Raw genomic sequence first — 52048 nt, 5'->3', positions numbered from 1 at the left:
ATGGAACTGGTCAGGATCGGCTGTCGAACGGCTCCAATGCCGCAACGCCTGTTGAAGCTGGCTGAGTCTCGATGGTAATCAGGAACCCTTTTGTATACATTATTCCGATAACGCCAAATCGGCACTAGATCTAGAGATTCCTCAGTAATAACAAGAGGCTCTGCTACCACCTCTTGCCAATCTGCATCTTCCAAAACTAGCCAATTAACGAATGGCAGTAACGAATCGGCTAGGCTGCGTACTGTCTTCAAACTAATTGGTTGGCCCATTGCCCGGGCCCGGGCCCCCTCTGAATCAGCACCTAGATGATCCTGATCCATATTTCGCCTCATTGAGAACTCGCCAGTGAAACGCTGAATCAGAAATAGATTTAGCTCACAACAAAGGTCGATACGTGCCGAACAATAGATTAGTGGGAAGCGATCTATAACTCGATCTGTGTGATATGCAATTTCACGGAGCCCATGTTCATCCGTTACGTACTGCTGATTTTCATCGAGAATAAAATGCGGGCGCAACCCTAGATTGATCTGAACATTGAGCACACGGGCCTTACTATTGCTAGACGAACTCATTAGACACCCACAACCAAGTACCATATCAACATCCTAGTAACACAAATAACAAAATTCAACGCATCAATGTGAGCGTTACAAAAATAGATTCCAGTACCCTTTGGGCAAGGGCTACGCCTGGACACCGGGTATCTACAGTGCCGAGCAGGTCGCAGGCTGGCGCTTGGTCACCGATGCGGTCCACGCCAAGGGCGGGCTGATCTTTGCCCAGCTCTGGCATGTCGGCCGGGTCACCCACAGCGATAATATCGGCGGTGCCCAGCCTCTTTCGGCATCGGCCATCAAGGCCGAAGGCGTACGGGTATTTATTGATAACGGCAGCGAAGCGCCCGGCTTTGTCGAGGTCTCGACCCCTCGGGCTATGACTCAGCAGGATATCGACGCCGTGGTTGCCGAGTTTCGTCAAGCCGCCCGTCATGCCCTGGAGGCCGGTTTTGACGGCATAGAGCTGCATGGCGCCAATGGCTACCTCATCAATCAGTTCCTCGACTCCGGCTCCAATGCCCGCACCGACAACTATGGCGGCAGCCTGGAAAACCGCCTGCGCTTCCTGCGCCAGGTCACCAGTGCCGTGATCGCCGAAATTGGTGCCGAGCGGGTGGGCGTCCGGCTGGCACCACTCACCACCCTCAATGGCACCGTCGATGCCGATCCGGAGACGACCTACACCGCCGCCGCCGCCCTGCTGGGAGAGCTGGATATTGCCTACCTGCATATTGCCGAAGCCGATTGGGACGATGCCCCCGTGATGCGCGATGCCTTCAAGGCTGCACTGCGTGCCGCCTTCCCCAATGTTCTGATCTACGCAGGTAAATACGATGCAGACCGGGCTCGCGCCGCTATCGCCGCCGGTTGGGCCGATCTGATCGGTTTTGGCCGCCCCTTCGTCGCCAATCCGGACTTGCCAGAGCGAATCCAGCAGCAGCGGCCCTGGGCGGCTCATGATCCGGCGACTCTGTTTGGCGGCGGTGCCCACGGCCTGACCGACTACCCGCGCAGTCAACCTTGAGGGAGCGGAGTCAGGACTCCGACAACCGCAGACACCCAGGGCGGCCATTAGGCCGCCCTGGGTTTTTCTGATCGCCTAAAGCTAAAGAGTGAGACAGGAGGCGGAGGGAAAATAAACCGATTGCCGCGTCTATTCATTCACGAAAAACAGGGGAACGTAGCGGAAAGCTCCGGCAGCCAAGATGGGGGGCCAGGAACATCGCAGGGTTATGGCGCGGGCAGCCAGCTTAATTGATAGCCATGCTTGCCCAGCTGTTTGGCCTGGTACATGGCCCGGTCGGCACAATCCAGCGCCTGGTCGTAACCCACACCATTCCCCTGCCACAAGGCTACACCGATACTCATGCCGATCTGGATCGGCTGACCATCCAGCTCCTGATAGTCGGCACTGTGGGCCAACAACTGGCCCGCTAACTGGCGCACCGTTGCTTCGCTGACCTGCTGATCCAGATAGATCACAAACTCATCTCCCCCCATGCGCGCCAACAGACCGCTAGGGGGCGTCACATGCCGCAACCAGTCGGCAACCCGCAGCAACAGCCGATCCCCACAGGAGTGGCCCAGGGAATCATTGACCGCCTTGAAGTCATCCAGATCGATAAACAGCAAGGCCGCAGCATCCTGCACCTGCGCCATCCGCCACTGACTGGCCTCGGAGAACGCCTGCCGGTTATACAAGCCGGTCAACGGCTCGGTCTGCACCTGCTGCGCCAGCCGCAGTTCATACTCCTTGCGCTGGGTGATATCGACATGGGCGCCCATGATGCGCAGCGGCAATCCGTGGGCATCGCGCTCGATGATCCGCCCCCGATCCCATAACCAGGTTACCGATCCATCCGGTGACAAAGTCCGGTATTCGGCTTCGTAGAAGGGATATTTCCCATTGAGATGACCAAGGTAGCTATCCAGCGCCGCCGTGGCATCCGCCGGATGTAACTTGGCACGCCAGAGCTCAAAATGCGGGGCCATCTGGCCATGTTCAAAATTTTGCAGATTAAAGACCGTCAGCTCACCACTGGGAATCATCCCCTGCCACAGACAGAGTCCGGTCCCATCCAGCGCGGCATTGAGCTTCTCATGCAACAACCGGTTTTCCTGCTGGAGCTGGGCCAGTTGCGACCTCAGCGCCGCCAACTCGCGAGCGGACACCCTCGTCGTCTCGGATTGCGAGTCCATAAGCAGCATCTCTTGTTCCTCGGCCTGACGGGCTGACACCATCGCGACTACATCCTTCTTAACTGCACGCATTCCGGGACACCATGGCCCTACATCTATCACCCGGGCTTCCGGACTCGATCGTTATTCTGGAAAACTCCTGATAAACCGGTTGAATCAACTAGATTTTCCGTCCCTGAGAATATCGTTGTGAGCGATGAAATAAAAGTCGGTTAGTTAGCGATATCCACAAGATTTTGGCGCATAAAAAACGCCGCAGGGAGCTGCGGCGCACAGTGTGATCGTAAAAAAGTATGATCGCGAAATAAGAAAGGCCGATGACAGACTCAAACCGGTAAGATGACCGCGCCTCGCCGTTGTCGGCGCTCACTAACCAGGGTCAATCCCAGCGCCGCCACCACGATCAGAGCCCCCACCCAAGGGGTGTGCATCAGCCCCAGATGCTCGACCACCACACCACCAACCACAGAGCCAATGGCAATCCCGATATTGAAGGCCGCAATATTCAGCCCCGAAGCCACATCCACGGCCTTCGGCGCATGACGCTCGGCTTCTTGCACCACCAGCACCTGCAGCGCCGGGACATTGCCAAAGGCAAAGCCTCCCCACACCAGCACCGTCAATACCACCAGCAGCGGATGGCTGGCAGTGAAGGTCAAAGCCAGCAGGATGGCTGCCAGGCCGCTGAACAAGATTTTGAGTGCCGGGATGGCACCTTTCCTATCCGCCAACTTGCCTCCCCAGATATTGCCCACCGCCACGGAAACCCCATACACCAGCAGGATCAAGCTGATACTGGAGGCCGAAAACCCACTGACCTGCTGCAGGATGGGCGCCAGAAAGGTAAAGGCGGTGAAGGCGCCACCATAGCCCAGCGCCGTCTTGGCATAGACGCGCAGCAGCGCAGGCTGGGTCAGCACGACAAGCTGATCCCGCAAGGATGCTGCAGCGCCCCGTGGCAGGTTGGCCGGGATCAGACAATAACTGCCCACACAGGCGATGAGGCCCAATGCCGACACCACCAGAAAGGTCTCCCGCCAGCCGAACAGCTGCCCAATCCAGGTACCCAACGGCACTCCAGTGACCAGCGCGACCGTCAAACCGGTGAACATGATGGCGATAGCACTGGCCGCCTTCTCTTTAGGCACCAGACTGGTTGCAATGGTCGAGCCGATGGAGAAGAAGACGCCATGGGCCAAGCCGGTCAGCACCCGAGCCAGGATCAGGGTGCCATAATCCGGAGCCTGCCAAGCCAGAAGATTGCCCAGGGTAAACAAGGCCATCAATCCAACCAGCAACCACTTACGGGGTAACTTGCCGGTCACCGCCGTGAGCAGAGGCGCGCCGATGGCTACCCCCAGGGCATACAGACTGACCAGCAAACCGGCCGAGGGCAGAGTCACCTGCAACTGAGAGGCGATAGTCGGCAGCAAGCCGACAATCACAAATTCCGTGGTGCCGATGGCAAAGGCACTGAGGGTGAGAGCAAAAAGCGCCAGAGGCATAACATTCTCCTAAACAGAGTGAGCGATATAAACCGATGGCGCTTAGTATGGGGGGCTCGTTTATGTGCAAAAATGACGATAAAATCAGAATTAAAATGTTACTGGAGCAGCAATGAAGACCCATTCCGATGAGTTGGCCCTCTATGTGGCCGTGGTGGAAGCCGGGAGCTTTCGTCAGGCGGCGGAGAATCTGGGCATCGACAATTCGGTGGTCAGCCGTGGCGTCAAGCGGCTGGAGGCCAAGCTAGCCACCGTCTTGCTCCATCGCACCACGCGACGAGTGACCCTGACGGCGGAAGGGGAATGGTTCTATGAGCGCGCGGCGCGGATCCTCAACGAAATGAGCGCCGCCGAGAGCAACTTGCTGGCCCGGCGTGAACATCCCAGCGGGATCCTCAAGGTGGATGCCGCCTCGCCGTTTATCCTGCATCAACTGGTGCCCATCATCGGCGAATTCCGTCAGCGCTATCCGGATATAGAACTGCATCTGGAAAGCTCGGATGGCTTTATCAACCTGCTGGAGCGCCGCATCGATGTCGCCATCCGGATCGGAGAGCTGACGGATTCCTCGCTGCGCGCCATGCCGCTGGGCCATTCACGACTGCGGATTCTGGCCTCCCCTGCCTATCTGGCTCGCGCCGGAACGCCGCACCTGCCGGCCGATCTCGCCGACCATCAACGGCTGGGTTTTATCACCCCGGAGCATCTCAACCACTGGCCTTTGCTCGGTGAACAGGGCGATCGTCTGCCGATCACGCCCCAGATCCGCGCCAGTTGGCTCTGGCCGGTGAGGGCCTGGTCTGTTTGTCGGATTTCATGACTGCGGCCGATCGAGCCAGTGGCGCCCTGGTCGAAGTGCTGGCGCGCTCCAACAGCGGAGCCTCGCGCCCGATCAATGCGGTGTTCTACTCCGATGCCCAGCGCAATCCGCGATTACGGGTCTGGCTGGATTTCCTGCGCGAGAAGCTGGCCACAGGGAACAATTAGCGGGCCCCATGAAGCACTCACTTCGCAGCCAACCCTTATCGGGTCGGCATCTATACTCTTAACAGGTCTGTTTCAGCACCGGTGATCCCATGGCTTTGCAACCACACGTCCGGATTATGTCCCGGCCCCGTGCCCATCCTGATAGCGAGCAAGATGTCGCGCACATCGCCCGACGATACGGACTCTTGCCCTTACTCTGCGCCGGGCTGCTCTGTACCCAGGCGCAGGCCGCGTGCCTGATCACTCTGGGTTACCATGACGAGCCGATCCCGCCCCATATCGAGCGGGCGGTGCCCAGTGCTGAGCCTCAAGGCAGAGCCATTGAACTGGTGACACAAGCTGCGCGCGAGCTGGGGTGCCTGATTGTCTGGCAGCGACTGCCGAACTTGCGCGTCTTGCATGCCGCCATCCATGAACAGAGTGATGGCGCCCTGTTCTACTCTTGGACCAAGGCCCGCAGTCTGCAACTGATCTACCCGCAGCAGGGTGGTCGCCTCGACGCCAGTCGGCGCCTGGCGACCTTAAATTATGTGCTCTATCGGCGCCAGGGTTCCGATGTCGATTGGGATGGGAAAACGCTCACCCCGCACGCCTGTGTGGTGGGATTCAATGAGGGGTGGTCGATTGGCAGTTATCTGGACGAACGCGGCATCCCCCACAGCGGTGCCAATGACAGTGAACATAATCTCAAACGTCTGGAAAAAGGCCGGATCTGTGCTTATGCCACGCTGGAGGAATCCGGTGATGCCGCCATTGCACATTTTCCGGGACGCTTCGAAAAGTTGCCCATCTCCTTGCTGCGTAAGGATTACTTTTTGGTGTTTAACCCCTTTTACTACCGGCAACATAGTCAGCAGGTGGAGCAGCTCTGGAACAAAATCGGTCGGCTGCGCGAGCAGGCCCAGGCCCATTCCGGGATCGAGTCAAAATAACACCCAGAGTCAATACGACTCAGTCCTTTGCGAGGTCAAATAGACACACAACAAACCATTAACACAGATATCTTATTGTTTATATTCAATAAAATATCCTGGCACGCTCCTTGTAATCCCTATTCTGGTCTGGGCGCTGAACTGCGAGTTCGGCCGCCTTTTATCAGGATTTGTGCAAGGAGCTCTCCCCATGTTTTGCGTCCAATGTGAACACACCATTCGTACCCCGGTTGCCACCGGTTGCAGCTACGCCATGGGCATGTGCGGCAAGACCAGCGAAGTCTCGGATCTGCAAGATGTGCTCATCTATCTGCTGCAGGGCGTCAGTGCCTATGCCCTCAAGGCGCGGGAGTTCGGCATTATCGATCGCCACATCGACGCCTATGTCTGTCAGGCCTTCTTTGCCACCCTGACCAACGTCAACTTCGATAGCCAACGTATCATTGCCTTCATCGACGAAGCCCAACGTAACCGTGCCAGCCTCAAGGAGCGTTATGAAGCCGCCTGTCTGGCCGCCCGTCAGACCCCAGCCCTGATGACGGGTCCTGCCGCCGTGGAACTGACCAGCGAAAAAGCCACCCTGCTGACCCTGGCTCCCAGTGCTGCGGTCAATCGCGGCCTGAGCGAAGTCGGAGCCGATATCCTCGGCCTGCGTCTGCTGTGTCTGTATGGTCTCAAAGGCGCCGCCGCCTACATGGAACACGCCCGGGTGCTGGGTGAGCAGGATGATGCGGTCGGTGCCGAATTCCACGACATCATGGCCTGGCTGGGTACCGATCCCAGCGATATGAACGAACTGCTGGCCTGTGCCATGCGCATCGGTACCATGAACTACCGCATCATGGCCATGCTGGACAAAGGCGAAACCGAAACTTTCGGTCACCCCGAGCCGGTACAGGTCAATATCAAGGCGGTGGCGGGTAAAGCCATCCTGGTCTCCGGCCACGATCTGCATGATCTGCAGAAGATCCTCGAGCAGACTGTCGGCACCGACATCAACGTCTACACCCACGGCGAGATGCTGCCCGCCCACGGCTACCCGGAATTGAAGAAGTATCCTCATCTGGTCGGCAACTACGGCACCGCTTGGCAAAACCAGCAAAAAGAGTTTGCCGCCTTCCCCGGCGCCATCGTCATGACCTCCAACTGCATCATCAATCCGGATGTCGGTCAGTACCGGGATCGGATCTACACCCGCAGCATCGTCGGCTGGCCTGGTGTCACCCACCTGGAAGGAGATGACTTCTCGGAAGTGATCGCCAAGGCGCAATCCCTGGCGGGCTACCCGCATAGCGAGATCCCGGCCTATACCAGCACCGGCTTTGCCCGCAATGCGCTGATGGCGGCGGCTCCGGCGGTGATCGAGCAGGTCAAGGCCGGCAACATCAAGCACTTCTTCCTGATCGGCGGCTGCGATGGCGACAAGTCCGAGCGCAGCTACTACACCGACATGGCCAAGGCGGTACCAGACGACTGTGTGATCCTGACCCTGGCCTGCGGCAAGTTCCGTTTCAACACCTTCGAATACGGCGACATCAACGGCATCCCGCGTTTCCTGGATGTTGGCCAGTGCAACGATGCCTACTCAGCCATCCAGTTGGCCATCGCGCTGGCGAACGAGTTCGGCTGTGGTGTCAATGAGTTACCGCTGTCGATGGTACTCTCCTGGTTCGAACAGAAGGCGATTGTCATCCTGCTGACCCTGCTCTCTTTAGGCATCAAGGGCATCCGTGTCGGTCCCACCGTACCGGGCTTCCTGACGCCGAACCTGCTGGCCTATCTGCAGGAGAACTTCGATCTGAAACTGATTGGCACCGTCGAACAGGACTTGGCCGATATGCTGGCCGCCTGATAGGATGGCCCTCTGCTCCTCAAGAGCCGAGGGCCATTTTTTCTGTTCACCCAAGGCGACGACCTTACTTGAACGATCCGGTGATGACCGAACGACCAAAGATTGCCGGACGATCAGAGATTGCCCAACGATCAGGAATTACCGTGAGAGAACGACCGCACCCTCGGTCAGCCACCGACAGGAACCCGCTATGATGCCACTTTCAAGTCTGCTCACAGCCCCACTCTGGAGCGAGGGCGAACGTGAACTGATATGTCTGCACCGGCAGGATGAAACCCGGGATGGCGACACCATCACCGCCACCACGCTGGTGTTTCAGACCCATCCCCAACCGAGCCGTTTTCACTATCGGCCCGGTCAATTCTTACTGTTGAGCGTCACACTCGACGGACAGCGCCTCCATCGCGCCTATTCACTCTCCTCCTCCCCCACCCGTCCCAACACGCTGGCCATTACCGTCAAGCGAGTCGCGGGTGGACGCGTCTCTAACTATTTGCTGGATACCCTGCAGCCGGGGATGACCCTGCGGGCACTGGCTCCCAGCGGCCAGTTTCATCTGCCCGACACCTTGCCCCGTAACCTCCTGCTACTCAGCGGCGGCAGCGGCATCACGCCCATGCTCTCCATCGGTCGCGCCCTGCTGGATCTGCACGCCGATTGCCAGATCCATTTCGTGCACAGTGCACGCCATGCCGGTGATCTCATCGCCCGGCAACAACTGGTGCACTGGGCCCAGCGTCATTCCAATTTTCATCTGACCCTGCTGCTCGAGCAGGCTTCCAGCGATCTGCCGTGTATCGAAGGCCGTCTGAGTGCCGAGCACCTGGCGACCCTGACTGCACCGCTGAGCGATTACGCCATCTTCCTGTGTGGTCCCGGCGGTTACATGAGCGCGGTCAAGACCCTGCTGGCCGCACCGGCCTATCAGAACATTGCCCTGTATCAGGAAGATTTTTCACCCAGTACCGCTCCGGGATCTGCCCCTCATGTCGGTACCAGCCCACAGGGCGCCACTGCCGATGTCGGCCTGTCGGCTCCCGGCTTCAGCCTGTCGGTCCCGGCCTTTGGCCATCAGGGTCATATTGGCACGGATGAGACCCTGCTGGCCGCTCTGGAGCGCGAAGGATTGCCGATCATCGGTGCCTGCCGCTCCGGTGTCTGTGGCAGTTGCAAGTGCAAGCTCGAGCAGGGCGAGGTCGCCAGCGGCCCGCAACTGGCTCTGAGCGCCGAGCAGATTGCCGAAGGCTATGTGCTCGCCTGCGCCAGTACGCCGCGCAGTAACCTGCAAGTCACTCTGGGCTAAGCCTCTGCCAACAGCAGACTCTATTGATGGTTTATCAGTGCGCTCCGCCAGCGGGGCGCCGATTAGAAGGATCCAAACAATGCATACTCTTCCCAAGCAGCGTCTGGTCGTGGTCGGCAACGGCATGGTCGGACACCGTTTTTTAGAAGAACTCTGTGAGCGCAGCGATGCGGGCCAATTCGAGATCACCGTCTTTTGCGCCGAGCCCCGTCTGGCCTATGACCGGGTACACCTCTCCTCCTATTTCTCCCATCACACCAGCGAGGAGCTCTCCCTGGTCAAGCCCGGCTTCTACGAGAAGCAGGGGATCCGCGTGCTGCTCAACGAAGCGGTCAAGCAGATCGATGTCCAGCAGCGGCAAGTGCATTCCAACAAGGGCACTGTCGTCGAGTACGATGCCCTGATCCTGGCCACCGGCTCCTACCCCTGGGTGCCGCCGATCACCGGCAGCAGCCATCATGAATGTTTCGTCTACCGCACCATCGAAGACCTCAAAGCCATCCGCGCCGCCGCCAAACAGGGCAAGAGTGGCGTGGTCATCGGCGGCGGCTTGCTGGGTCTCGAGGCCGCTGGTGCCCTCAAGGCGCTGGGGCTGGAAACCCATGTCGTGGAGTTTGCGCCCGTGCTGATGGCCGAACAGCTGGATCGCATGGGCGGTGAGCTGTTACGCCGCAAGATTGAGGCCATGGGGGTACAGGTTCATACCGGCAAGAGCACTCAGGAGATCCTGATGCACGGCGGCAAAACCGCGGCCCACCGCCTGAACTTTGCCGATGGCACCCAATTGGAAGTGGACGTGGTGGTGTTCTCCACCGGCATCCGCCCGCAAGACACGCTGGGGCGCTACAGCCAGCTGGCGATTGCCGAACGGGGCGGTATCGTCATCGATGATCACTGTGTCACCTCGGATCCGCATATTTATGCCATCGGCGAATGCGCCGCCTGGCAGGGCCGCTTCTTCGGTCTGGTCGCCCCGGGTTACAAGATGGCCCAGATCGTGGTCGATCAGCTGCTCGGTGGCAACAGTCGCTTCGAAGGCGCCGATATGAGCGCCAAGCTCAAGCTACTGGGGGTTTCCGTTGGCTCGATCGGCGATGCCCACGGTCGCACGCCCGGCAGCCACAGCTATGTGTTCCAGGATGATCACGCCGGGATCTACAAGAAGATCGTGGTCAGCGCCGATGGCCAGAGCCTGCTCGGCGCCGTGCTGGTCGGCGATGTGGAGGATTACGGCAATCTGCTGCAGATGAAGCTTAACGGGCTGCCTTTACCGGCCCATCCGGATAGCCTGATCCTGCCCGCCTATGCCGGTGCCAAACCGACGCTGGGCGTCGATGCCCTGCCGGACAGCGCCCAGATCTGCTCCTGTTTTGATGTTACCAAGGGGCGCATCGCCGCCGCCGTGGCCGCGGGTCACCACACTCTCGCCGCCCTCAAGGCCGAGACCAAAGCCGGAACCGGCTGTGGCGGGTGCGTGCCCCTCATTACCCAGGTACTCAACAGCGAACTGGCCAAGCAGGGGGTCGAGGTCAAGAATCACCTCTGCGAACACTTCCCCTACTCCCGCCAGGAGTTGTTCCATCTTCTCAAGGTAGGCCAGATCAAAAGCTTCGAGCAGGCCATTGCGCAACACGGCCACGGCTATGGCTGCGAGGTGTGCAAACCGACCATAGGCTCCATTCTGGCATCCTGCTGGAATGAGTATGTGCTTTCTCCCCAACTCACCGGGCTGCAGGACACCAACGACATCTTCCTCGGCAACATGCAAAAAGATGGCACCTACTCGGTGATCCCGCGGATGGCCGGTGGCGAAGTCACCCCCGAGGGCCTGATGGTGGTGGCCGAGGTGGCGCGGGATTACCAACTGTATACCAAGATCACCGGCGCCCAGCGCATCGGCCTGTTTGGCGCACACAAGGATGATCTGCCCGCTATCTGGAGTCGGCTCATCGCGGCCGGGTTCGAAACCGGTCAGGCCTATGCCAAGGCCTTGCGCATGGTCAAGACCTGTGTCGGCAGCACTTGGTGCCGTTTCGGGGTGCAGGACAGCGTCGGTCTGGGGGTCGAGCTGGAGCATAGATACAAGGGGATCCGCTCCCCGCACAAGATGAAGTTCGGGGTCTCCGGCTGTACCCGTGAGTGTGCCGAAGCCCAGGGCAAGGATGTCGGCATCATAGCTACCGACAAGGGCTGGAACCTGTATATCGGCGGCAACGGCGGCATGAAACCGCGCCATGCCGACCTGCTGGCCAGCGATCTGGATAAAGAGACCCTGATCCGCACCATCGATCGCTTCTTGATGTTCTACATCCGCACCGCCGACAAATTGCAGCGTACCGCCAGTTGGCTGGACAACCTCGAAGGCGGTCTCGACTACCTGCGCGGCGTCATCATCGAGGACAAGCTGGGTCTCGCCGCCGAGCTGGAAGCCGATCTGGCCGCCGTGCGCGCTGACTATGCCTGTGAATGGCAACAGACAGTCGCCGATGTCAGTCAGTTGCCGCGCTTTGCCCACTTCATCAACAGCCCGCAGCACGATCCACTGGTGCAATTTGTCGCCGAACGCCACCAGCACAGACCCGCTGCACCGGCCGAACGAATCCCTGTCTATCAGATCCACCTGGAGGAGCAGCCATGAGCAACCCGAACTGGACCACCATTTGCCCCCTGGACACCATAGTCCCGGGCACCGGCGTCTGCGCCCTGTTGGGGGTACAACAGATTGCTATTTTCCGTCCCCGGCTCAATGACGAACTGTTTGCGCTGGACAATATCGACCCGTTTGCCCAGGCCAGCGTACTCAGCCGTGGCTTGCTTGCCGAGCATCAGGGCGAACTCTGGGTCGCCAGCCCGGTGAAGAAACAACACTTCCGCCTGCGGGATGGTCACTGTCTGGAAAACGGTGACTTTTCGGTGACCAGCTTCCCGGTGCGTGTGGCAGCCGGTCAGGTGCAGATAGCCGTCTGATGTTCTGTCGCGGGATGCTGGCATCCCGCGCTATTCCATCTCAAGGAGCACTCCATGTTTACGGACACCATCAACAAATGCGCGGCCACTGCCGAGCGAATCGTCAAACTCGACCGGCAAAACCCGTTCGGCTTCTGGGTGGCCTCGGCCATGGCCGGAGCCTACGTGGGGTTGGGGATCATCCTGATCTTTACCCTCGGTAATCTGGTCGATCCGGCCCTGCGTCCTTTGGTGATGGGCGCTACCTTCGGTATCGCCCTGACGCTGGTGATCAATGCCGGTGCCGAGCTCTATACCGGCCACACCATGTTCCTGACCTTCGGGGTGAAAGCCGGTCGTATCAGTATCCCGCAAGCCTCCCGCGCCCTATTGCAATCCTGGGTCGGCAACTTGCTGGGCTCTGTGTTAGTCGCTTGGTTGTTCCTGCAAAGCGGTGGCGGCAAGTTACTGCCCGATGCCAGCAGCCTGCTGCACTCGGCGGCACTGGCCAAGACCCAGCTACCGGTCATGGTGTTGCTGGCCAAGGGCATGCTGTGTAACTGGCTGGTTTGCCTGGCGATCTGGATGTGCCAACGGGTGGAAGGCAGCGCCAAGTTCATCGCCATCTGGTGGTGTCTGTTGGCCTTTATCGCCTCCGGTTACGAACACTCCATCGCCAATATGACGCTGTTTGCCCTCTCATGGTTTGGTGCCCACAGCCCGGACTACAGCCTCTCCGGCATCGGCTACAACCTGCTGTGGGTGACGATCGGCAATACAATCTCCGGCGTCGTCTTCATGGGTCTGGGCTACTGGTATGCCACCCCGGCAGCACAACGTCCCCATGCCCACGGCACGACGGCGGCACCCGTCGCCGCCAACGAACAAACCGCGTAACCCGGTAGCACACCTCACAAACACAATCGCCGGTGCAAACCTGCACCGGCGATGGGTGATGATATCTCGGTACACTCCCGGCTCGCGGGTTACTTCTTCTTGGTGGGATGACGCTCTTCGCCATTGACCAGCAATTGATGAAAATTACCATTGCTACGGTAATAGACCTCAGACCCTTCGGTGACAGCACCATAATCCTTGCCATCGACAGTAACCCGGCTCATCTTCACCGCGACCACGTGACCATCAACCTCCATATGCCCGCGTCCAACCAGACGCCCTTCATTGGCCATCACCGAGACATTGCCCTCGTTGGCGGGCCCTTTGTCATATGGATTGGTCCGGTCACACGCCGCAAGCATCCCCACCAGCAACAGTGACAGGCCCCAAGTCATCCTACATTTCATGAACAGCCTCCAAGCTTCTTGAACCCATGCCCAGCATTATGCACAAGATTTGCCAATCTGGATGAGTGACGCAAAAATTCCAGTTAGCAGCCTCGGACTCCAGCGCATCAGCAGGAACCACGTCACGATCTATCCCAGGTGAGACAAACGTTTGGCTATTTAGCAAAATTAATAGAATCAATCAGATATAAAACTGGATCTCCCAGCACAAGCGCCTAAAATATCGCCCATTTTCAAACCCCTCCCTTTATTGCCAGCGAGAAGTTTATGGATACCCAATCGTCACCCCACGCGGCGGCAAGCCCACGCCCAGCGTCAAATTCACATCATGATCTGGTCTACGGGCTGGATGCCAGACCACCGCTGCCGCAGACTATTTTTGCCGCCTTGCAGCATATGCTGGCCATGTTTGTCGGCATCATCACCCCGCCGCTGATCATCGCCAACGCGCTGGGACTCAGTGGCGAGGACACCCGCTACATCGTCTCCATGTCGCTATTGATGTCCGGGATTGCCTCCTTTATCCAGAGTCGACGCTTCGGTCCAGTGGGCTCGGGCCTGCTCTCGGTACAGGGCACCAGCTTCAACTTTTTAGGGCCGATTATCGCCTCGGGTCTGGCCCTCAAGCAGGCCGCCATGCCGACCGAACAGATGCTCGGCACCCTGTTTGGTACCATTCTGGTCGCGGCTATCAGCATGATCATCGTCAGTCGCTGCCTGCATCTGATCCGTCAGGTCATCACCCCTCTGGTCACCGGCATCGTCGTGCTACTCATCGGCCTGACCCTGATCAAGGTCGGTCTTATCAGCATGGGTGGCGGTTTTGCCGCCATGGGGAACGGTAGCTTCGGCAGTGGCGAAAATCTCGGTCTGTCGCTGTTGGTGCTCGTCACCATAGTGCTGCTGCAACGCAGCCAGAACCCCTGGTTACGCCTCTCGGCCATCGTCATCGCCATGCTGGTCGGTTATATCGCCGCCTTCTTCATGGGACGACTCAACCCGCTGCAAGGAGCTGAAGCCTGGATCGCCCTGCCGCAACCCTTCCGCTATGGCATCGGTTTTGACTGGCAATTCTTCATTCCGATCACCGTCATCTTTGTGGTGACGGCCTTGGAAGCCATCGGTGACATGACCGCCACCTCCGATGTCTCCGGCGAGCCGGTCGATGGCCCTGTGTATATGGCCCGCATCAAGGGTGGCGTACTCTCCGACGGTCTCAACTCCATGCTGGCCGCTGTGGTCGGCACCTTCCCGATGTCGGTGTTTGCCCAGAACAATGGCGTCATCCAACTGACCGGCGTGGCCAGCCGCTATATCGGTTTCTTCATCGCTGCCATGCTGGCGTTGCTGGGTTTGCTGCCAGGTGTGGCGGCCTTTATCCAGCAAATTCCGGAGCCGGTTCTGGGCGGTGCCACCGTCGTCATGTTCGGCACCATAGCCGCTGCCGGGGTACGCATCATCTCCCGCGAAGTGCTGGATCGCCGTGCGTTGATGATATTGGCGGTCTCTCTGGCCATGGGCTTGGGAGTGGCGCAGGTACCGGAAGTGCTGCAGCACCTGCCGGAATTGCTCAAGAGCGTGCTCTCCTTTGGCGTCGCCACCGGCGGCATTACCGCTATGGTATTGAACCTGTTGCTGCCCCGCCGCACCGTAGCGGTTGTCGGATAACCCCGCAGCGGCCTAAAAAACCAGGGGCGCTAGAGCGCCCCTTTGTCTTGGTGCCCTGAAGCTGTGCCCGCCATGGCCGGAACTTGTGTGAGCATAGATTCAAGTGCAGGGTGATTGGGGTGGGTCAAGCGGAAGTGCCGTAGATGTTCGTCGGCTTGTTGGGACTCGCCACTGCGTTGCAGGGCCATCGCCAAAGGCAATTCGGCCTCCAGCACACCATGCCCGAACGCCTTTTCCAGATAGAAAGCGGCTCGCTTATTATGACCCGAGACCAGCAGGAACTGGCCATAGCGGTAGAGGGCATCCCCGTCTTCCGGGCTTTGCAGCAACCAGCGATTGAAGGCCAACTCGGCACGCTCGGCCGCACCGCGAATCCCCAGCTGATAGCCCATGGTTGCCAGCATGGCACAACGCTTGAGCAGCGCGGTCGTCCCCTGCTCCAGTACCGCTAAGCCAACAATCGACTCCAGCACCTGCAGGTCGGCCATCACCCGTTGCCGCTCATCACGCGTATCAAATCCGGATGGTGCAGCCTGGGTATGCGCCGCCAAATCGGCCAGCCACGAGTCGAGATAAGCAAAATCAATCTGGCTACGAGTGTGCGCCTTGTCGATCGTCACCAACCGCTCGGGATGATAATGACCATACTCGCCCGCAGACGCCTGCTGGGTGAATACCGACAATACCAACCCCATGCAACCCCATATACAGCAGCGCATCTTGATCCTGTGTCCAGGTTAAACGATGAGAGCCATATTAATCCGCAGGTTGCGAGCTGTCTGCTTTTTGAACGATGGATGAGCTGAAATTTGGTGATGGCTCACTCCTCACAAGCTCGGCCGGGGTAGCCAGGAAGCGTGGCCGCAGCCGGTAAACACGCCAGAATCTCGCTGGCTTTGAGTAGGGTCGGCAGATTGTCTGCCGTGACCTGACGCCAATTGAGTTTTTCGCCCAGATATTGCGCCCAGGCAAACTCGATGAAGTAGATTTGCCCCTGCTTGGCATACAGGCCCGCATCTTCGGCAAAGCCAGCCAGGGAACGATAGGGATAATCAGGTAACAGCGCGATATGGTTGGGCAACTGCTCGGGCTTGACCTCATGACCACGCTCATCCTTGAGCCAGGCCCAATGATGAGCCTGCATCTGTGACCAGAACAGCTCAGGTTCGGTCAAGATCCCTTCAATGACCACGGGGACCTCCCGCATCCCCAGGCTCCACAAGGTGCGCGTCAAATGATGACGGTCCACCAGCCAGAAACGGCCATCCGGACCAATCACCACCGGAATGCGCTTCTTTTCAGCCAGGGCCCATAACTTCTTGGCGCTTTTATGTTTCAAGGCATTGGCTTCGGTCTGCACCTGCAACAACCCCACACCCGGCTGGGTCGGATGCAGATCATTGATTGCCAGGCGGCACCAGCTACCGATCTTCAAATCGGCCCGACATGGATCGTCCACATGCTTGGCCCACAACAAGGGTGAACAGAGCGTCAGGAAGACAAAAATAACTCCGCGTCGTAGCGGGTCCCATAGTCGATATCCGCTGCGATACCAGGCCCGAGCATTACCACCTTGCATAACCGGCTCCATCCACTATCCGGGGCCCGAAATCCGGGTCCGCCATCAAACCCGGCTACTCTACTCCTTCGGTAAAATGGATGACAACCGCTAATCCATTCGAGTCATACATGCGCCTATCCGAGTGACCATGAAGCATCAAGCATGCTTTCTTCGCTGCCGCGGATTTTTACGGCTAGGTGACTGTTCTTCGCCGAGTCCTGGGCGTACTTTAAAGGCATCCCGGCGCGGAGAGCCCCGCCGTTTGCCGTTATCCTGTATCGAACCCATCTTCTGGAGTCATCCTGACCATGCATCTGGCGCATTCCTATTTCAGTCAACTCAACCACGATTATCTGGCTGTTCATCATCAAAAAGAGACCCTGTTCTGGGATACCTATATGGGGATCAGCGAGGATCATGAGGGATTTGCCGCAGCCGAAAAACAGTACAAACAATTCATCGCCAATGGCCAACGACTGGAGGAGTTGCGTACCCATATCCAGCGTCTGGAGCAGCAGGAGCCCAGCACAGAGCGCGATGATTTACTCGTAGGTTTACGTGGCTGGTATAGCTTCTTCGATTGCAATGCCATCGAAAATGCCAGCGCCCAGGCAGAACTGGAGTACTTGATTGAACTCGAAGCCGCGCTGTTCGCCCGTCGCAAGCACTTCAAACCCAGCCACCTGGATGGCAGTGGAGAACCGGTCGAAGCATCCTTAGGTGCCCTGCTGACCAATCTGGCGACCAACGAAGTGGAGGAGCAGCGTCTTAGCTCCCATCAGGCCCTGCTGGAAGTAGAACAGTGGGTACTGAAAAATGGACTCATCGATATCATTCAGCAACGCAACCGCTTCGCCCGCAGCCTGGGCTATCGCAACTATTTTGACTACAAGGTCCAGAAAAGCGAACGCATGACCCCGGAACAACTGTTTGCCATCCTCGATCGCTTCGAAGTGCAAACTCGGGATGTGAATCAGCGGAGTCTTGAACAACTCAAGGCACAACGCGGAGCAAGCGCAACTGCGCCCCATAACGTGCGCTTCTTCAGCAGTGGCGATGTCAACCGCAAGCTGGATGCCTATATGCCGTTTGCCTCGGCACTGTCACGCTGGATCCGCAGCTTTCAGCGCCTGCGTATCGATTTTTCCGGCGCCAATCTGACCCTGGATCTGCTCGAGCGTACCGGCAAATATGAAAATGGCTTTATGCATGGGCCAGTACCGGCATTTCTCAATGCCGGTCAGTGGCAACCGGCGACCATCAATTTCACCAGTCTGGCGAAACCGGATCAGGTTGGCAGTGGCCTCAATGGTCTCAATACCCTGTTCCATGAAGGAGGCCATGCCGCCCACTTCGCCAACATCCGGCAAAATTCTCCCTGTTTCTCCCAGGAGTTCGCCCCGACCTCCATGGCCTATGCCGAAACCCAGTCCATGTTCTGCGACAGTCTGCTGGATGATGCCGACTGGTTGACCCGCTACGCCACCGACCCGCAAGGCGCTCCCATTCCCGCCAGCCTGATCCACGAGCTGATTGTCGCCAAGCAACCCATGCGTGCCTTCGGTGAACGCCATATCTTGCTGGTGCCCTACTTCGAGTGGGCCTGCTACCAGATGTCCGACGAGCAGATGACGCCTGCCGCCCTCACGGCGCTGGTCCGCGAGGTGGAACAGCGCATTCTCGGGATTGCGGCCAGTCCACGGCCGACGCTGGCGATCCCGCACTTGCTGTCCCAGGAGTCTGCCTGCTCCTATCATGGCTATCTGTTGGCTCTGATGGCGGTCGAGCAAACCCGGGCCTTCTTCTTGCAGCGGGATGGCTATCTGACCGACAACCCGGCCATAGGCCCAGATCTGGCTCATCACTATTGGCAACCGGGCAACCGGCTGACCCATGACGAGACGCTGCGCAGCCTGACCGGCGAAGGCTTCAACCCGGATTATCTCGCCAACGTCTGCAACCTCAGCGTGGAGGCTTGCTGGCAAGCCGCACAGGCCAGTATCGCGGCCGCCGCCTCACGCCCGATACCGACGGATGAGTTTGCATTGAACGCCCATATCCGCCTGGTACATGGCAACGAACTCATTGCCGACAATCAGGAAGGCGATGCGCAGATGTGTGAACAATTCGCCGCGTGGATCCAGCGTCACTACGGATAAACAACAGAGCATTTCCATAGGCAGGCCCCGAAAGGGGCCGCTTTGCTTACATGGGTTAACGTTCTTTGCTGAAGTTTACCCCTCGCCCGCTTGTCCACGCCCCCGCTGATTCCGGATACTTGATGCTTGAATAGTTTGATAAAACGACAGGCTCGACGTGCTGGCACAGACGGCAGAGCGAGTGAAGAATTTGTACATGAAGTCCATTATCTGGTTCAGTATTGGCCTGTTGGTCTCGATGACCACAATGGCACAACCGGGCGGCCCTATACCTGACGGATCCCACCATGGGCGCCCCGCACACTTTGCCCCCCCAGCCCATAGGTATCGGCCACCACATCCTGCACAGGGTCTGATGGTGGATATATTACCGCCCGGGTACAGAACAGTGCTGTTTGCTGGCTTGACCTATTTTGTGTTCAACGAAATCTGGTATCAACTTCACGGCGGGCGCTATGAAGTGGTGGCGCCTCCGGCACAACCCGTCCTCCAACCGGTAGCCACGAATAACCCCTATTACGAGAATGGTCTGACCCGGGTAGACATCAACGGCGTTCGCTATTACGTGCGCGATGGACGCTACTATCGCCGCACCGCCGAGGGTGACTAGCTGGAAGTACCGCCTCCACAGTCATGACGCCAGCAAAGCCTCCCTCACGGCTCTATACCGCCTTCATACATTCGCGAGCCTAGCCCGAGCTTCCAATCCAAGGCGTGCATCGCGATCTGAAGATCGTCAACAACGTCTCGAAAGACCCTGTCCAGTAGAGCAAAAAAAAGCGTCCTCCGAGGAGGACGCAATACGATCAACGTGGAAACGAAGGATAGCTTTATTGGGCTGAGAGTGAGTAAGCCAAGGTGCTGTCATTGAAGGTCACCAGATAGGTGCCGACAACTGCAGTCTTGATATCTGACCCGCTCAGGTTCGCCACACCATCGGCATTGGTATCACCGTAGTTCTTGGTCCAGTCGCCCAGAACATCGAACTTGAAGCGTTGTGAACCCGTCGCATCACCGGCACCGGTAAAGGTGACTTGAGCTTGCCAGGTGTTATTGGCCACCAGCTTCATCGCCGTTGAACCCCAGCTGTTCGGGGTGCCACGGAAGTTGAGGCTGGTCAGATTGCCGGTATAGATAGGGGTGTCATTACCGGAAATCTTGGTCAGCGTGTACTTCAGGGTCGAGTCGTTAAACTGAACCTTGTATTGGCCCACAACGGTACTGTAGATATCAGCGCCGCCCTGCTCGGCCGTGCCGTCCTTGTTGGTATCGCCGTAGTTCTGCGTCCAGTCACCCTTGACGTCAAACTTGAAGCGTTGGTTCGCTTGTCCGTCGAAGGTCACAGTAGCTTCCCAGACATGGTCAGCAACCAACGTCATGGCCGTATTGCCCCAACTGTTGGGTGTGCCGCGAAGATTCAGGCTAGCCAGAGTACTGTTAAAGACCACACTGCCATCGGTTACCGTCACGGTAGCGCTGGCCTTGGAAGTCAGCCCTTCGGCATCGGTAACCGTCACGCTGATGGTCTTGCTGCCCAGTGTATCGAACAGTACGGTTTCATTCTTGCCACTACCACCGGTAGACCAGCTGTAGCCGGTAACGCCCACATCATCAGTGGAGCCGGAGGCATCGAAGACCACGCTGTCGCCCAATTTGACACTCAATGCCTTAGGAGTCAGTGTGGCTACCGGTGCCTTATTGCTGGAGATCTGGGTCAGGGTATAGCTCATATCACTCTCTTTGAGCGAGACCTTGTACTTACCCACGCCATTGAAGTAGATATCCTTGGCGCTTCCCTTGTCAGCAATGCCGTCTGCCTCTGTGTCACCGTAGTTTTCAGTCCAGTTGCCATAGACATCAAACTTGAAGCGCTGGGTACCTGTGGCATCCCCGGCACCGGTGAAGGTGACATCGGCTGACCAAACTCGGTTGGCATCCACCGTCATGGCGGTGCTGGCCCAAGCATTATTGGTGCTGCGGATATTCATGCTGGAAAACTTGTTGATAGGTAACACAGAACCACCGCTACACGGGGTTGACTTGGTGCACTCAGCAACAATGGCAGCCGCTTTCATCCCTCCAACATTAAAGCTGGCCTTACCTGACCCATCGACGGTGACATAAGCGCCACTGCAGTAGTCGTTGCCCGCCAGGATATTGCAGTACTCACCCGCTGGCAGTCCGGTTTGCAGGGAAGCTACCAGGTTTCCAGCTTCGTTGTTGATGGCGACAAACCCCTTACTGCCGCGACCAAAGGCGATCTGGTTATTGCCGTTGTCCCACCAGTTAGTGACCACTTGTCCCTGGGTCCGATTATCAAACAGGGCCATGTTCATGATCATGGGGCGGCGCTGCTCGCAGTTCCATTGGCTGTCACTGCACGGCGTACTGGCCGGGGCGCCCTTGTCGGTCTCATACTTGCCCATATCATTGAAGCGGTAACCGGACATCACCTGCTTCCAACCATAAGGCCAGGCCATCATGAAGACGTTGCCCAGATCATAACGGGCCCCTTCCATGAAGGTCATCATGCCACCACCGCCATGGCCGCGCTCGCGGTCATGGTTCACCACAAAGACAAACGCCTTGTTGGAAGGCAGCAGGCCCCAGCTCTCACCGAACGTTTTCAGGTTTTTGATTTGACCTCGGAAGTTGGCTGCCAAATCACTGCCGTATTTGAACTCGGTGACCGTATCTATATAGGTATATTTGCCCGGCTGGATATCAGCTGACTCGCCCCCGGCACCAATCACCTCCAGATAAGCCTTGGGATTGCCCGCCTTATCCAGAATGGCTTTGAGATCCGATGGTGCCATGTGTTTGGCCGCATCGACACGGAAACCGGCTACGCCCCAACCCATCAGGGTCTTCATATAGGTCGCGACCTGATCCTGCACATAGGAGGAGCCGGTATTCAGATCGGGCATGCCATACAGGGCACCATTCCAGACGACACTGCTTGAGCTATAGGTGGTGATGTCACCATTATGGTGGAAGTCGTTGTAACCAAACTGCGGATAATTGAAGGCACCTGAGTTATAGCTGCTACCGCCCGTTCCGGTATCGGTGCCGCTGGCAAACTGGTTAAATACCGCATCTGCATAGATCTTGACCCCTGCGGCTTTGCAGCGGGTGATCATGCTTCTGAGCTCGGCTTCTGAACCCCCAAAGCTATTGAAGTTCTTCAAGTTAACGGGCTGATACACACTCCACCAGACTTGGCTACCGCGTTTATGCTCGGCTGGCGGCGTAATCTGTACCGCATCAAAGCCCTTGGGGCCTAGTACGGCTTCACACTCATTGGCGATGTCGTTAAATTTCCATTGAAACAGATGCACCATGACACCCGCGTTGGCGGCGTTGCTGGTCAACGCCAGAGCTACAGCAGCGCCCAGCGTCAAGGCACTGAACTTCAGTTTCTTCATTGCGATATTCCCTTCATGTTTTGTCGTCAAGGTGGAATGCCTGGTGCGTTCTTTGCGAACGTCTGTTCGTCATCTCTGGTGCATTCCGTTTCGACAGAGATGAGCTGTCTGCTGACATCAAATTCATTGATGCGAAGCGAGGCAGATTTGATACCCGTGGCGTCCAATTACTGAGTCATGGCGAAAAAATCACGCAATGGCACGATTTGAAATGAATAAAAATAAGCTGATGATTTTAAATAATAAAAAACAAGAGACCTGACGAATCAACAGAGGAAGGCAAGGGTGTAACCGGTCTCAATGACGGTCATTATCCACCTTTTATGCAATCGGTCAGCGTCTTCATTGATATAAATGTAATTTGTGTGAATGAAATGGTTTTCAAATGTAAAAGACGCGGTTTTTGACGTGATCCAGGCCACGGCTTGTCACATTCAGGCCTGACAGTTGCTAAGGCTTTCCCTACAGTGGGCCATCCTGGTTGTAAGGGAAATGAATCCTATGAAATCTACCATGCAGTATCTGGTACTTGGACTGGCTCTAGCGGGTGTCCCGCTGCTGGCCGAGGCTGATGAAAGCGGGGCTATTGGCTTGACCAGCCAGATTGGTCATCTGGCCGATGCCCATACCCTGCTGAGCGAACAACACGAATTGCAGCTGGTGGACATTGAGCAGAAAGGCGAACAGGTTTTCTTACGCCTGCAAGCTCGCAACGGTGAACAGTTGCTGGTTCGAACTCTGGCCGGTAATCCGGCACCGGTCAATTTGCAAACCGGCGCGCAAGTTCTGGTAGCCCACGAGAGCCGTGGCTGGAGCTTCAGCCACGCCGAAGAATTGTTAGCCTTCGTTCCCAATCAATATGGGCGTGCCCTGCTTCTGGATCCCGGAGTCTGAGCCCTCACCATGCCAATATAGTGCTCCCGGGCCATCGGCTGCTGTGTTCGATGGCCAGTGATTACGCCAACCATTTTTGCCAGAATTGTGCCACTCCGGCCGCCTCATCCAGTGCGTAGGGCGCAAAACCAAATTTACGATAGGCGCCTTGCGCTATCTGGTTGTTACCCAACACCTCCAGCGTCAGCTTGCAGCAGCCCCGCTCGTGGGCGATAGACTCCAACTCCGCCAGCAATGCCTGACCCACACCTTGGTTCCGGAATGAGGCCAACACCGCCAGATCATGGATATTTAGCAAAGGCCGCGCCGCAAAGGTCGAAAAACCCGCAAAAGCAGTGGCTAACCCCGCAGCCTCACCGGCGACATAGGCTACCAATCCGACCGCCCCTGGCACCTGTGCCAGCCGGGAGGCCAATTCGGCTTTAACCATGGGTGCCAGACCATGGCCGCCACCCATGGGGTCACGGGCATATTCATCCAGTAATTCCACCAAAATATACGCTGACTCGGGTTGTGAAAAATTAACTCGTCTGATCTCGACACTCATCCCTATTGCCCTCCCGTCTGGCCAAGGCCCATCTTAATCGATTGGATGACAGGATCCAGCAAGCTTGATCCTGCAGCGCAACGAGCGTCAAATACCCATAGAGACGAATTCGACCCCCTGTTCAGGAGAACGCCATGTTTATCGTCCTGCTCACCTATGTCCGGCCACTGGCCGAGATCGATGCCTTGATCCCAGCCCATCGTGAATTTTTGCAACGCCATTATGATGCCGGTCACTTCCTGCTCTCCGGCCGTCGCGAGCCGAGAACCGGCGGTGTCATTCTGGCCTCGCTGCCCAGTCGCTCTCAACTCGAACAACTGTTGCATGAGGATCCTTTCGCCCAAGCCAAGGCGGCTGAATACCAGATCCTGGAATTTACCCCGACCATGACGGCTCCGGAATTAACCGACTTGCTGCAGTCCTGAGGGAGACCCCCATGCTTTTACACTGGCAAGAGTGCGTCTTTGCCATTACCCGCCGGCAACAACTCACGATCGGTAATCTTCAGCTCGCCCGCGGCAGTTGTACCGCTGTGGTCGGCAACAATGGCAGTGGTAAGAGTGCTCTGGCGCGCGCGTTATGCGGTGAGTTAACACTGGAAAGCGGCGAGTGCCGACAACAGCCTGCTGCGGTGCGGCTTTCATTCGAGCAACAGCAGGCGCTGATCGAGCAGGATTGGCAACGTCGCAACACCGATATGGCCGCCGAGGATGAGGAGTTAGGCTTCACCGCCGCGGAACTACTCCACGCCATCGCCGAGCCGCACGCCATCGATATCCTCTGCCGTCGCCTCGGCATTCATCATCTTCTGGAGCGCCCTTACCGTTTTCTCTCCAGCGGCGAGGGACGCAAGGTGCTGTTAGCACAAGCCCTGCTAGCCGAGCCGGAACTGTTAGTACTGGATGAGCCCTTTGATGGCCTGGATATCGAGGCTCGAGCCCAGCTGATGCAGTTGCTGGGCGAGCTACATGCCGCAGGCCAGAGCCTGGTCCTGATCGTCAATCGCTTCGAAGAAATCCCGCGATTTGCGGATCAATTGGGTCTGCTGGCTGACTGTCAGCTCGTGAGGACCGGCTTCCCGGCCACCTTGCTTGCTGACCCGATTATGGCGCAACTGGCTCATGTCGAAGCACTGCAGCAGATCCGCTTACCGGCGGCACCGACCGCAGATATGGATCGTGCTGCCTTCACCGGCCCCCTGGTGCGGATGCGTCAGTTGAATGTGGTTTATGGCGAGCAACGTGTGCTGGATCGGCTGGACTGGGAAATGAATTCTGGCGAGCATTGGCACATCGTCGGGCCGAATGGCGCGGGCAAATCCACGCTGCTATCGCTGATCACCGGCGACCATCCTCAGGGCTATTGCAACGATTTGACCCTATTCGGGCGACGGCGGGGCAGCGGAGAAAGCATCTGGGAAATAAAACAGCAGATTGGCTATGTCAGTCCCGCCCTACACCTGGAATATCGGGTCAGTACCACGCCACTGGCCGTGATCTTGTCCGGTTTCTTCGACTCCATCGGCTTATACGAAAATCCCGGCGATCAACGCCTCAAGCTGGCACAGGAGTGGTTGGCGCTACTCGGCATGACAGCACAGGCCCAGCATCCCTTCCACTCACTCTCCTTTGGCCAACAGCGTCTGCTACTGATTGTCCGGGCCCTGGTCAAACATCCACCCTTGCTGATCCTCGATGAACCACTACAAGGGCTGGATACCCTGCATCGGCAGTTGGTTCGTCAATTCATCACTCTGCTGATGAAGGCTGGAAGCAGTCAGCTGCTGTTTGTCTCCCATCATCTGCAGGATGCCCCTGACGGATTGACTCACAGGTTCAGCTTCATTCCCGAACCGCAGGGCGGATATAGCTACCGTTGCGAGCGTCTGGACTAATCGGTGGGATTGACCTCGATGATGGTGGGCTGTCGTTGATCACTCAGCTGCAACCAATCTTCCTGCCAAAGCACGGAGTGAGGATTGAACCCTCGCTCCAGTGTCGGCTTCACCACCTGAAAATAGGGAGAAAGATCAAAATCCCGCGGGGTATAGAGGCTGTGATGACGGATGCGGAACAGCTCTCGCCTGCAGCGACGGCACTGGGGATCCTGACTCGCTTCGACGATCACCTCCGGCAGGATCGGGTACTGGATATGCTGAAATGCCAGGGCAATCAGCGATGAGCAGATGGCCCGGGTCGGATCGCCGCTGCCCAACGCCAACAGTTGTCGCCGCCAGCGCGCGGGAACCGGCGGGGTCTGGATCAGGTAACGCGCCAAATCGAGAATATTTTTCAGATCATAATGGTCACCGAGCCGCTGCACCGTGTACTGGATCAGTTGCTTGATCTCCATCTCCGAGATGCCGACCGGACGGCAGATCCGAGTATGCTCATGAGCATACATGCTCAATGGGACCGCCCGTACTCCCGCCAACACATCCGCCTCGATCAAGACCAAGGGCTCGCTGCCCGGCGTATAGGGTAAGGTATCACCGATATACAAGCAGGCATGAGACCAGGTGGACTGGGTCAGATACTTGATGGCAGCACCGAAACGGCTAGTTCCCTCAATCAGCAACACATCGCCCTTGCGCAGCGTGGAAGCCAGTAGCTCCGGGCTCAGAGTGGGCAGGTTGCCATCCCGAGACTGTGGCGAGGCCAGATAACTGGCCAACGCATGTCCCATCCGCTCCAGTAGTGCCATCGCAACCTCCTTGCGCTCGCCACCGACTCAACATCAGATATCGTTTGCTTCGCGGTGGTGCGGCGAGCTCTTGATAACAAGTATAAGAGGGCCATCTATTCCTTGCTGGCAATCTCCTGCTGGTTTGCACAGAAGGGAGTGGGTATGCTGATCACCAGCACAGCTGGAGGATATCGATGGAAAACCACAGCCACGAGTTGGCCTTTGATTTGCGGAGTGAACGCTTGATTCTGCGTCCACTGGACAGTCACTTCCTAACCCTCTGCCTGCTGGCGGAACAACAGAACGCAGCTGATTATCTGAATGGACAACTGCCGGATGCCTGGTTTGCACAGTGGCGGCTGATGGCGATGCGTCTCAAGGACTTGCAGCAAGATCCCGACTATTTGCCCTGGGGGCTCAGAGCCATATTGCACCGTGACAGTGGAGAAATGATTGGCCATATCGGCTTTCATACCCGCCCGAATCCCGATTATCTGGCAGCCTTGGGAACCCACGGCATCGAGTTGGGCTACGAGGTGTATCCACAGTGGCGTCGGCAGGGGATCGCCCGCGAGGCCTTAAGCACCATGCTAGGATTTGCGGCCCAGCAGGGTGTGGAACGCTTTATTCTCTCGATTTCACCCGATAACCACCCCTCCACCGCCCTGGCCCGTTCGTTTGGTTTTCAGCAGTTTGGGGAACAAATCGATGAAGAGGATGGGCTGGAGCTGTTGTATCGCCTGGAGGCAGAGCACTGGCTCAGCCAACATGCCTGAGCGGTAGGCGTCGGACAGATATCGACTAGTGCCGAGGACGGCATGTTCAACTCAAGGCTGGCAACGCGGCATCTGCGTATGCATCCGGTTCACATCCACAGCCCCGAGGTGTTTCAGGGTACGACTACCGATCAGTACCGGATAGTTCATGCGACGACGGTCACGCAAGGAAAATTGCTCGTCATACTCTTGCGAGCCAAACATCACCCGCATCCGCACCACGTAACGACTATCGCTGCCACTGGCACTACGCACTTTGACTCGTCGCTCGACCGGCCGTTCCACCAACTGACTCACCGCTTGGCTATCTCGTACCCCCTCGACACGAAACCGCACCCACGGCTCCCCTTCCCGATCAAATGCTTGGATATCCCGAGCATCCAGGGACGAAGTATCGGCTCCGGTATCCAGTTTGGCCTCCAGCTGCACACCTTCGGTCGCAAGACAAATCGTTTCGACCAGTCCCCAAATCGGAGTCGCCGTCACGCTTTCAGCACTGGCAACCAGCGGTGGCGGCGGCGGCTCTACCGCCCAGAGCGCTCCGCTTAGCAACAACCAGCCAATACCCTGCAGCATTTTTAGCATTCATCGATCTCCCGCCTATTACTTGGTTTTCGGCGCTAAGAATCTTGTGATGGACTCTCAGATGTGGGTGTCTCATGGGCTCCATCCAGTCGCCACGCTAGTCCCGGTGGGGCAGCCCATCGAAACAGGCTAGCCCCACAATGACAGGAACCTTGATACTCCATCTCGACCTCCATCCCACTGCGGGAAAGCAGGCTCCAGATTACTGAGGGTTCAACGACTTGTAAAAGTACTTGGGTGACTCCTGGTACCCCTGCTGTCGATAGAAGTCATGAGCACCAAGGCGACGGCTGTGACAGTGCAGCTCGATACGATCACACCCACGCAGCCGGGCTCGCTGCTCAGCCCACTGCTCCAGCCGGGCACCGATCCCGCCTCCGCGCCACTGTTCATCGATGCAAAAGTAGCTGATGCGAGCAAAATCTCCAGCCATAGCCAGTTGTGGGATGAAGTGCAGGCTAATAAAACCGCACAGGCACTCTTGCTGTGCAGCGACCCAGAGCTCGGCGTCGGGGTGGGTCAGCAACTGGGGTAAACGCAGGGCCATAGAGCAGGCGGCATCCGGATAGCCCAATTGAGTCAGTAATGTCGATAAGCCATCCGCATCCAGATCGGTGGCCGCGCGGAGTTGAATCTCAATGGTCATGGGCAAACCACTCCTCTGCCGTCAGGAAATAGGGTTGGTGATCCACCCACCCATGGGCCAATTGCTCGGCTTGAGGGATGATCACGCCAGCACGCATGCCCAATCGCTCGCATACCGCCCGGCTCGGCTGATTCTCTACCGCCACCGCAATCTCGACCCTCTCCATCGCCCAGGATTCAAATGCCAGTGCCATCAGCCAACGACAGGCCCGGGTGACAATACCGAGCCCCTGCCAGGGCTCAGCCAGCCAATAACCAATCTGTACCCGCTTCAGGCGACGGTTGATGATATTAAACCCGCAAACTCCGACCACCTCGCCCCGATACAGGAGTGCGCACTGCATCGCTCGTCCCTCGGCAAACTGCTGGACCATACGTTGGATAAAGACCAGGGTATCTTCCACCGAGGCGATTGCGGGAGGCCACGGCAACCAGCGACTTAAATAAGCTCTATGCTGGCAGGTCAGTGCAAACAGCGGAGCGGCCAATGAACGCTGCAGAAACACCAGCTCCAGCTCTGAATCCAGAGTGTGACCGAACATCTCAACGCCGACCAGGGTGTCAGGCATACATCCGCTCCCAAACCGGGTTAATAGGTTACCTTGCGTAGCGCCTTAAGCTCGCCGCGCTTGTTTTTGCTCTCGACCCGACGGCGCTGGGAGCCTCGAGTCGGTTTGGTGGCAATCCGGCGAGCCTGCACCACGCCCACCTCGCGGATCATCGCTGCCAGACGCTGGAGTGCATCGTCCCGGTTCTGCTCCTGGGTTCGATACTGCTGCGCCTTGATGACAATGACCCCGTCGCGAGTCAGACGTTGATCCTTGAGCGCCAGCAATCGTTCCTTGTAAAAGTCCGGCAACGATGAGGTTGCCACGGCAAACCGCAGATGGATCGCCGAGGAGACCTTATTGACGTTCTGTCCGCCCGCACCCTGCGCTCGAATAGCGTTCATCTCCAGCTCAGCCAGCGGTAACGCCACCCGCGCCGAAATCCACAGACAGTCAGCGGTGACTCCAGGGGTAAATGATTCATGAACGGACATGCATTCTCTCATTCCATTTTGATGGCGGTACGACTCACAGTCGCACCCACCAGGGTAACAGCAGCAGTGGCGCGCTCACCAGCCAGAGCCAGATCAAGGAATCCAGCGCGTAAGGAAGGATACACAACAAGAGTCCGCAGCCCAGAGCCAGCAGGTGCCCCTGTCGCTTGCCATAGATGAAATAGCCGATCCCGAGCGAACCCAGGAGTACGCCACTGAGCAGACTGCCGGTGTCCATACGGTGTTCCTTCTGCCTAATCCAACAGACCATGACTTATAGACGCGCTACGCACGTTCAGTCTGAACACAGCTCTGGCAACTCATCGCCCGAGTCATCAAAACAGGAAGCGACGCCCCTCCAAACACTGACGGCAGGCCGGCATACCGTGCAAGCTGCCCAGTAGCTCTTGTGGTGCACGGCGACCACAGCAGCCACATTCCCGGAAGGACTTCATGCGGCGGGTGATCGTATCCTGGATCAGCGCCATCAGTTGATCATAGCTGCCATCAACCGAGCTGATCCGGCCCCGAAGCTCCGGTTTGTGGCGGGAGACGCTACTCATCGCCGACTCCTGTACCGGCAACAGCACATCGACGCCGTCAGTGCCAAACGCGACGATGACCTTGAGCGGGTCGCCGACGAATAACGTCTGTTCACCAGTGATCGGTGAGGGTAATTGGCGCAACAAGGTTTGTCGCCACTGTTCGAGTTGCGGCGGCAGCGGCAGGTTCAACGGCAGTAGATCGGACAGACGTGATGTACTCATCCGTAGCAACATCCAAATAAAAAGGGCGTCCCATCATAACGGACGGGACGCCCGGCATACCAGCGACATACTGAATCATGCCTTAACTGCGCGAGAGATAGTCCGCCTGGCCAATCCACTTATAACTGGTCAGTTCGGTCAGTCCCATGGGGCCGCGAGCGTGCAGCTTTTGGGTCGAGACAGCCACTTCAGCACCGAGACCAAACTGGGCGCCATCGGTGAAACGAGTCGAGGCATTCACATAGACGGCTGCGGAGCCTGCACCATTGATAAATTGCTCGGCATGGCGCAAATCGTTGGTCAGAATGGCATCGGAGTGACAGGCATTGTGCTCGCGCAAATGAACCAGTGCCTCGGTGACATCGGCCACCAGTTTGACCCCCAGGGTCAGCGAGAGCCATTCGGTATCAAAATCCTCCGCCCCGGCAACACGCAACTCGGCTGCGCCCGCTTGAGCCAGCAGCGCATAGGCTTTAGGCTCCGCCACCAGCGTCACTTTCTGTTCATTCATCCGGGCCACCAGCAGCGGCAAGAACGAAGCGGCGATAGCCTCATGCACCAACAGCGTATCCAGCGCATTACAAGCCGATGGCCGTTGTACCTTGGCGTTATCAATCACACCGACCGAGCGCGCCAGATCGGCACTGGCATCCACGAACAGGTGACTGACGCCGAAGCCACCGATGATCACCGGGATAGTGCTCTGCTCCTTGCACAGTTTGTGCAAGTTGGCACCACCGCGCGGGATGATCATGTCAACATACTGATCCAGTCGCAGCAGCTCGCCGACCAGGGCGCGATCCGGACTCTCGATATACTGCACCGACGCCGCTGGCAGACCGCTTTTGGCCAGCGCCGCCTGAATGACCTGAACCAACGCCATATTGGAATGGAAGGTCTCGCGGCCACCGCGCAGTATGCTGGCATTGCCGGTCTTCAGGCACAAAGCGGCAATATCGATGGTCACATTCGGGCGTGCCTCATAGATGACGCCAATCACGCCGATGGGAACCCGACGCCGAGAGAGGCGCAGGCCATTCTCCAACACCCGGCTTTCCAGCTCGCTGCCGACCGGATCATCCAGCGTCACCACCTTGCGCACGTCAGCCACTATGCCTGCCAACCGCGCCGGGTTCAGCAGCAGGCGATCCAACATAGCATCGCTCAGACCTGCATCTCGCCCAGCACTGATATCCAATTGATTGGCTTGTAAAATAGCCGCTTGCTGAGCTTCCAGCTCATCGGCCATGGCCAGCAGTGCCTGATTTTTGCAGGCCGTGCTGGTCACGGCCAGCTCAAACGCCGCGGCGCGTGCCGCCTGACCCATAACCACCAAACTCATCTTCCTTGCTCCTTTGCGGATTTACAGCAACACCAGATCATCCCGGTGGATAGCAACCGGACCATAGACATAACCCAAACAGGCTTCGATGTCATCGGAATGCTTACCGGCAATCCGGATCAAATCCGCCGCATTGTAGCGACAGATACCACGCGCCAGCTCTTTGCCGGAAGGGGTCAGGATCCGCACCACATCACCACGCTCGAAATCACCCTGCACCCGGGCGATCCCCTTGGGCAACAGACTAGAACCCTTGTCGTGCACCGCGCGCTCGGCACCGGCGTCCACATAGACCTCGCCGTGGGGCGGCGGCCCGGTGAGGATCCAGCTCTTGCGACTCTCCAGCGGGTTGGCCTGGGCCACAAAGCGGGTACCAATGCGTTCGCCATGCACCAGACGACCGATAAACTCCGGGTGTTTACCGGCGGCGATCACCACCTCGATACCGGCTCGGGTGGCGACATCGGCAGCCTGCAACTTGGTCGCCATACCACCGGTGCCCAAGCCACTGACGCTATCGCCCGCCAGAGCGCGTAACGCATCATCAATCACATCCACACGCTCGATCAGGGTGGCATCCGGGTTGGTGCGCGGGTCGGCAGTGAACAAGCCTTGCTGATCGGTCAGCAGAATCAACAGATCGGCATCGGCCAGAATCGCGGCCCGGGCCGACAGATTGTCGTTGTCACCGACTTTGATCTCGGCCGTCGCCACGGCATCATTTTCGTTAATCACCGGAATGATGCGATGGGCCAACAAGGTATTGAGGGTATCGCGGGCGTTGAGGTAACGCTCCCGATCTTCCAGATCGGCGCGGGTCAGCAGGATCTGGCCGACATGCAGCTCGTAAATGGCAAACAGGCTTTGCCAAATCTGGATCAGATGGCTTTGACCAACCGCGGCCAGCATTTGTTTGTTGGGCATGGTGGGCGCCAGAGTCGGATGTCCAAGCAACTCACGTCCAGCGGCAATCGCACCTGAGGTCACGACGACAATCTGATGCCCCTCGCGATGCAAGGTGGCCAGTTGGCGCACCAGTTCGACCATGTGTGCCCGGTCGATACGACGAGTTCCACCCGTCAGAATGCTGGTGCCCAACTTCACAACAATGGTTTTCTTTTCCATAAGAAGAAGGCTCGGCGAAGAGAAGTCCTTCTTTATACCGATGGCATCCGCGCCCTGCAACGGGATTTGCGTTGCTGGCGCGGCGACTCAGGCTCGGTCAGGCTGCAGATGGGGATTCAAATTGTGTCGAATCATCGGGGAGTAACGGCAGTTGCCATTGCTCCAGTCGGGTTTGCAAGACGCGTAAGAAGCGCTCCCGCGAGCCCTCAACTTCCGCTACAGCCGAGGCATGAGGCTGACGTTCCTGCCAATTCCCTTCCTTGTTATACAAACCCAACTGGGTTTGAAAGCTAAACCCTCCTTCACGAGGCTCCAGCACCAGCCACCACCCCCAGAATTCACGAGACTCCGGCTCTGCGCCCAGATTCAGGCAGACCGCCAAGCAATCAAAAAAGTAACGTTCGGGTTCACACTGCTCCTGACGCAAGTAAGGACCCAGAGTCATAAATTCTTTGAGTAGCTGACGATGCGGTAATGAATGGGACATGAGCGGGCTCCTTGAGGACGCAGGCTGCCCACCGTGGGCAGCCTTAGGACCAATCGACGCCATCACTCTAACGGTTAAAGATTAAAATGAAGCTTCAGCCAGTCACAAGTTTCACTCAAGGCTCGATCAAAAACGTGCATCACCGGCAATTTATCCAACACCACAGCCTTGCCGTAGTAACTGGAGGAGGCCAGAGTCCGAATGTCCGACTCCGGGCAGATGAAGTCGCGGCGGTGACCAATACTCAAGATCGGCACCCGGGTTCGAGTTACGCCCACCAAGCCCTGACGTTTCAGCGAGAAGATTTGGCACTGCGGCTGCAGTTCATGCCAATTGGCCGCATCCATCCCCAATCGATTGGCCAAAGAAGCGCGCAGCATGGGCGATGCCTGATTAAATAACTCCGGCTCGACAAAAAACTGATTCAGCCCAGGTCCAATGCAGGCCACGGCCTTCAGGTGCGTCGATTCGAGATAAGCCAGGCGGGCAGCCACATTGCCTCCCAACCGGATGCCGACCATACCGATGCGCTGGTTATCCACCCAGGGTACTTCACTGCGCAGATAATGCAGGGCCGCCTGATGCAGACGACTGGTGTCCTGCACCAAGGGGAACTGGCTGGAATAACCGATACCCGGCATATCCAGGGTCAACATGCCAATGCCGTTCGGCGCCAGGTATTGCTCATACAACCGATAAAAATCGATCTGCAAGCTATCGATGCTGCCGCTGACCATCACCACCGGCACCACATGGTCATCGGTGGGCAGATGCAGGTAACCATTGATCTCTTTGTCCCGGAACGGGATCTTCAACACCTTCAGCGGGACAGGCAACAAGCGTCCAGCTTCCCGGTAGGCAATATTGCCTTGTAACTGGGCCTGCTCTGCCAGTTCATCCCCCTTCAGGTGCGGATAGCTGGCCAGCGAATAGTAACGGGTGGCTCGGAGATAGGCCTTGCGCGCCGCGGCCAGATCACCGTCCTGTTCCAGCTGCTTGCCCTGTTTGAGGTACTCCCCGGCCACCTGACTGAACTCGTAGATCCAGTTGCCGGGGGCATAGCCTTGCAAGGTATCCAGCTTTTCCGGTCGACTGCGGGTTCCCTCACCGGTGGCGATATGGGAGAGAATGTCCTCCAGCTCGATGGCATCAATGCCCTGCCAAATCCAGTAACTCCGGCGCAGAACCCGGTACCAAGCGGCGGAACAAACCCCCTCAATCAGCACCTGTTCCCCTTCACCACCACCGAGTTCGGTCGCTGAATTCGAGATGGTCGAGGTTTCCTGCACTTTGCGGACCTTGCTGAACAATCGTTCACTCAGGTTAAGTGCTTCTTCGTCTTGCATCGCTTCAGTCCCTACTCGATTCACATCTGTTATTTAACTTATGCCAGCTGGCAGCAAAAAGAAAAGGCTCCTGCAGGAGCCTTTTCATGGTTGGTGTCTTTATTCTTCGGTTTCGTCACACAGTGGCGAAACAAAGGAGAGCGCCATATCCCAGGGTTGTTCAATCCAGGTGTCCTGGGGAATGCTCACTTCGAAGTCATCGACCATGGCCTCACCCTTGGGCTTGGCGAAGATGGTGATCAACTTGGCCTTCGGATAGAGCTCGCGGATCACCTTGGCGGTATTGCCGCTATCAACCAGATCGTCCACGACCAGGAACCCTTCGCCATCGCCATCCACCTTCTTCAGCACATGCAGATCGCGCTGATTGTCATGGTCATAGCTGGAGATGCAGATGGTATCCACAAAACGGATGCCCAACTCACGCGCCATCAGGGCCGCAGGAACCAGACCACCGCGACTGACGGCGATGATTCCCTTCCACTGGGATGCGGGCAGTTGACGGCGAGCCAGACGACGGGCTTCGCGTTGCAGATTGTCCCATGAGACGTAGAACTTCTTAGTCATATACCAACCTTAAGGGTGTCGACAAAACACAATTATATTAGATACCGGAGAATACCAGATGCGCCAGGAACAATGCAGCCAGAACCCAGACACTGACGCTGACATCCTTGTAACGACCACTCAGCAGCTTGATCGCCGCATAAGAGATGAAACCCAGTTCGATACCGTGCGCGATGGAGAATGACAACGGCATCATCAGAGTCACCACGGCTACCGGAGCCGCTTCGGTCAGATCATCCCAATCCACCTTAGCCAATGAAGACATCATCAGAATGGCCACATAGAACAGGGCGCCAGCCGTTGCATACGCAGGCACCATACCCGCCAACGGCGAGAGGAACAGGGCCAGCAGGAACAGACCACCGACCGTCACCGCGGTCAGACCGGTACGACCACCGGCAGCAACCCCGGAGGCACTTTCGATGTAGCTGGTGGTAGAGGAAGTACCCAGCACGGCACCGGCTACGGTGGAGACTGCATCGGACATCAGCGCCTTGCCCAGACGAGGCAGACGGCCATTTTTGTCCAGCATGCCAGCCTTGTCGGCCACGGCAATCAGGGTACCTGAGGTGTCAAACAGGATCACGAACAGGAAAGCGAACACCACAGAGAGCATGGCGAAGTTGAATGCGCCGGAAGCCGTGGTGAAGCCGCTGGTCAGGTCCAGCTGCATGAAGGTCGGCGCCAGACTTGGCGGCATGGCCATTACACCACCGAACTTCACATCGCCAAAGGCCAGGCCCAGAGCGGTGATGATCAGAATCGCGTACAGCACAGCGCCCTTCACTTGCTTGTGGGCCATGGCAATGATCAGGAAGAAGCCCAATACGGCCAGCGCCGGTTGCAGGCTGGTCAAGTCGCCCAGACCGACGATCGTGGCAGGGTTAGAGACCACGATACCGGCATTTTTCAGGGCAATCAGCGCCAGGAACAGGCCAATACCGGCACCGATACCGATACGCAGGCTGTTGGGGATGGAGTTGACGATCCACTCCCGCACCTTGAACATGCTCAGGATCAGGAAGGCGATACCGGACAGAAATACGGCTCCCAGAGCCACCTGCCAGCTATAACCCATGCCCATCACCACCCCGAAGGTGAAGAAGGCATTCAGCCCCATCCCCGGAGCCTGAGCCACCGGATAGTTGGCATACAAGCCCATGATGAAGCAGCCAAAAGCCGCCGCCAGACAGGTAGCGACGAACACGGAGCCCTGATCCATACCGGTCTGTGACAGTATGCTCGGGTTCACGAAAATAATGTAAGCCATGGTCAGGAAGGTGGTAATCCCGGCCAACAGCTCGGTACGCACACTGGTATTGTGCTCTGAGAGTTTAAATAATTTCTCTAACATGGATTCTCGGTTCCTTGGAGAAGTAATAAATTCCTGAATGACTCAGGGCTGGATGCCCGCTGACAACCTAAACGTTTGTCTATCCAGCACAAACGTTTACCCAGACAGGTTTCATAGCTTATGGGGTATGACAAGTTTGCACCCATGGCGCATGCCTGACAGCCTGATGCAAGATTCGGGCGCAATTATAGAGAGGCCAAATCGGCCATGCCAGCACAAAAAAAGGAATAACGTGACGAAAGCGTCACCATTGGCTGCAGTGGAGTCCAAATACCTGTGCAGAGTGCTGACGGATCTCATTTCACAAGCCAAATTCACCACCTAGCTAGCACTTCCTGTTCGCGATTACCCCCGAATGGCCTCAACGATTGCACGTCCGAAGCGCCCCGTTTTGGCGCAACAGCCCCTCGCTTAACACCCGGCGCAACCCTATATCCCACTGCAACAGGTTTTAGCGGCAGGATAAATAGAAGAGGAACCGCCGCACGGCTGACATAAGCCGCTAGCACAAGGTATGATGGCCCTATCAATAGCCGCGGCCTGTTGCCATAGGAGCTCAATGTGACTGCTTTGACCGATCTCTCTCCGAACCTGTTGTGGTTCTTCTTCGACAAGATTTGCTCCATTCCCCACCCGTCTAAACATGAAGCAGCATTGAGCGCCTGGATCCAGAACTGGGCCCGGGAGCAAGGGCTCTCTGTCATGGAAGACAAGGTCGGTAACCTCATCATCAAAAAACCGGCCACTCCGGGCATGGAAGATCGCAAGGGCGTGGTCCTGCAGGCGCATATCGATATGGTGCCGCAAGCCAATGCCGATACGGATCATGATTTCACCCGCGACCCGATCCGCGCTTATGTGGATGGCGAATGGGTGCGCGCTACAGGTACCACATTGGGCGCAGACAACGGTATCGGCGCCGCCGCCTGTCTGGCGGTATTGGCCGACAACAGCCTAGTACACGGCCCGCTCGAAGTGTTACTGACCATCGATGAAGAGGCGGGCATGACCGGCGCCTTCGGTCTGGAGCCTGGTTTGCTGGAGGGGGAGATCCTGCTCAACACCGATTCCGAGCAGGATGGTGAAGTCTATATGGGCTGTGCCGGTGGGATTGATGCCAACATCCGTCTGGCCTTCGAACCGACCGCCGTACCCGCCGACCATCAGGCGCTGCGCTTGAGCGTCAAGGGGCTGCGTGGCGGCCACTCCGGGGTCAATATTCATCAAGACCGCGGCAATGCCAACAAGTTGCTGGCCCGTCTGTTACTGACCGCCAGCGAAAACGTCACCCTGCATCTGGCCCAGATGGAAGGCGGCACCCTGCGCAATGCCATTCCCCGCGAGGCCTCGGCGCTGCTATGGGTCGCCCAGAAGGATGTCGATGCCCTGCAACAGCAGATCGCCGAACACGGTGCTCTGCTGCAAACTGAGCTCAAAGAGATCGACAGCTTCTTGGAGATCAGCCTGCAGAGCGCCTCAGCACCCACCGAGGTCATGGATGCCGACAGCCAGCGCCGCCTGCTGGCCGCGCTGGTCGCCTGTCCGAATGGTGTGATCCGCATGAGCCAGGCCATCGCGGGTGTGGTCGAGACCTCAACCAACCTTGGCGTCATCAAGACCATCGACCATGAAATCTTCATCCAGTGCCTGATCCGCTCACTGAACAATGAAGGTCGTCGCTACGTCGAGCAGATGACCCATTCCCTGTTTACGCTGGCGGGTGCCCGTTGTGAATTGAGTGGTGGTTATCCAGGTTGGGCCCCAGATCCGGCCTCACCCATCATGCAGCAACTGCGCGACACCCATCAGGCACTGTTTGGTGAATTGCCCAAGATCATGGTCATCCACGCCGGTCTGGAATGTGGTCTATTCAAGGCAAACTACCCCCATTGGGACATGGTTTCCTTCGGCCCGACCATTCAGGGCGCTCATTCGCCGGATGAAAAAGTTCATATCCCAGCCGTGGCGCGTTTCTGGCAGTTGCTCAGTAAACTGCTGGCCGAGATCCCACGTCGAGATTGAATCGTTTCAGCCTAAGAAAAGGCGCTGCGGCGCCTTTTTTATTACCCAGGCCTGGAGTAGAGTGTCGCTGCCTTGAGTTTTTACCCCATCAGATCTGCCCATGAAGACGCTTTACCCCATTATTCTCAGTTTTAGCCTGCTGATCCCCTTCAGTCCGGTTGGCGAATACCTATGGCAGCATGGCCAGCAGGACGCCTCTGATCTGGCTGCCGAAACCCGGAATAACGGGCAAGGTTGGTGGCACGATGCGATGGCCTCGCAAGAGGAGCTGGTGCTGTGGTTCCAGCACTGGAAGCAGCAGGGATGGCAGCAGATTGATGCCGGGATCCTGAGCGTGCAGCAAGAGCTCCAACAGCAAGGTGACGCCATCCAAACCAAACTCAGCTCCGGGCAAGACGCGCTGCAACAAACCTGGCAGCACGGCCAGCAAAACCTGCAGCAAGTTGCCAGCCAGCTCTGGCAAGAGAGTATTCAGTTCGGCGGCGACCTGGTGACCTCGGTACAAGCATTGCCCGCTACCATCTGGCCTGGTGACCCGGATACCGAGTTAGATCCGGACACCGAAGCCACTGGCGCCCTGTCATTAGCCGCCAATACTCCACCGGCAACCAAGCCCTGAGTTGATAGACGGCGCGGTTGGCCATCACTCTGCGCTTCCAAATAGAACATCAACTAGAACGCCAGCGACAACTGACGCTCCTCTGTTTTTTCTTCGGGTTGCGGCAAACTGACACCTAAGCCCAATAGCCGCACCGATTTACCCTCCCCCCGCGCCCAGGCCTCACGCAACAGGGCGAGAAACAGCCCGGTATCGGCTCGAGGTGTGCTGCGCTCCACCGTGGTCTGCTGAAAATCGGCAAATTTCACCTTCACTCCTTGCCGAACAATCCGACCATCCGGCGCATGGCGCTGCAGCCGCGGCCACAGCTGTTGCTCCAGTTGCACCAGGATCGGGATCGCCTGTTCAACCGCGGTTAAATCGGCAGGCAAGGTCACCTCCACCCCCACCGATTTACGCACCCGGCTCACCTCGACCGGCCGCTCATCCTGGCCCCGGCAACGCTCCAGCAACATCTGGCCTGATTTACCGAATAGACGCAGCAACTCACTGGCAGGATAAGCCTGCACATCGGCTCCCGTATGCAATCCCATCGCCGCCAGACGTTGCGCACTCTTCTCGCCAATTCCCGGGATCTTGCGTAGCGGTAAGGTGGCCACAAACTCGGCCACCTGCTCCGGGCGCAGCACAAACAGGCCATCGGGCTTATTCAGATCCGACGCAATCTTGGCCAGAAACTTGTTCGGTGCCACCCCAGCCGACGCAGTCAGCTGTAGATCCCGGCGAATATCTTCCCGGATCGCCTCAGCAATCCGAGTCGCACTGCCGCGATGTAACGGGGAATCGCTGACATCCAGGTAGGCCTCATCCAGCGACAGCGGTTCGATACGGTCGGTATAACGGGCAAAAATAGCGCGGATCTCGCCGGATACCTGTTGATACACCGCCATACGCCCCGGGATCACCGTCAAAGTCGGACATAGACGCAGCGCATAGGCAGTCGCCATTGCCGAGCGGACACCAAAACGGCGCGCCTCGTAGTTGCAGGTGGCGATCACACCCCGTCGATCCCGGGATCCCCCGATCGCCAACGGGATATGACGCAACGCCGGGTTATCGCGCATCTCGACAGCGGCGAAAAAACAGTCCATATCGATGTGAATGATTTTACGCATGGCAGTACTGTATATATAAACAGTTACCCCTACTCTACTCCAGAGTCCGCAAATGTCCAAGTCCTGCTCTAAGTCCGCAGCAGCTGACCGCCCTTTCGGACCATGAGGGAAGGATAGAGACTCCACCGTCAGGATAAACCGCACGGGAGGATGCCTTCCGGCAGCGAGCGGTCCATGCTGTGGTGTACACACTCTCGTTACCGAGCCGTCAGGAGTCGTCATGTTCACACCATCCCTTTCACAACTGCAGTGCTGGCACCAACCTGTACCCCCCTTTGTCACACTCCAGGCTGCAGGTCCTGTGCTATCCCTCTGGCTACAGCTGCAAACTGGCCCTTGGCCCGAGCGAGTGCTGCTGCGTAGCGAGCCCGATAATGAAGAGTGGTTGCTGGATATGACCCTGCAGGCAGAAATCCGCGGCTGCCGTCACTATCAGGTCGTGCTTCCCCTGCATCAGGCTTCGTCTCGACAGCGCTACAGTTTCAAGCTGCTATGGCCTCATCACCAAGTCTGGTTTGGCCCACAAGGGCTCAGCGCCGCCCCCATCGAGCGCCTGCGTCAGTTCTGTCTGGAGGTGCCGGAGAGTCATCCGGCTTGGGTGGCGGATCAGATTTTCTACCAGATATTCCCTGATCGATTTGCCCCGGGCGATGGTCCCCATCTGGTGCGGGAGGCAGAGTATCAGCACCATGCCCGCCAGCGCTGGGTACGCCGCCGCAGCTGGGAACACCCGCTAGAGCTGGAAGCGGCGAGCTCCACCTTCTATGGTGGCGATCTGGATGCCATCACCGGCAAGCTCGACTATCTGCAGGGGTTGGGGGTCACAGCCCTGTACCTCAACCCCATCTTCACCGCGCCTACGGTGCATAAGTACGACACCGAGGACTATTTCAATGTCGATCCCCATTTCGGCGGGAATCAGGCTCTGATCCGGCTGCGGCAAGCCACCCGGCAGCGCGGCATGCGGCTGATCCTCGATGGGGTCTTCAACCACAGCGGGGATAGTTGCGCCTGGTTTGATCGCTACCGGACCGGCGACGGCTCCGGCGCCAACTGCTCACCAGAATCGCCTTATCGCAATTGGTACACCTTTGGCCCGCAAGGGGCTCTCGGCTGGAAAGGCAATGCCAATCTCCCCAAGCTCAACTTCGCCGAGCCGGGTGTCGTCGATACCCTCTATCGTGGACGCGATAGCGTAGTGCGTCACTGGTTGCGCGAACCCTACGGGATCGACGGTTGGCGCCTGGATGTGGTCCATATGCTGGGAGAATCCGGCAGCGCCAACAACAATCTGTTGCACGTCGGTGGCATCTACCAGGCCGCCCGGGAGGAAAATCCCCAGGCCTATCTGCTGGGAGAACACTTTGCCGATGCCCGGGAATGGCTGCAGGCAGGAGTCGAAGATGGCGCCATGAACTATATGGGCTTTGCCTTGCCGGTCCGGGCCTTTCTGACCGGCCAGGATGTGGCCTATCAACCGATCCATCTGGATGCCCGTCAGTGCGCCGACTGGATGGAAAATTACCGGGCCGGACTGAGCCATGGCACCCAGCTGTGCCAGTTCAATCAGCTCGATAGCCACGATACCAGCCGCTTCCTGACCCTGCTGCACGGCGATATGCAACGCATGAAACTCGCCATCGGCTGGTTATTTAGCTGGATCGGGGTGCCCTGCCTCTACTACGGTGACGAGATTGGCCTGGCGGGGGACAATGATCCCTTCTGTCGCGCCCCCTTCCCCTGGGATCAGAGCCGCTGGAATGGCGAACTGCTGGCCCATACCCAGCAGTTGGCGAAGTTGCGGCAACAAAGCCCGGCACTACGCCGCGGTGCATTGCAGATGCTCTATGCCCAGAACGAGACGCTGGTGTTTGTGCGCGTACTGGAGGATGAGCGCATCTTGGTCGCCATCCAGCGGGAAGGGAGTGCAGAGCTTACGCTGCCATCGGACCCTCTTCTGAGCTGTCGCACCTGGACCCGCTTGTTGGGGCAAGGGCAGCTCGACACCACGGGCGATTGCACTTTGCGACTGACAGCAGGTGACATCACCTTATTCCGCGGATTTTGCGACTAAGCAGGTTAAATCACTAAATAAACATCATTTCTCGCAACAAACCAAACCGGGACTTAACCAATCCCGGTTTTTTCTGTTATGTGACACCCATGTTTTTTAGACTCCACCCCGTGGCAATACTGCCGAGATAATCCGCCCCAATTGGAGAAAGTTCGATGCGTTACCTGTTTGTCTTGTCCCTGCTACTGTCGACCACCGCCATAGCCGGTGACGATTTCCGCCTTGGTTCGACCCTGTTGCTCTCCATCGGCGAAAGTGAGGCCATCGTCAAACCACTCGCCTGTCGTTACACCGACGCCCTGCAACTGAAGGTAGAAAAACAGGATGCCCGCATCGAAGAACTCAAGGTGTTCTATAAAGACGGTAGCAGTCGCACCGTCAAGGTCGGCAAAGAGATAGGGAAAGATCAGCGCAGTGCGTGGCTCAAGCTCGACCGACGCAAGTGCATCACCAAAATCCGCGTCGATGGTTATTCCAAACGCAAAATGGCCGAGGTCAAGATTTACGGTCGCCGGGATTGATGTCGGCCCGCTTCGACTCGCAGCAGTGATGGAGTAGATCCCGCCAGGTCACAATGCCGACGATCTGGCCATTCTCCAGCACCGGGAGACAGGAGATCCCCTGTGCCAGGAGCAGCTCACAGGCTTGTGAGACCGGAACCTCGGGACTGACAGTAACCGGCTCCCGCGTCATAACCTGGTGAACCCGCCGTTGCAGGGTATCGCGATCACGCTGATTCTCGGACGAGGATCCCAGATAGGGGCTCAGCGCCTTGTAGAGATCCTTGTCCGACAGAATGCCGACCAGTTGCCCCTCCTCGATCACCAGCAGATGATGAAAAGGCGCCATCATAAAGATATCGCGCACAGCCTCAAGCGAGTCATCCATTTCAATGGTCGCCACCCGACGCTTCATAATATCGACAATCCGCATATCCTTCCCCACCCGCTACAGCACCTTGTAATCACTCATATCTGCGTCCATCACGCGGCGACATCCAGCCGCGGGACGCCGCCTCCATTGAGTGTAGTGCCGAAGCCGTTGCTCCAGTTGTGCGGCGTCGCACAATGCCATATACGCACCCGGCAAAAGCGGGCATTCTTAAATCCCATGATTGACGGCCCGGTACCGACGGCTCACCGGGCTCCTGTTTCTGCATCCCCTATTCGCCGGAGGATACCGATCGATGCGTGTTCCGTTTTTCTGGTCACGACGACTGCTGCTGGCAACCACCAGCCTGCTGCTGACCAGTTGTCAGCAGGTCACGCTACCGATCGATCGTAGCCATACCTCGCTCAACCAGGACTCCCGCATCCAGTCGGTGATTGTGCACTACACCCAGATCGATGATGCCCAATCCCTTGATGAACTCACTCGCCCCGCCAGCCGGGTGAGTGCCCACTACCTGTTGAGTCGTGAAGAGCGCGATGGGCAACCCATTGTGTATGCTCTGGTTCCGGAGTCGCAGCGAGCCTGGCATGCCGGAGTGAGCCACTGGCAAGGCGCGCAGGCGCTCAATGCCAGCTCTATTGGCATTGAGATTGTCAATCTGGGCTATGCGGATGCCGATGCGCAGTTACCGTTAATCGAGCGTCATTGGCAGGCGTACACATCAGGCCAGATCCAGACCTTGGCCCTGTTGCTCCGACAACTGGTGGATCGCTACCAACTGCCCCCGACCCGGCTATTGGGGCATAGCGATATAGCGCCCGGCCGGAAAGTCGATCCAGGCCCGCTATTTCCCTGGCAGCAATTACATGACCACTACGGCTTGGGAGCCTGGCCCGATGAGGCGCGTGTCAGCGCCTTGCTGACGATGCCCGGGCCCGTGCCATCCATCAGCGAGATCCAGAACCTGTTGATTCGTTACGGCTATGGCCTTGCCGCCACCGGCACTCTGGATACCCGGACCCGTCAGACCGTGCAAGCCTTTCAATTGCATTTTCGACCCGCACGCTACGATGGCCTGCCGGATCGGGAAACCGTAGCCCGGTTACAGGCGCTGTTAGAAAAGTATCCATCCGAAAACTAAAGTCCATTTTGGGGGGGTGCGACCCCGCTCACGAATGCCGTTGCAGACTCAAGTATCGAACGCAGATCGCATATGCTTAAGTCATGACTCCGCCGACAGCCCAAGCGATCCCTATGCCCAAACCAGCCCCCTTGATTCCACGCCGCCCCGGCCTCGCTTTCTGGATCATGCTGGGAACTCTGGGCAGTGCCATCACCACGCTGATGCTATTACTCATCCTGGTTGACGATTTTTCTGCCGACTATGCGCGTAAACGGGCTCAGGGTGACGTTCATCGCCTGGCCAGTAACATGGCCAATGCCTTGAACTTTCAAATCAATGAACGCATCAATGATCTGCAACTGCTAGCGCACTGGTCGCTGTTTCGGGAGCAGAGCATCGAACAACAAAGAGCCGTGCTCGCAACATTAGTTCAGGACTCCAGCGATTACCGGTGGCTATTGATTGCTTCCCCGCAAGGGATCATTCGCGTCGCCTCGCTATCCAGTATTGAAGGACTTCATATTCCATCCGACCCCTGGTTCCCCCCCAATTTCAACACCCGAGCGTCAGCGATATCCATCCTGAATCCCCACCGAAGACGGACGCATCCCCCGGCCACCAGCGATTGGCCCTGCAATACGAGATTGCGGTTCCTTTGAACGATCGCCAAGGATTACTGGATGGCTGGTTGATTGCCAGTTTGCCGGCCGTGGGCATTGAGCAGATGGCGCGGCACCTGTTAGATGAAAAAAGTGCCCCGGAACTAGCCGATCTGATGATGTTCAAGGACGATGGTTCGGTGTTTTTCAGCTCCCATGACACGAGTATCCGCAAAATTCCGGATGCCATACTGTCGGCGTTGCAATCTGGAGAGGCTGTCAAATTGCAGTAGCCTGATCGTCAGTGGTATTTCACCTCGCTACAACGGTTATCCCAGCACGACAAGGTCCAATCTCCCGACTGGCAGATCCTGGTCAGACAGCCGGCATCGGTTGCCATGGGCGACTTTACCAAGCTGCAGGATCAAATCACCTTATCGGCGATCCTAGCCTTTTGTGCGCTGAGTCTGCTGACCTTCTTCATGTCTCATCGTCTATGCGCGCCCTTGGTTGCACTGCGGCAAGCACTCGAAAATCCCGGCTGTGTCGCTATTCCGCAGAGCGATAGCTACGCCGAAGTCATACTGCTGTCCCGGGTATTGGCGGAAATGCGGCAACTCGAACAACAGGATCTGCAAGCGCTGGCCGAGCTCAATCAAACCCTCGAGGCCCAGGTCCAGGCTCGTACCCAGGAGCTGGACAATGTGCTGCAACATGCCATGAACGCCTTTATCAGTATCAATGAACAGGGACGGATCCTGGATTGGAACCTGCAGGCGAGTCGACTTCTGGGCTGGGAAAAAGCCGAGGTGCTTGGCGGTCCGATCCCGAAGGTCATGCTCAGCCTGAAGCAGCAAGAGTGGTTACATCAGCAATTGCGGCTGCATGCTGAAACCGGCGCCATTCCGCTGCTCAAGGATCAGCGGATCACCGAACTGCATGATCGGCACGGAGAAGCCATCGCCGTGGAGGTTCACTCCTGGATTAGTGAAACCGCGCTCGGCTTCCGGCTCAATCTCATCATTCAGGATGTCCGGGAGCGCCTCACCATCGAACGGGAGCTCAGAGACAGTCAGCAACGGTTGCAAACCATTACCGACAACCTGCCGGTGTTGATTGCCTATATCGATCGCCACCTGCGCTATCAGTTCAACAACGCGACCTACGGCCTCTGGTATGGCTGGTCCGCCGCCGAGCTGCACAATCGGCCGGTGCGGGATCTCTACCCGGCGACAGAATATGCACATTTTTTACCGTTTATGGAGTTGGCATTGCAGGGCGAAACCCAGCGCTTCGAACGCAGTGAACAGCGCGCGGATGGAGTGCACTATCTGTACTCCATGTATATCCCCCATCGCAGAGAGCAGGAGGTGGTGGGTTTTTACGTGTTGAGTCAGGATATAACGCCGCGCAAGCAGTTGGAGCTAGAGCTCAAGCGCCATGCCCTGAATGATCCGCTCACCGGATTACCCAACCGGCGCTCCTTGATGGAGCAGCTGCCCAAGGCCATGGCCAGAAGCAGTCGTACCGAACAGATGATGGCGTTGCTGTTTATGGATCTGGATGGTTTCAAGGCCATCAATGATAACTTTGGTCACGATGCGGGCGATGAGTTATTGCAGCAGTTTGCCCAGCGCATCCAGTCTCACCTGCGCGAGACCGACACCCTGTTCCGCCTAGCCGGAGATGAGTTCACGCTGATCCTGGAGAATTTGCAGCACCAAGAGCCGGACGCCTGCCGCAAGGCGCAACAACTGCTGGAGGCTATGACGGCTCCGTTTGTCTTGACCGCCGCCACGGTGACACTCTCCAGCAGTATCGGCATTGCCTGCTATCGCCCCCACGCCGAGATGAGCGCCGAAACCTTATTAGGCGATGCCGATCAGGCCATGTATCAGGCCAAGCGTACCGGTAAGAATCAGTTTGTGGTCGCGGCGCCGGAATAACGCCCGCCGCCTGACGCTCAGATCTTTTTCTGGACTGAACTGGCCGCTTCCTGGACTTTCTCGCCGCCTTTTTGAATGTCACGCCCCATGCCATTGATGGTATTGCACCCCGTCAGCCACACCATCACCAACAACCAGCATCCGAGCTTTACCATATGATTCCCCTATGTTGAGAGACTTAAACCATCGTTCAATGAACCATCATTAGGCTCGGCGACTACCATGCCTCAAGCCGGATATCATTCGCAAGCGCTCCACTCCGAAAGCCTGATCCAGCACTGAGCCGTCGCCACAGGAGACGCCATGACCACAGCTGGAATCAATCTATGCATTTCCCGATACAGCGACACAATTGGCAACCGGACAAAGACTCAAAAGGGGTAACTCAATAATCGGCCCCCACTCAGACACCCTATTCATGAATATTGGATATCGACATCCAGCCACACGATGGGGGCAGGTCCGGTCGAACATCAGATCAACTATGATGTGATGAGGGGCTCGCAGAGCTTGCTGGGCGATCACCTCTCAGTCGAAAAATGTGCCATAGCGAATGAGTTCAATGTTTAGGCAGCACATGTTTACGCAGCATAAGGAATCAAGCATGCAAAGTATTTGGCAAGGATTTTTACTCGCTGGGCTACTCGGCTCCTCCGCATTCGCCGCTAGCCCCCGGATCGTGGGGGGTGACGACCTGACCCAGGCCCCCGGCTGGATGGTCTCCATCCAGCAACTGAATGGGCCCACATGGCAAAGCTATCACTTTTGTGGCGGCACCCTGATTGCGCCGGAATGGGTCATGACCGCCGCCCATTGCTTCGAGGGTGCCCAACTGTCACAACTGAACCTGATCCTGGGTCAGGCCCTGCTCAGCAACCAGAGCGCTGGCATCAAGGTCGATCAGATGATTATTCATCCCGAGTGGCTTTCCAGCTGGGAGCTCAGTAGCAATGATGGATCCCGCAACTTCAGCGAGTTTGCCGGCGATATTGCCCTGTTGCACCTGGCAACTGCCCAGAGTGCCACTCCGGTCACCCGGGCAACCCTCGAGCAACAAACGCTACTCAGCACCGACCAGGCAATAACCGCCATTGGTTGGGGTGCCACCAACAGCTCCGGAACCAACTATCCCTACCAACTGCAAACCGTGCAATTGCCTTATCTGGGAGATATTGAATCCTCACTCCCTAGCCATATTTTCGCTGGCGGCGAGGACAACCAGAACATCTGTTTCGGGGATAGTGGTGGCCCGCTACTTCTGGACAACACTCAATATGGTATCGACAGTTTCCTGAGCAGTACCTCCAATCCCCCCACGTGCGGCGATCCGGGTGCCGCAGCAGGATTTACCTCGGTCGCCCATTACAACGCCTGGATCGAGCAACAACTTCATGGCCTGAGCTATACCAACCAACAGGGGCTCGACGTATACGCAGGCTCGACGGGCACAGCCCACTTTGTGATCCGCAATAACGATGCCATCGCCTGGCAAATCAGCGATCTGGTCTCCACGGGCGGTACTCTGCAAGAGGATTGCCAAAGCACGGCCCTGAAACTAGGATCCAGTTGTAGCGTCAACGTGACGTACACAGCGGGAAGCATAGGCTCGATCCAAAACATTGACATCAGCTTCCGTGCAACGTCCGACACCCAGACCCGAAGCGAGCAAATGTTGCTGCGTGCCAGCACCCTGGCACCACCGGTCGATGATACGCAAAGCAGTTCCGGCGGCGGCAGCTTCGGTTACCTGGCGCTGGGTGGTCTCGCGGTGCTGGCCTTTGGTCGCCGACGAGCCAAATCCAGTCACAATCTCGACTAAATCAAGATCCAAACAATGGGGCGGCAAGAATGAATTTGCCGCCCCTGCGTTGGGTACCCGCATCACGCCGTGGTATTGACCACATTGCCAATCCGGCCCTGCCCGCGCCCCTCGGGGATCTTGCTGGAAAATGAGGTCAGAAAATCCCCCAGACTTATCCCGCTGTCGGACGCGCCCAAACTGTTCAACAGATCTGAGAACTTGCTCTGCAATTCACTCACCGAGCTATCGGTCGAGCTGGTGCTGTCGGTACTGTTGCTCTCGGAGGAGAGGCCCAGCTTGCTCAACAGCGTCTGCATATCCGCCTTCATCGGATTACTCTGGCCATAACCATCCGAACCTTCATTTTCCGCCGCTGACTTTCCTGCTCCCTGAGCATGCAAGGTGTCCATCAAGGTCTGCATAAATTCCGCCAGCGCCGTCTGTGCCTCCGAGCTGGAAGCACTGGTGCTGGTGGTTTCACTGCTGGTGTCCGTACTGCTGCTGGTGGTCAAGGCGTCGGTGGAGATGCCGAGCTCGGCAAACACATCGGCCAAGTCGGACATCATCTTGCTCTCCCCTCCCTGAGGTGACGGCGGTGGTGGCATGCTGCCCTGCACACTGCTGCTAGTACTGGTTTTGGTACTGCTTTGCAGCCGCTGGATCAACGAGGCATAGCTGCTTGAGGCATCAATATTGAGTGACATGTTGTTCTCCTTGCTGAAGAGGTTTCCGGGGTCGCCATGTCCGGGACATAACGAACCTGTGCAACGGGCGACAGGTGTGTCATGACGACATCCCGGCTTACCCTTCATCTACCAGCAAGTTGTTAGCCAAAAAATAGCTTATGAATCAATTCGATATGAAAATTCACGTTAGAATTTGTTAGTTCATGTTAAGAAATAGGGCCATCTGTTGCCTCATTAAAACAAAACCGATATTCACCGCCGGAAAATGGCCACAGGAGCAGAAACCAAGCGGCAAGGATTGCCGTCGGCATGGCCCGCGGGAAGTTGAGGTAGCTTGCGGCCAGCCAGTCTGGGATCCGGGTCGATCATCTCGCGATTAGAAATTCTCAATCGATACCCAACGGTCTAGAGTATGGCAGCCAAGGGAGCTCAAAACCGTCAAGGAGTTGCGCTCCCCCCCCCAATAGCGGTGGTCCCTACCACCCCACACAATGACTCATGGTGCAGCGACGTGAAGACCCTATTGCTCGTAATCATCCGCTATATCGCCCATAGCAAGCTGGCCTTTGCCGTGACGCTGATCGGCCTGGTACTGCTCTTTACCTATCAGCTCACTATCCGCAATGCGGTGACGATCGCCCCCGGCGCCGAGCCTGAGTACGGTTTTTATGTGGCCGTCACGCCCGGCGCGGATAATCACCCCTTTGATCTGGTGATGTTTAACGAGATAAAGAACAAGGCCTACCGCTTCGAGTTACCGAGCCAGAGCGCCAGCTTTAAGCGCGGCGAACTGGAAAACTTAAGTTACCGCGTTATCGGTTCCACCCCGTCCGGTCAGGAGCTCGGCCAGGAGATAGAAACCATCTATAGCGATGATGACTACACCTTCTGGAGCCGTTACCGGATCACCCCCACAGGGATTCAACCGCTCTGGCAACGCAATTTCGGCCCAGGCCAGATGTTTGCCGCCATCCCCTTAGCCATCGCCAGCTGCTGGCTGCTGTTTTTCATTCTTCGCCGCCTGTTGCCACGGCAGCGGAATATTGCGACTTAATACTCGACTCTCCAATCTGGACTCTGCTTGATCCGGTTCCGCCCCGTCGGCGGGGGCGATTGGCCAACCTGCCGTTGGCGGGGGCGGGTTAAGGACCGAAGCCGCGGTCCTTAACAATCCTGCGGCTGGGCGTAGGCCGACTGTCGGGAAGGCCCCGAGCTCCGGGGTTCTCTCCACCGGCCGGGAGCCACACGCCATCCCTGGCGTGACGCACCCTTTTGCGGTCATCCTGACCGCGCACCGGCTACGCTCACCCTCCCCTCGGCCCGACAGACGGCGCGGCCTCTGCGTTGTGACTATCAGCCACTCCTCTCCCGTAGGGTGGGCTGAGTTGAGCGAAGCCCGCCGTTTTATGCCTGATGATTCGTTCTATTGATGGCCGAGGATCGACTCTTGGAGCTGGATCCGGCTTGGTCCGGTTCCGCCCCGTCGGCTGGGACGATTGGCCAACCTGCCGTTGGCGGGGGCGGGCCAAGGGGGAAAAGGCCTCCCCCTTGGCAATCCCGGGCCCGGGCGTATGCCGGCTGTCGGGAAAGCCCCGAGCTCCGGGATTCTCTCCACCGGCCGGTAGCCACACGCCATCCATGGCGTGACGCTCCCTTTTGCGGTCATCCTGACCGCGCACCGGCTCCATTCACCCCTCCCCTCGGCCCGACAGACGGCTTCGGATTTTGTGTGATGGTTTCATGGTTAAAAGCAAAGCTCTGATCGGTGCCAACGCTCGGTTGCTGCCGAAAACCGTGAGGGGCGAACAAAATGTGACTCCACCCATCTGAATCCATTTTCTCTGCCACGCAAAGTGCGGTAGTTTAAACACTCAAATAACTCAAGGTTATTGCCGAGATTGACAGCACCCGCTATGTTCCAGGCACTGTGGCAGCCGTAAGCCAGGGGCGGTAGCCTCGGCGATCGCCAATTTCATCGCTGGAGGAGAACCCAGATCAATCTCGATTGAGGCCTGCACTTGGATAGCGTGGCAACCCTCCCTCGATCATTCAGGTTGGTCTTCTGTAAATAATCCAAGGAATTGATTAGCGGAAGTTTTTTGAAACACTCTCGCAACAAAATGCGGAAATATTATTTTGCGAATAATGGAACAATTCCACTTAACATAATTGTTAAGTGTTTAAGGAAACCTCATATAAATGTCAGAGTCTTTACAAAATTTCAAAAGGGCAATGTCTGATGCGCAAGAATTACTCACCTGCTACGACACAATAAATTCTAGCGAATCGAATGAACCAGTTCCTGAGGTTCTTAAGCGAGCTTGTTTAATCATGACGCTAACCGCATGGGAGACGTATGTTGAAGATATTGCAACTGAACTATTTCAAAATAAATTTGGAGCATTGAAAGGCTCTCAAATTGGCAATTTCATGGAATTGCAATTTAACAATAGACTTAAAATGTTCCACAATCCTGACTCACAAAAGACAAAGCAAATCTTTGAAGAGTTTTTCGGCATTGATGTCACTGAACACTGGAAACTAAATAATTACATCCCCAAACAATCTAGAGAAATGCTCAATCTATGGTTAAAAAAGCGAGGCGATGC

General features: G+C 57.3%; 49 protein-coding genes and 2 pseudogenes. 26 read left to right on the top strand and 25 right to left on the bottom strand.

Annotated features, from left to right (window positions below; genetic code table 11):
- On the bottom strand, positions 1-599 hold a 599-nt coding region (locus tag ACYVG7_RS06355), incomplete at its 3' end, for a hypothetical protein (protein WP_460882374.1).
- A gap of 73 nt (positions 600-672) precedes the next feature.
- On the opposite strand from ACYVG7_RS06355, the pseudogene ACYVG7_RS06350 reads away from it, so the two are divergent.
- Positions 673-1584 (top strand): annotated as a pseudogene (locus ACYVG7_RS06350) (alkene reductase); the annotation flags it as partial.
- A gap of 206 nt (positions 1585-1790) precedes the next feature.
- On the opposite strand, the gene ACYVG7_RS06345 reads toward ACYVG7_RS06350, so the two are convergent.
- Positions 1791-2831, bottom strand: a complete 1041-nt coding sequence (locus ACYVG7_RS06345; protein ID WP_460882373.1) for a diguanylate cyclase domain-containing protein — start codon at positions 2829-2831, stop codon at positions 1791-1793.
- A gap of 254 nt (positions 2832-3085) precedes the next feature.
- Positions 3086-4264: an MFS transporter gene (locus ACYVG7_RS06340; protein WP_460882372.1), complete on the bottom strand. Its 1179-nt coding sequence runs from the start codon at positions 4262-4264 to the stop codon at positions 3086-3088.
- Positions 4265-4376: 112 nt separating this feature from the next.
- Here ACYVG7_RS06340 and ACYVG7_RS06335 point away from each other — a divergent pair.
- From ACYVG7_RS06335 to nirC, 7 genes and pseudogenes are all read left to right on the top strand, one after another.
- Positions 4377-5251 (top strand): annotated as a pseudogene (locus ACYVG7_RS06335) (LysR substrate-binding domain-containing protein).
- 89 nt (positions 5252-5340) lie between these two features.
- On the top strand, positions 5341-6183 hold the full coding sequence (locus ACYVG7_RS06330; protein ID WP_460882371.1) for a hypothetical protein: 843 nt from the start codon (positions 5341-5343) through the stop codon (positions 6181-6183).
- A gap of 190 nt (positions 6184-6373) precedes the next feature.
- Positions 6374-8035, top strand: coding sequence for a hydroxylamine reductase (gene hcp / locus ACYVG7_RS06325; RefSeq protein ID WP_460882370.1), 1662 nt, complete (start codon positions 6374-6376; stop codon positions 8033-8035).
- Between the two features lie 190 nt (positions 8036-8225).
- Positions 8226-9338, top strand: a complete 1113-nt coding sequence (locus ACYVG7_RS06320) for an FAD-binding oxidoreductase (RefSeq protein ID WP_460882369.1) — start codon at positions 8226-8228, stop codon at positions 9336-9338.
- 79 nt (positions 9339-9417) lie between these two features.
- Positions 9418-11976, top strand: a complete 2559-nt coding sequence (gene nirB / locus ACYVG7_RS06315; protein WP_460882368.1) for a nitrite reductase large subunit NirB — start codon at positions 9418-9420, stop codon at positions 11974-11976.
- On the top strand, positions 11973-12305 hold the full coding sequence (gene nirD, locus ACYVG7_RS06310) for a nitrite reductase small subunit NirD (protein ID WP_460882367.1): 333 nt from the start codon (positions 11973-11975) through the stop codon (positions 12303-12305). Before nirB ends, nirD begins: the two co-directional genes overlap by 4 nt.
- Positions 12306-12359: 54 nt before the next feature.
- Positions 12360-13181 (top strand): nitrite transporter NirC, encoded by an 822-nt coding sequence (gene nirC, locus ACYVG7_RS06305; protein ID WP_460882366.1) that lies wholly within the window; start codon positions 12360-12362, stop codon positions 13179-13181.
- Between the two features lie 89 nt (positions 13182-13270).
- Here the strand turns inward: nirC and ACYVG7_RS06300 are convergent, their stop codons facing one another.
- Positions 13271-13588, bottom strand: a complete 318-nt coding sequence (locus ACYVG7_RS06300) for a hypothetical protein (protein WP_460882365.1) — start codon at positions 13586-13588, stop codon at positions 13271-13273.
- A gap of 267 nt (positions 13589-13855) precedes the next feature.
- Between ACYVG7_RS06300 and ACYVG7_RS06295 the strand changes: the two genes are divergently transcribed.
- Positions 13856-15256: a nucleobase:cation symporter-2 family protein gene (locus ACYVG7_RS06295; protein WP_460882364.1), complete on the top strand. Its 1401-nt coding sequence runs from the start codon at positions 13856-13858 to the stop codon at positions 15254-15256.
- 29 nt (positions 15257-15285) lie between these two features.
- Here ACYVG7_RS06295 and ACYVG7_RS06290 read toward each other — a convergent pair whose 3' ends face one another.
- Together ACYVG7_RS06290 and ACYVG7_RS06285 are read right to left on the bottom strand one after the other, a co-directional pair.
- Positions 15286-15975 carry a tetratricopeptide repeat protein gene (locus ACYVG7_RS06290; RefSeq protein ID WP_460882363.1) on the bottom strand — a complete coding sequence of 230 codons (690 nt, stop codon included), beginning with the start codon at positions 15973-15975 and terminating at the stop codon, positions 15286-15288.
- A 101-nt stretch (positions 15976-16076) separates the two neighbouring features.
- On the bottom strand, positions 16077-16835 hold the full coding sequence (locus tag ACYVG7_RS06285; protein WP_460882362.1) for a ParB-like protein: 759 nt from the start codon (positions 16833-16835) through the stop codon (positions 16077-16079).
- 290 nt (positions 16836-17125) lie between these two features.
- Between ACYVG7_RS06285 and ACYVG7_RS06280 the strand changes: the two genes are divergently transcribed.
- Positions 17126-18976 carry a M3 family metallopeptidase gene (locus ACYVG7_RS06280; protein ID WP_460882361.1) on the top strand — a complete coding sequence of 617 codons (1851 nt, stop codon included), beginning with the start codon at positions 17126-17128 and terminating at the stop codon, positions 18974-18976.
- Positions 18977-19172: 196 nt separating this feature from the next.
- A complete protein-coding gene (locus tag ACYVG7_RS06275) occupies positions 19173-19586 on the top strand; it encodes a DUF6515 family protein (protein ID WP_460882360.1) in 414 nt (137 codons plus the stop codon).
- Positions 19587-19806: 220 nt separating this feature from the next.
- Here the strand turns inward: ACYVG7_RS06275 and ACYVG7_RS06270 are convergent, their stop codons facing one another.
- Positions 19807-22401, bottom strand: coding sequence for an alpha amylase C-terminal domain-containing protein (locus ACYVG7_RS06270; protein ID WP_460882359.1), 2595 nt, complete (start codon positions 22399-22401; stop codon positions 19807-19809).
- Positions 22402-22902: 501 nt separating this feature from the next.
- Here ACYVG7_RS06270 and ACYVG7_RS06265 point away from each other — a divergent pair.
- Positions 22903-23295 carry a hypothetical protein gene (locus ACYVG7_RS06265; RefSeq protein WP_460882358.1) on the top strand — a complete coding sequence of 131 codons (393 nt, stop codon included), beginning with the start codon at positions 22903-22905 and terminating at the stop codon, positions 23293-23295.
- 61 nt (positions 23296-23356) lie between these two features.
- Here the strand turns inward: ACYVG7_RS06265 and ACYVG7_RS06260 are convergent, their stop codons facing one another.
- Positions 23357-23842, bottom strand: a complete 486-nt coding sequence (locus ACYVG7_RS06260) for a GNAT family N-acetyltransferase (protein WP_460882357.1) — start codon at positions 23840-23842, stop codon at positions 23357-23359.
- A gap of 134 nt (positions 23843-23976) precedes the next feature.
- On the opposite strand from ACYVG7_RS06260, the gene ACYVG7_RS06255 reads away from it, so the two are divergent.
- Positions 23977-24267 (top strand): YciI family protein, encoded by a 291-nt coding sequence (locus ACYVG7_RS06255; RefSeq protein WP_460882356.1) that lies wholly within the window; start codon positions 23977-23979, stop codon positions 24265-24267.
- 11 nt (positions 24268-24278) lie between these two features.
- Entirely contained in the window at positions 24279-25736 is a 1458-nt protein-coding gene (gene modF / locus ACYVG7_RS06250; RefSeq protein ID WP_460882355.1) for a molybdate ABC transporter ATP-binding protein ModF, read from the top strand.
- Here modF and ACYVG7_RS06245 read toward each other — a convergent pair.
- Complete coding sequence (locus ACYVG7_RS06245) at positions 25733-26545, bottom strand: YiiX/YebB-like N1pC/P60 family cysteine hydrolase (protein WP_460882354.1); 813 nt, start codon at positions 26543-26545, stop codon at positions 25733-25735. The genes modF and ACYVG7_RS06245 overlap by 4 nt on opposite strands.
- Positions 26546-26721: 176 nt before the next feature.
- On the opposite strand from ACYVG7_RS06245, the gene ACYVG7_RS06240 reads away from it, so the two are divergent.
- Entirely contained in the window at positions 26722-27303 is a 582-nt protein-coding gene (locus tag ACYVG7_RS06240) for a GNAT family N-acetyltransferase (protein ID WP_460882353.1), read from the top strand.
- Positions 27304-27354: 51 nt separating this feature from the next.
- On the opposite strand, the gene ACYVG7_RS06235 is transcribed toward ACYVG7_RS06240, so the two are convergent.
- From ACYVG7_RS06235 to ACYVG7_RS06180, 12 genes are all read right to left on the bottom strand, one after another.
- Positions 27355-27888, bottom strand: coding sequence for an ATP-dependent zinc protease family protein (locus ACYVG7_RS06235; protein ID WP_460882352.1), 534 nt, complete (start codon positions 27886-27888; stop codon positions 27355-27357).
- 202 nt (positions 27889-28090) lie between these two features.
- On the bottom strand, positions 28091-28534 hold the full coding sequence (locus tag ACYVG7_RS06230) for a GNAT family N-acetyltransferase (RefSeq protein WP_460882351.1): 444 nt from the start codon (positions 28532-28534) through the stop codon (positions 28091-28093).
- A complete protein-coding gene (locus tag ACYVG7_RS06225) occupies positions 28524-29102 on the bottom strand; it encodes a GNAT family N-acetyltransferase (RefSeq protein WP_460882350.1) in 579 nt (192 codons plus the stop codon). Before ACYVG7_RS06225 ends, ACYVG7_RS06230 begins: the two co-directional genes overlap by 11 nt.
- A 20-nt stretch (positions 29103-29122) precedes the next feature.
- Positions 29123-29575, bottom strand: coding sequence for an alternative ribosome rescue aminoacyl-tRNA hydrolase ArfB (gene arfB / locus ACYVG7_RS06220; protein WP_460882349.1), 453 nt, complete (start codon positions 29573-29575; stop codon positions 29123-29125).
- Positions 29576-29609: 34 nt separating this feature from the next.
- The gene (locus ACYVG7_RS06215) at positions 29610-29813 is read right to left on the bottom strand and encodes a hypothetical protein (protein ID WP_460882348.1); all 204 of its coding nucleotides are present in this window, start codon (positions 29811-29813) and stop codon (positions 29610-29612) included.
- Between the two features lie 97 nt (positions 29814-29910).
- Positions 29911-30342, bottom strand: a complete 432-nt coding sequence (locus ACYVG7_RS06210) for a hypothetical protein (protein WP_460882347.1) — start codon at positions 30340-30342, stop codon at positions 29911-29913.
- An 82-nt stretch (positions 30343-30424) separates the two neighbouring features.
- The gene (locus ACYVG7_RS06205) at positions 30425-31684 is read right to left on the bottom strand and encodes a glutamate-5-semialdehyde dehydrogenase (RefSeq protein WP_460882346.1); all 1260 of its coding nucleotides are present in this window, start codon (positions 31682-31684) and stop codon (positions 30425-30427) included.
- Positions 31685-31705: 21 nt separating this feature from the next.
- Positions 31706-32809, bottom strand: coding sequence for a glutamate 5-kinase (gene proB / locus ACYVG7_RS06200; RefSeq protein ID WP_460882345.1), 1104 nt, complete (start codon positions 32807-32809; stop codon positions 31706-31708).
- Positions 32810-32906: 97 nt separating this feature from the next.
- Complete coding sequence (crl, locus tag ACYVG7_RS06195) at positions 32907-33296, bottom strand: sigma factor-binding protein Crl (RefSeq protein WP_460882344.1); 390 nt, start codon at positions 33294-33296, stop codon at positions 32907-32909.
- 74 nt (positions 33297-33370) lie between these two features.
- Entirely contained in the window at positions 33371-34642 is a 1272-nt protein-coding gene (frsA, locus tag ACYVG7_RS06190; RefSeq protein WP_460882343.1) for an esterase FrsA, read from the bottom strand.
- A gap of 99 nt (positions 34643-34741) precedes the next feature.
- Positions 34742-35209 (bottom strand): xanthine phosphoribosyltransferase, encoded by a 468-nt coding sequence (gene gpt, locus ACYVG7_RS06185; RefSeq protein WP_460882342.1) that lies wholly within the window; start codon positions 35207-35209, stop codon positions 34742-34744.
- Between the two features lie 37 nt (positions 35210-35246).
- Entirely contained in the window at positions 35247-36563 is a 1317-nt protein-coding gene (locus ACYVG7_RS06180; RefSeq protein WP_460882341.1) for an NCS2 family permease, read from the bottom strand.
- A 561-nt stretch (positions 36564-37124) separates the two neighbouring features.
- Between ACYVG7_RS06180 and ACYVG7_RS06175 the strand changes: the two genes are divergently transcribed.
- On the top strand, positions 37125-38585 hold the full coding sequence (locus ACYVG7_RS06175; protein WP_460882340.1) for an aminoacyl-histidine dipeptidase: 1461 nt from the start codon (positions 37125-37127) through the stop codon (positions 38583-38585).
- Positions 38586-38685: 100 nt separating this feature from the next.
- Positions 38686-39204, top strand: coding sequence for a hypothetical protein (locus ACYVG7_RS06170; protein WP_460882339.1), 519 nt, complete (start codon positions 38686-38688; stop codon positions 39202-39204).
- Between the two features lie 53 nt (positions 39205-39257).
- Here ACYVG7_RS06170 and dinB read toward each other — a convergent pair whose 3' ends face one another.
- Positions 39258-40319, bottom strand: coding sequence for a DNA polymerase IV (dinB, locus tag ACYVG7_RS06165; RefSeq protein WP_460882338.1), 1062 nt, complete (start codon positions 40317-40319; stop codon positions 39258-39260).
- A gap of 220 nt (positions 40320-40539) precedes the next feature.
- Here dinB and malZ point away from each other — a divergent pair, with 220 nt between their 5' ends.
- Positions 40540-42393 (top strand): maltodextrin glucosidase, encoded by a 1854-nt coding sequence (malZ, locus tag ACYVG7_RS06160; protein WP_460882337.1) that lies wholly within the window; start codon positions 40540-40542, stop codon positions 42391-42393.
- A gap of 155 nt (positions 42394-42548) precedes the next feature.
- Positions 42549-42914, top strand: a complete 366-nt coding sequence (locus tag ACYVG7_RS06155; protein ID WP_460882336.1) for a DUF2541 family protein — start codon at positions 42549-42551, stop codon at positions 42912-42914.
- Here the strand turns inward: ACYVG7_RS06155 and ACYVG7_RS06150 are convergent.
- Positions 42889-43326 (bottom strand): CBS domain-containing protein, encoded by a 438-nt coding sequence (locus ACYVG7_RS06150; RefSeq protein ID WP_460882335.1) that lies wholly within the window; start codon positions 43324-43326, stop codon positions 42889-42891. The genes ACYVG7_RS06155 and ACYVG7_RS06150 overlap by 26 nt on opposite strands.
- Before the next feature lie 253 nt (positions 43327-43579).
- Between ACYVG7_RS06150 and ACYVG7_RS06145 the strand changes: the two genes are divergently transcribed.
- The 4 genes from ACYVG7_RS06145 to ACYVG7_RS06130 all read left to right on the top strand — a co-directional run bounded on the left by ACYVG7_RS06145 (position 43580) and on the right by ACYVG7_RS06130 (position 46952).
- Complete coding sequence (locus tag ACYVG7_RS06145) at positions 43580-44425, top strand: N-acetylmuramoyl-L-alanine amidase (protein ID WP_460882334.1); 846 nt, start codon at positions 43580-43582, stop codon at positions 44423-44425.
- A 113-nt stretch (positions 44426-44538) separates the two neighbouring features.
- Positions 44539-45066 (top strand): hypothetical protein, encoded by a 528-nt coding sequence (locus ACYVG7_RS06140; RefSeq protein WP_460882333.1) that lies wholly within the window; start codon positions 44539-44541, stop codon positions 45064-45066.
- Positions 45063-45299: a hypothetical protein gene (locus ACYVG7_RS06135; protein ID WP_460882332.1), complete on the top strand. Its 237-nt coding sequence runs from the start codon at positions 45063-45065 to the stop codon at positions 45297-45299. Before ACYVG7_RS06140 ends, ACYVG7_RS06135 begins: the two co-directional genes overlap by 4 nt.
- A 105-nt stretch (positions 45300-45404) precedes the next feature.
- Positions 45405-46952 carry a diguanylate cyclase domain-containing protein gene (locus tag ACYVG7_RS06130; protein ID WP_460882331.1) on the top strand — a complete coding sequence of 516 codons (1548 nt, stop codon included), beginning with the start codon at positions 45405-45407 and terminating at the stop codon, positions 46950-46952.
- Between the two features lie 17 nt (positions 46953-46969).
- Here the strand turns inward: ACYVG7_RS06130 and ACYVG7_RS06125 are convergent, their stop codons facing one another.
- Positions 46970-47107: an entericidin A/B family lipoprotein gene (locus ACYVG7_RS06125; protein WP_460882330.1), complete on the bottom strand. Its 138-nt coding sequence runs from the start codon at positions 47105-47107 to the stop codon at positions 46970-46972.
- Between the two features lie 449 nt (positions 47108-47556).
- On the opposite strand from ACYVG7_RS06125, the gene ACYVG7_RS06120 reads away from it, so the two are divergent.
- A complete protein-coding gene (locus ACYVG7_RS06120; RefSeq protein WP_460882329.1) occupies positions 47557-48771 on the top strand; it encodes a S1 family peptidase in 1215 nt (404 codons plus the stop codon).
- Positions 48772-48833: 62 nt separating this feature from the next.
- On the opposite strand, the gene ACYVG7_RS06115 is transcribed toward ACYVG7_RS06120, so the two are convergent.
- Complete coding sequence (locus ACYVG7_RS06115; RefSeq protein WP_460882328.1) at positions 48834-49457, bottom strand: hypothetical protein; 624 nt, start codon at positions 49455-49457, stop codon at positions 48834-48836.
- 493 nt (positions 49458-49950) lie between these two features.
- Between ACYVG7_RS06115 and ACYVG7_RS06110 the strand changes: the two genes are divergently transcribed.
- Together ACYVG7_RS06110 and ACYVG7_RS06105 are read left to right on the top strand one after the other, a co-directional pair.
- Complete coding sequence (locus ACYVG7_RS06110) at positions 49951-50493, top strand: hypothetical protein (protein ID WP_460882327.1); 543 nt, start codon at positions 49951-49953, stop codon at positions 50491-50493.
- A 1145-nt stretch (positions 50494-51638) separates the two neighbouring features.
- A partial coding sequence (locus tag ACYVG7_RS06105) for a HEPN domain-containing protein (RefSeq protein ID WP_460882326.1) occupies positions 51639-52048 on the top strand: 410 nt, incomplete at its 3' end.

Source organism: Pseudaeromonas pectinilytica (assembly GCF_054780855.1).
The sequence above is the reverse complement of the archived record's forward strand: the minus strand, read 5'-3'. Positions and strand labels throughout refer to the sequence as shown.

Excerpts from the sequence above, each read along its gene's own strand:
- ACYVG7_RS06120 (WP_460882329.1), top strand. The coding sequence starts at position 47,557 with ATGCAAAGTATTTGGCAAGGATTTTTACTCGCTGGGCTACTCGGCTCC.
- ACYVG7_RS06235 (WP_460882352.1), bottom strand. The coding sequence starts at position 27,888 with ATGCTAAAAATGCTGCAGGGTATTGGCTGGTTGTTGCTAAGCGGAGCG.
- nirC (WP_460882366.1), top strand. The coding sequence starts at position 12,360 with ATGTTTACGGACACCATCAACAAATGCGCGGCCACTGCCGAGCGAATC.
- ACYVG7_RS06345 (WP_460882373.1), bottom strand. The coding sequence starts at position 2,831 with ATGCGTGCAGTTAAGAAGGATGTAGTCGCGATGGTGTCAGCCCGTCAG.
- ACYVG7_RS06290 (WP_460882363.1), bottom strand. The coding sequence starts at position 15,975 with ATGCGCTGCTGTATATGGGGTTGCATGGGGTTGGTATTGTCGGTATTC.
- hcp (WP_460882370.1), top strand. The coding sequence starts at position 6,374 with ATGTTTTGCGTCCAATGTGAACACACCATTCGTACCCCGGTTGCCACC.
- ACYVG7_RS06155 (WP_460882336.1), top strand. The coding sequence starts at position 42,549 with ATGCGTTACCTGTTTGTCTTGTCCCTGCTACTGTCGACCACCGCCATA.
- ACYVG7_RS06125 (WP_460882330.1), bottom strand. The coding sequence starts at position 47,107 with ATGGTAAAGCTCGGATGCTGGTTGTTGGTGATGGTGTGGCTGACGGGG.
- ACYVG7_RS06255 (WP_460882356.1), top strand. The coding sequence starts at position 23,977 with ATGTTTATCGTCCTGCTCACCTATGTCCGGCCACTGGCCGAGATCGAT.
- ACYVG7_RS06150 (WP_460882335.1), bottom strand. The coding sequence starts at position 43,326 with ATGCGGATTGTCGATATTATGAAGCGTCGGGTGGCGACCATTGAAATG.
- ACYVG7_RS06300 (WP_460882365.1), bottom strand. The coding sequence starts at position 13,588 with ATGAAATGTAGGATGACTTGGGGCCTGTCACTGTTGCTGGTGGGGATG.
- ACYVG7_RS06320 (WP_460882369.1), top strand. The coding sequence starts at position 8,226 with ATGATGCCACTTTCAAGTCTGCTCACAGCCCCACTCTGGAGCGAGGGC.
- ACYVG7_RS06225 (WP_460882350.1), bottom strand. The coding sequence starts at position 29,102 with ATGCCTGACACCCTGGTCGGCGTTGAGATGTTCGGTCACACTCTGGAT.
- ACYVG7_RS06230 (WP_460882351.1), bottom strand. The coding sequence starts at position 28,534 with ATGACCATTGAGATTCAACTCCGCGCGGCCACCGATCTGGATGCGGAT.
- ACYVG7_RS06280 (WP_460882361.1), top strand. The coding sequence starts at position 17,126 with ATGCATCTGGCGCATTCCTATTTCAGTCAACTCAACCACGATTATCTG.
- dinB (WP_460882338.1), bottom strand. The coding sequence starts at position 40,319 with ATGCGTAAAATCATTCACATCGATATGGACTGTTTTTTCGCCGCTGTC.
- ACYVG7_RS06330 (WP_460882371.1), top strand. The coding sequence starts at position 5,341 with ATGGCTTTGCAACCACACGTCCGGATTATGTCCCGGCCCCGTGCCCAT.
- ACYVG7_RS06340 (WP_460882372.1), bottom strand. The coding sequence starts at position 4,264 with ATGCCTCTGGCGCTTTTTGCTCTCACCCTCAGTGCCTTTGCCATCGGC.
- ACYVG7_RS06270 (WP_460882359.1), bottom strand. The coding sequence starts at position 22,401 with ATGAAGAAACTGAAGTTCAGTGCCTTGACGCTGGGCGCTGCTGTAGCT.
- ACYVG7_RS06170 (WP_460882339.1), top strand. The coding sequence starts at position 38,686 with ATGAAGACGCTTTACCCCATTATTCTCAGTTTTAGCCTGCTGATCCCC.
- frsA (WP_460882343.1), bottom strand. The coding sequence starts at position 34,642 with ATGCAAGACGAAGAAGCACTTAACCTGAGTGAACGATTGTTCAGCAAG.
- modF (WP_460882355.1), top strand. The coding sequence starts at position 24,279 with ATGCTTTTACACTGGCAAGAGTGCGTCTTTGCCATTACCCGCCGGCAA.
- ACYVG7_RS06295 (WP_460882364.1), top strand. The coding sequence starts at position 13,856 with ATGGATACCCAATCGTCACCCCACGCGGCGGCAAGCCCACGCCCAGCG.
- ACYVG7_RS06275 (WP_460882360.1), top strand. The coding sequence starts at position 19,173 with ATGAAGTCCATTATCTGGTTCAGTATTGGCCTGTTGGTCTCGATGACC.
- ACYVG7_RS06285 (WP_460882362.1), bottom strand. The coding sequence starts at position 16,835 with ATGCAAGGTGGTAATGCTCGGGCCTGGTATCGCAGCGGATATCGACTA.
- nirD (WP_460882367.1), top strand. The coding sequence starts at position 11,973 with ATGAGCAACCCGAACTGGACCACCATTTGCCCCCTGGACACCATAGTC.
- nirB (WP_460882368.1), top strand. The coding sequence starts at position 9,418 with ATGCATACTCTTCCCAAGCAGCGTCTGGTCGTGGTCGGCAACGGCATG.
- ACYVG7_RS06240 (WP_460882353.1), top strand. The coding sequence starts at position 26,722 with ATGGAAAACCACAGCCACGAGTTGGCCTTTGATTTGCGGAGTGAACGC.
- gpt (WP_460882342.1), bottom strand. The coding sequence starts at position 35,209 with ATGACTAAGAAGTTCTACGTCTCATGGGACAATCTGCAACGCGAAGCC.
- ACYVG7_RS06205 (WP_460882346.1), bottom strand. The coding sequence starts at position 31,684 with ATGAGTTTGGTGGTTATGGGTCAGGCGGCACGCGCCGCGGCGTTTGAG.
- ACYVG7_RS06210 (WP_460882347.1), bottom strand. The coding sequence starts at position 30,342 with ATGAGTACATCACGTCTGTCCGATCTACTGCCGTTGAACCTGCCGCTG.
- ACYVG7_RS06215 (WP_460882348.1), bottom strand. The coding sequence starts at position 29,813 with ATGGACACCGGCAGTCTGCTCAGTGGCGTACTCCTGGGTTCGCTCGGG.
- malZ (WP_460882337.1), top strand. The coding sequence starts at position 40,540 with ATGTTCACACCATCCCTTTCACAACTGCAGTGCTGGCACCAACCTGTA.
- ACYVG7_RS06140 (WP_460882333.1), top strand. The coding sequence starts at position 44,539 with ATGCCCAAACCAGCCCCCTTGATTCCACGCCGCCCCGGCCTCGCTTTC.
- proB (WP_460882345.1), bottom strand. The coding sequence starts at position 32,809 with ATGGAAAAGAAAACCATTGTTGTGAAGTTGGGCACCAGCATTCTGACG.
- ACYVG7_RS06260 (WP_460882357.1), bottom strand. The coding sequence starts at position 23,842 with ATGAGTGTCGAGATCAGACGAGTTAATTTTTCACAACCCGAGTCAGCG.
- ACYVG7_RS06245 (WP_460882354.1), bottom strand. The coding sequence starts at position 26,545 with ATGGCACTACTGGAGCGGATGGGACATGCGTTGGCCAGTTATCTGGCC.
- ACYVG7_RS06130 (WP_460882331.1), top strand. The coding sequence starts at position 45,405 with ATGGGCGACTTTACCAAGCTGCAGGATCAAATCACCTTATCGGCGATC.
- ACYVG7_RS06180 (WP_460882341.1), bottom strand. The coding sequence starts at position 36,563 with ATGTTAGAGAAATTATTTAAACTCTCAGAGCACAATACCAGTGTGCGT.
- crl (WP_460882344.1), bottom strand. The coding sequence starts at position 33,296 with ATGTCCCATTCATTACCGCATCGTCAGCTACTCAAAGAATTTATGACT.
- ACYVG7_RS06115 (WP_460882328.1), bottom strand. The coding sequence starts at position 49,457 with ATGTCACTCAATATTGATGCCTCAAGCAGCTATGCCTCGTTGATCCAG.
- arfB (WP_460882349.1), bottom strand. The coding sequence starts at position 29,575 with ATGTCCGTTCATGAATCATTTACCCCTGGAGTCACCGCTGACTGTCTG.
- ACYVG7_RS06265 (WP_460882358.1), top strand. The coding sequence starts at position 22,903 with ATGAAATCTACCATGCAGTATCTGGTACTTGGACTGGCTCTAGCGGGT.
- ACYVG7_RS06145 (WP_460882334.1), top strand. The coding sequence starts at position 43,580 with ATGCGTGTTCCGTTTTTCTGGTCACGACGACTGCTGCTGGCAACCACC.